42 protein-coding genes (1 of these 42 running past the window's edge) are annotated in these 57,671 nt (G+C 55.4%); 20 read left to right on the forward strand and 22 right to left on the reverse strand.

The window, feature by feature from the left end; all coding sequences use genetic code 11:
* Positions 1–8 precede the first annotated feature (8 nt).
* Positions 9–815, reverse strand: a complete 807-nt coding sequence (locus EHN07_RS04850; RefSeq protein ID WP_124023062.1) for a TraB/GumN family protein — start codon at positions 813–815, stop codon at positions 9–11.
* Positions 816–903: 88 nt separating this feature from the next.
* Positions 904–3,411 carry a copper-exporting P-type ATPase CopA gene (gene copA / locus EHN07_RS04855; protein WP_124023063.1) on the reverse strand — a complete coding sequence of 836 codons (2,508 nt, stop codon included), beginning with the start codon at positions 3,409–3,411 and terminating at the stop codon, positions 904–906.
* Between the two features lie 385 nt (positions 3,412–3,796).
* Between copA and EHN07_RS04860 the strand changes: the two genes are divergently transcribed.
* Together EHN07_RS04860 and cueR are read left to right on the forward strand one after the other, a co-directional pair.
* A complete protein-coding gene (locus EHN07_RS04860) occupies positions 3,797–13,276 on the forward strand; it encodes an autotransporter-associated beta strand repeat-containing protein (protein ID WP_124023064.1) in 9,480 nt (3,159 codons plus the stop codon).
* A gap of 64 nt (positions 13,277–13,340) precedes the next feature.
* On the forward strand, positions 13,341–13,751 hold the full coding sequence (gene cueR, locus EHN07_RS04865) for a Cu(I)-responsive transcriptional regulator (RefSeq protein ID WP_124023065.1): 411 nt from the start codon (positions 13,341–13,343) through the stop codon (positions 13,749–13,751).
* On the opposite strand, the gene EHN07_RS04870 is transcribed toward cueR, so the two are convergent.
* From EHN07_RS04870 to tesA, 5 genes are all read right to left on the reverse strand, one after another.
* Positions 13,748–14,194, reverse strand: coding sequence for an NfeD family protein (locus EHN07_RS04870; RefSeq protein WP_124023066.1), 447 nt, complete (start codon positions 14,192–14,194; stop codon positions 13,748–13,750). The genes cueR and EHN07_RS04870 overlap by 4 nt on opposite strands.
* Positions 14,191–15,105: an SPFH domain-containing protein gene (locus EHN07_RS04875; protein WP_124023067.1), complete on the reverse strand. Its 915-nt coding sequence runs from the start codon at positions 15,103–15,105 to the stop codon at positions 14,191–14,193. The genes EHN07_RS04870 and EHN07_RS04875 overlap by 4 nt, the downstream gene beginning before the upstream one ends.
* Before the next feature lie 87 nt (positions 15,106–15,192).
* Positions 15,193–16,041 (reverse strand): co-chaperone YbbN, encoded by an 849-nt coding sequence (locus tag EHN07_RS04880; RefSeq protein ID WP_124023068.1) that lies wholly within the window; start codon positions 16,039–16,041, stop codon positions 15,193–15,195.
* A gap of 57 nt (positions 16,042–16,098) precedes the next feature.
* On the reverse strand, positions 16,099–16,869 hold the full coding sequence (locus EHN07_RS04885; RefSeq protein ID WP_124023069.1) for an SDR family oxidoreductase: 771 nt from the start codon (positions 16,867–16,869) through the stop codon (positions 16,099–16,101).
* A gap of 28 nt (positions 16,870–16,897) precedes the next feature.
* Positions 16,898–17,527 carry a multifunctional acyl-CoA thioesterase I/protease I/lysophospholipase L1 gene (gene tesA / locus EHN07_RS04890; protein ID WP_124023070.1) on the reverse strand — a complete coding sequence of 210 codons (630 nt, stop codon included), beginning with the start codon at positions 17,525–17,527 and terminating at the stop codon, positions 16,898–16,900.
* On the opposite strand from tesA, the gene ybbA reads away from it, so the two are divergent.
* Positions 17,495–18,181, forward strand: coding sequence for a putative ABC transporter ATP-binding protein YbbA (gene ybbA, locus EHN07_RS04895; RefSeq protein WP_124023071.1), 687 nt, complete (start codon positions 17,495–17,497; stop codon positions 18,179–18,181). The genes tesA and ybbA overlap by 33 nt on opposite strands.
* The gene (gene ybbP, locus EHN07_RS04900) at positions 18,178–20,592 is read left to right on the forward strand and encodes a putative ABC transporter permease subunit YbbP (protein WP_124023072.1); all 2,415 of its coding nucleotides are present in this window, start codon (positions 18,178–18,180) and stop codon (positions 20,590–20,592) included. The genes ybbA and ybbP overlap by 4 nt, the downstream gene beginning before the upstream one ends.
* A 47-nt stretch (positions 20,593–20,639) precedes the next feature.
* On the opposite strand, the gene mnmH is transcribed toward ybbP, so the two are convergent.
* The 5 genes from mnmH to ppiB form a co-directional block, all read right to left on the reverse strand.
* A complete protein-coding gene (gene mnmH, locus EHN07_RS04905; protein ID WP_124023073.1) occupies positions 20,640–21,740 on the reverse strand; it encodes a tRNA 2-selenouridine(34) synthase MnmH in 1,101 nt (366 codons plus the stop codon).
* Positions 21,741–21,864: 124 nt separating this feature from the next.
* Positions 21,865–22,929 carry a 5-(carboxyamino)imidazole ribonucleotide synthase gene (gene purK / locus EHN07_RS04910; RefSeq protein ID WP_124023074.1) on the reverse strand — a complete coding sequence of 355 codons (1,065 nt, stop codon included), beginning with the start codon at positions 22,927–22,929 and terminating at the stop codon, positions 21,865–21,867.
* Positions 22,926–23,435 (reverse strand): 5-(carboxyamino)imidazole ribonucleotide mutase, encoded by a 510-nt coding sequence (gene purE, locus EHN07_RS04915; RefSeq protein WP_124023075.1) that lies wholly within the window; start codon positions 23,433–23,435, stop codon positions 22,926–22,928. Before purE ends, purK begins: the two co-directional genes overlap by 4 nt.
* A 138-nt stretch (positions 23,436–23,573) precedes the next feature.
* Positions 23,574–24,299, reverse strand: a complete 726-nt coding sequence (gene lpxH, locus EHN07_RS04920) for a UDP-2,3-diacylglucosamine diphosphatase (protein WP_124023076.1) — start codon at positions 24,297–24,299, stop codon at positions 23,574–23,576.
* 8 nt (positions 24,300–24,307) lie between these two features.
* Entirely contained in the window at positions 24,308–24,802 is a 495-nt protein-coding gene (gene ppiB, locus EHN07_RS04925; RefSeq protein WP_124023077.1) for a peptidylprolyl isomerase B, read from the reverse strand.
* A gap of 188 nt (positions 24,803–24,990) precedes the next feature.
* Between ppiB and cysS the strand changes: the two genes are divergently transcribed.
* A complete protein-coding gene (cysS, locus tag EHN07_RS04930) occupies positions 24,991–26,379 on the forward strand; it encodes a cysteine--tRNA ligase (RefSeq protein ID WP_124023078.1) in 1,389 nt (462 codons plus the stop codon).
* Between the two features lie 51 nt (positions 26,380–26,430).
* On the opposite strand, the gene ahpF is transcribed toward cysS, so the two are convergent.
* Both ahpF and ahpC read right to left on the reverse strand, forming a co-directional pair.
* Positions 26,431–27,990: an alkyl hydroperoxide reductase subunit F gene (gene ahpF / locus EHN07_RS04935; RefSeq protein ID WP_124023079.1), complete on the reverse strand. Its 1,560-nt coding sequence runs from the start codon at positions 27,988–27,990 to the stop codon at positions 26,431–26,433.
* 73 nt (positions 27,991–28,063) lie between these two features.
* Positions 28,064–28,627, reverse strand: coding sequence for an alkyl hydroperoxide reductase subunit C (ahpC, locus tag EHN07_RS04940; protein ID WP_124023080.1), 564 nt, complete (start codon positions 28,625–28,627; stop codon positions 28,064–28,066).
* Positions 28,628–29,049: 422 nt separating this feature from the next.
* Between ahpC and opgB the strand changes: the two genes are divergently transcribed.
* Positions 29,050–31,329, forward strand: a complete 2,280-nt coding sequence (gene opgB / locus EHN07_RS04945) for a phosphatidylglycerol--membrane-oligosaccharide glycerophosphotransferase (RefSeq protein ID WP_124023081.1) — start codon at positions 29,050–29,052, stop codon at positions 31,327–31,329.
* A 167-nt stretch (positions 31,330–31,496) separates the two neighbouring features.
* On the opposite strand, the gene EHN07_RS04950 is transcribed toward opgB, so the two are convergent.
* The 4 genes from EHN07_RS04950 to EHN07_RS04965 form a co-directional block, all read right to left on the reverse strand.
* Positions 31,497–31,853 carry a DUF4156 domain-containing protein gene (locus EHN07_RS04950; protein ID WP_124023082.1) on the reverse strand — a complete coding sequence of 119 codons (357 nt, stop codon included), beginning with the start codon at positions 31,851–31,853 and terminating at the stop codon, positions 31,497–31,499.
* Positions 31,854–32,077: 224 nt separating this feature from the next.
* Positions 32,078–33,421, reverse strand: a complete 1,344-nt coding sequence (gene gdhA, locus EHN07_RS04955; RefSeq protein WP_124023083.1) for an NADP-specific glutamate dehydrogenase — start codon at positions 33,419–33,421, stop codon at positions 32,078–32,080.
* 95 nt (positions 33,422–33,516) lie between these two features.
* Positions 33,517–34,197 carry an enterobactin synthase subunit EntD gene (gene entD / locus EHN07_RS04960; protein ID WP_124023084.1) on the reverse strand — a complete coding sequence of 227 codons (681 nt, stop codon included), beginning with the start codon at positions 34,195–34,197 and terminating at the stop codon, positions 33,517–33,519.
* A 37-nt stretch (positions 34,198–34,234) separates the two neighbouring features.
* The gene (locus tag EHN07_RS04965) at positions 34,235–36,526 is read right to left on the reverse strand and encodes a TonB-dependent siderophore receptor (RefSeq protein ID WP_124023085.1); all 2,292 of its coding nucleotides are present in this window, start codon (positions 36,524–36,526) and stop codon (positions 34,235–34,237) included.
* A gap of 271 nt (positions 36,527–36,797) precedes the next feature.
* Here EHN07_RS04965 and fes point away from each other — a divergent pair, with 271 nt between their 5' ends.
* From fes to EHN07_RS04980, 3 genes are read left to right on the forward strand one after another with little or no spacing between them, the layout of a single operon-like run.
* Positions 36,798–38,024, forward strand: a complete 1,227-nt coding sequence (gene fes, locus EHN07_RS04970; RefSeq protein WP_279630481.1) for an enterochelin esterase — start codon at positions 36,798–36,800, stop codon at positions 38,022–38,024.
* Between the two features lie 3 nt (positions 38,025–38,027).
* Positions 38,028–38,249 (forward strand): MbtH family protein, encoded by a 222-nt coding sequence (locus EHN07_RS04975; RefSeq protein WP_124023086.1) that lies wholly within the window; start codon positions 38,028–38,030, stop codon positions 38,247–38,249.
* A 7-nt stretch (positions 38,250–38,256) separates the two neighbouring features.
* Positions 38,257–42,171: an enterobactin synthase subunit F gene (locus EHN07_RS04980; RefSeq protein ID WP_124023112.1), complete on the forward strand. Its 3,915-nt coding sequence runs from the start codon at positions 38,257–38,259 to the stop codon at positions 42,169–42,171.
* 63 nt (positions 42,172–42,234) lie between these two features.
* Here the strand turns inward: EHN07_RS04980 and fepC are convergent, their stop codons facing one another.
* Genes fepC through fepD form a run of 3 tightly spaced genes read right to left on the reverse strand, consistent with a single transcriptional unit; the run spans position 42,235 to position 45,028 of the window.
* The gene (fepC, locus tag EHN07_RS04985; protein ID WP_124023087.1) at positions 42,235–43,035 is read right to left on the reverse strand and encodes an iron-enterobactin ABC transporter ATP-binding protein; all 801 of its coding nucleotides are present in this window, start codon (positions 43,033–43,035) and stop codon (positions 42,235–42,237) included.
* Positions 43,032–44,024, reverse strand: coding sequence for an iron-enterobactin ABC transporter permease (gene fepG / locus EHN07_RS04990; RefSeq protein ID WP_124023088.1), 993 nt, complete (start codon positions 44,022–44,024; stop codon positions 43,032–43,034). The genes fepC and fepG overlap by 4 nt, the downstream gene beginning before the upstream one ends.
* A complete protein-coding gene (fepD, locus tag EHN07_RS04995; protein WP_124023089.1) occupies positions 44,021–45,028 on the reverse strand; it encodes a Fe(3+)-siderophore ABC transporter permease in 1,008 nt (335 codons plus the stop codon). The genes fepG and fepD overlap by 4 nt, the downstream gene beginning before the upstream one ends.
* 112 nt (positions 45,029–45,140) lie before the next feature.
* Here fepD and entS point away from each other — a divergent pair, with 112 nt between their 5' ends.
* A complete protein-coding gene (gene entS, locus EHN07_RS05000; RefSeq protein ID WP_124023090.1) occupies positions 45,141–46,397 on the forward strand; it encodes an enterobactin transporter EntS in 1,257 nt (418 codons plus the stop codon).
* Here the strand turns inward: entS and fepB are convergent, their stop codons facing one another.
* Positions 46,398–47,363, reverse strand: a complete 966-nt coding sequence (fepB, locus tag EHN07_RS05005; protein WP_124023091.1) for a Fe2+-enterobactin ABC transporter substrate-binding protein — start codon at positions 47,361–47,363, stop codon at positions 46,398–46,400.
* 83 nt (positions 47,364–47,446) lie between these two features.
* On the opposite strand from fepB, the gene entC reads away from it, so the two are divergent.
* The 10 genes from entC to ilvB form a co-directional block, all read left to right on the forward strand.
* The gene (entC, locus tag EHN07_RS05010; protein WP_124023092.1) at positions 47,447–48,640 is read left to right on the forward strand and encodes an isochorismate synthase EntC; all 1,194 of its coding nucleotides are present in this window, start codon (positions 47,447–47,449) and stop codon (positions 48,638–48,640) included.
* Positions 48,641–50,257, forward strand: coding sequence for a (2,3-dihydroxybenzoyl)adenylate synthase (locus tag EHN07_RS05015; RefSeq protein ID WP_124023093.1), 1,617 nt, complete (start codon positions 48,641–48,643; stop codon positions 50,255–50,257).
* A gap of 14 nt (positions 50,258–50,271) precedes the next feature.
* Positions 50,272–51,126 (forward strand): isochorismatase, encoded by an 855-nt coding sequence (locus EHN07_RS05020; protein ID WP_124023094.1) that lies wholly within the window; start codon positions 50,272–50,274, stop codon positions 51,124–51,126.
* Positions 51,127–51,128: 2 nt separating this feature from the next.
* Positions 51,129–51,881: a 2,3-dihydro-2,3-dihydroxybenzoate dehydrogenase gene (dhbA, locus tag EHN07_RS05025; protein WP_124023095.1), complete on the forward strand. Its 753-nt coding sequence runs from the start codon at positions 51,129–51,131 to the stop codon at positions 51,879–51,881.
* Positions 51,882–52,298 carry a proofreading thioesterase EntH gene (entH, locus tag EHN07_RS05030; RefSeq protein WP_124023096.1) on the forward strand — a complete coding sequence of 139 codons (417 nt, stop codon included), beginning with the start codon at positions 51,882–51,884 and terminating at the stop codon, positions 52,296–52,298.
* 161 nt (positions 52,299–52,459) lie between these two features.
* A complete protein-coding gene (gene cstA, locus EHN07_RS05035; protein ID WP_124023097.1) occupies positions 52,460–54,565 on the forward strand; it encodes a pyruvate/proton symporter CstA in 2,106 nt (701 codons plus the stop codon).
* Between the two features lie 63 nt (positions 54,566–54,628).
* A complete protein-coding gene (locus EHN07_RS05040) occupies positions 54,629–54,826 on the forward strand; it encodes a YbdD/YjiX family protein (protein ID WP_124023098.1) in 198 nt (65 codons plus the stop codon).
* A 15-nt stretch (positions 54,827–54,841) separates the two neighbouring features.
* Positions 54,842–55,864 carry a CobW family GTP-binding protein gene (locus tag EHN07_RS05045; RefSeq protein WP_124023099.1) on the forward strand — a complete coding sequence of 341 codons (1,023 nt, stop codon included), beginning with the start codon at positions 54,842–54,844 and terminating at the stop codon, positions 55,862–55,864.
* A 128-nt stretch (positions 55,865–55,992) separates the two neighbouring features.
* Positions 55,993–56,091: an ilvB operon leader peptide IvbL gene (gene ivbL, locus EHN07_RS05050; RefSeq protein WP_124023100.1), complete on the forward strand. Its 99-nt coding sequence runs from the start codon at positions 55,993–55,995 to the stop codon at positions 56,089–56,091.
* A 111-nt stretch (positions 56,092–56,202) separates the two neighbouring features.
* Positions 56,203–57,671, forward strand: partial view of an acetolactate synthase large subunit gene (ilvB, locus tag EHN07_RS05055; protein WP_124023101.1) — the 5' portion only. It continues 220 nt past the right edge of the window; 1,469 of the gene's 1,689 nt are visible here — the first part of the coding sequence; its start codon is at positions 56,203–56,205; its stop codon lies beyond the right edge, outside the window.

Raw genomic sequence — 57,671 nt, forward strand, 5'->3', positions numbered from 1 at the left:
CCTGCCTCCTACTCGATTTTATTTTTCAACAGCTCAGATAGATTCCCTTTCCCGTACAGATGCAGCGCACCGACGGCGACAACGTAGCGCCCGGCGGGCAACTGCTGCAGGAAATGGCACCACTGCAGGTTCCGCTGGTGCATAAGCACATCGTATAACTCATCGCCAAAAGTAGTGGGCAGCAGGACTTTTTCGCGCGGCGGCGGTGACTCCAGCCACCAGCTAATCATTGTTTGCAGCAGGCGGGCGTTGGTGTGCCAGTGCGTCAGCGTGTCCGTTAACAGCGGCATGCCGCCATCGGGTAAGCGGGTAAGGAGATCGACCTGGTGCTGTGCACCTTCGAGTTCAATAACCGGTACCGCCAGCGTTTTTGCCGCCTTCAGCAGTTGAAAATCAACGCCATACTCGGCGCGTAGCCCCAGACGCTGTGCCTGGTGTGCCTGCAGCACCAGCGCAATCTGCCAGGCGGGCTGGTTATCCATCTGGCTTAGGGAGATCCCCAGCTCCCGGGTTAGTGACACCACCTGCGCCCAGCTATCGGCTGCCAGGCGCTGCTCAAGCGGAAGCTCGTCGGGGTCCTGCGGGAAAGGAGAGCCGCCTTCAGAAATATCGGCTTCCACAATCAGCGCATCGGCATCCCTGAGTTTAACCATCAGCTTTGCACAGAGCGGCACCATATCCTGCGTGCCCATATGAATGCTGCCGACCAGGTGAAGGTGGCGATCGTCTGGCAGTACAATATCCAGTGCAGGCCAGGGATAGTGGGTATTCGAAAGGTTTGAAAACAATGCGCTAATTCGCGATAGCAGACCCATTTGCAGACTCCCAGGCTAAAAAAGCATGCTACCGCTGCGACGGGGCTGGTGCAAATCTCCCCACGCCGGAAAGCGTGGGGAGGAGGTATTACTCTTTGGGTTTAAAGCGCAACAAACGGTTGGCGTTACTGACTACGGTAATAGAGGAGAGCGCCATGGCGGCTCCAGCGACGACCGGGTTGAGCAGCGTTCCGGTTAGCGGATACAAAATCCCTGCGGCAATCGGAATACCCAGCGTGTTGTAGATAAACGCGCCCACCAGATTCTGCTTCATATTGCGCAGCGTGGCTTTGGATATCGCCAGCGCATCGGCCACCCCCGTCAGGCTATGGCGCATCAGGGTAATCGCTGCGGTTTCGATAGCCACATCGCTGCCGCCGCCCATGGCAATTCCCACTTCCGCCTGCGCCAGCGCGGGGGCGTCGTTGATCCCATCGCCGACCATCGCAACCTGCCGCCCCTGCTGCTGCAGCTTTTTAATCGCTTCGGCTTTGCCGTCCGGCAAGACGCCTGCAATCACTTCGTCGATGCCTGCTTCTTTAGCAATGGCGTGCGCGGTGGTGGGGTTATCGCCGGTCAACATTACCAGGCGGTAGCCGTTACGGTGCAAACGTTGCAGAGCGCTGATGCTATCGGCGCGAAGCGGGTCGCGAATCGCAAACAAAGCCACCAGTTTCCCGTCAACCGCCAGCAGCACCGGCGTTGCCCCACGGCGTGCCTGCGCTTCTATTTCTGCCTCCATGGCTGCGGTATCGACGTTTTGTTCAATCATCAGCGCTTTGTTACCGAGTAATAACTGACGTCCTTCGGTTTCACCGCTAACACCCAGCCCACGCAAAGTGCGGAACGTATTCACCGGTGGCAATTCCACGCCTGCGGTTTTATCGAGAATCGCACGTGCCAGCGGGTGGCTTGAGCCCTGTTCCAGTGCGCCTGCCAGTCTTAATGCATTACTCTCTGACCAGTCGTTATCAGTGCTAATCGCGACAACCTGCGGTTTGCCTTCGGTCAGCGTGCCGGTTTTATCAAACACGATGGTATCGAGAGTGCTGGCGCGCTGTAGCGCATCGGCATCACGTACTAATACGCCAAACTCAGCGGCACGGCCCACGCCGGAAATAATTGACATCGGCGTAGCCAGCCCCAGCGCACATGGGCAGGCGATAATCAGCACCGTCGTGGCAATCACCAGCGTATAGACAATTTGTGGTGCCGGACCGAAGAAGTACCAGATTGCGGCGCTAAATAAAGCAATCAGCACCACTACGGGAACAAAGACCGCCGAGATTTTATCCGCCAGCTGGCCGATTTCTGGCTTGCTGCTTTGCGCCTGGCGCACCATACGAATGATGCGTGAAAGCGTTGTATGGTTGCCGGTGGCGGTGGCGCGGAACTGTACGCTGCCGTCTTGCACCACCGTGCCTGCATGAATCGGTTCGTCGTTCGATTTTTGTTGCGGCACCGGTTCGCCGGTCAGCATCGCTTCATCAAACCAGGCTTCGCCCTGGGTGATTTCCCCATCAACCGGCACGCGATCACCAGTGGTTAAACGCAGAATCATGCCTGCGGTCACTTCTGCCAGCGGCAGCGTCTTCTCACCTTCTTCGCTGACCACTCGCGCCGTTGGCGGCGTTAAATCCAGCAGCCTTTCCAGCGCCTTAGACGAGCGTTGGCGGGCGCGCTGTTCCAGCATATGGCCGAGGTTTATCAGACCGATAATCATCGCGCTGGCTTCGTAATAAAGATGGCGAGCTTCCATCGGGAAGTGCTGTGGCCAGATATTGACGGTAATGGAATAGATCCATGCCGCACCGGTTCCCAGAGCTACCAGCGTGTCCATGGTGGCGGTTTTGTTGAGCAAACTGCGCCAGGCGCTGCGGTAGAAGTGCCCACCGGCGAAGACCATCACGCCTAAAGTGACCAGGCCGATTGCCAACCATATTGAACGGTTGTCATCGGTGACTATCATATTGTCGCCAAACATCCCCCACACCATCACCGGGATGCCGATGGCAAGCGCCAGAATTGCCTGCCAGCGGAAGCGTTTAACGGCAGCGTTGGCGGTTTCTTGCTGGCGTTCGCGGCGTTTCGCATCGTCTTCGATGGCTTCAGCGCCATAGCCAACACTTTCCACCGCTTTAACTAAAGATTCGGCGGAGGCAGTGCCCATAATAAGGGCGCTGCGCTCGGCAAGGTTTACCCGCGCAAGGCTGACCCCGGGCACGTTTTGCAACGCACTTTGTACCCGGGTCACGCAGCTTGCGCAGCTCATGCCGTTGATCAACAACTGTTGGCTATCGTCGTTATCTTCGGTGGCTGCCGGAAGCGAAGGATTAGCCGCTGTCAGTGCTTCCGACGGGATTGATGACTCTGTCAGCGGATCAGACTTTGGGTGGCTGGCCGCTGTCGCTTCGTACCCGGCTTGTTTCACGGTGTTGATAAGCTCATCAACGGATGCCGTTCCGGTGACGCTGGCGTGAGTTTGTGTGACATCAGCCTGCTCAACGTCAGGGCGCTGCTCCAGGCTTTCTTTAACGCGTTTGACACAGTGGCCACAGGTCAGGCCGTCAAGATTGAGATCGATAACATGAGACATTTTCAGGCTCCTTTTTAGCAAGTTCGGTAAGCGTAAACCTTCCCCTCAGGGGAAGGTCAAGCGATAAACTTACTCTATTTCAAAATGAAGGCCTGCTGGTTGCTGGAAATTATTTGATAATCACTCATCGTTAAAGATTAATATTTTTAATTATTTTTTTCGATCGGATGCCTTGATAAATAGCTAATACCCGCTAAGGAGCGATAATTAAAAATATATTTTCAAAGGATTATCTGTGGGCGTATTAGCTAAGTAATAAATTTTTTCTGCCAGCTTTTCATTGCTCCGCCATGTACTACTGTTATCTAAAGTATTTCTATACGTGTTTGTTGCTGTCTTTATGTTTCAGCGCGTTATTACTTTTGTGGCTAAGCAGAGATTTCATATGAATAATATATATCGATTAGTATGGAGCCATGTTGCTAACGGCTATATTGCTGTTGCAGAAATATCTCGTGTCGGGAAAAAAGGCGGCAAAGCAGGAGCGGGGAGAAAAAAATTATTAGCCGCGACGATGGTCCTTGCCGGGAGCTATGCCAGTGCGGCAGTCGCCGATGATGTGCAATGGAGCGCGGCGTATCCAGGCTACGGATTCTCACCGCCTTTTGATACCGTACACGAAACGGGCTATGCCTTTAGCATTGATAGCCTGGGGGGCCAAAACCACTACGCTGCTGGCACCACGCTTAATGTATCAGGCCCGATACCGACGATTGACCCAGGTTCCAATGGCATAAATACCGGAGTGACGGTATTGAATGCGTTGCCGGGTGGGTCAGGTAGCGATCCGGGCCGAATTATTTCTATTAATGCTACCGACTCCAGGGGAACGTCAACTGCGATTACTGAAGCTAATATTGCTCAGTACAGCTACTCGCCTGCGCCTGCCACCCCACAGGAAAACAAGGAGCTAAATGTTGAAGTTCCGGGGCTTGATGGTAGCTACCAGGTGATCAGCATTTATGACTCATCGACGTTTATCCCGGCAGTAGACGTCCAGGTCAGCAACATGATTTTGCCGGTTTTCGACCCGACCTCTACCCATATCTATAATAATTTTGGTATTGCTTCCGTGGCCGCTATCGGCGGGCAGGCGAATATTAATGTTGGCTCAAGCGACCCAAACGCGGCTATTGCCTCTGCTGCAAATACTATTGATTTACTGACTAAAAATTCCATACTGGCCAGGGCTGATGGCAGCGCAAGCGCGACCAGCAGCACGAGCTGGCTCTCCGATAACTATATCCACTTCAGACCGGCGATTGTTCTTTCCAGCGATACTCAAAGCATAACCGCACAAAGTTCGAAATATAATTTTACTATTACGCTGCCCCACTATGAACAAATTGGGCGGCGGGTGTTTTTACTGGGAAATAAAAGCTTCACCATTAATTCGTCAAGTGATATTGCCGAAGTGAACGACTTCCTGACCGGCAAGGGCGCGTATGACGGAAAACCGCAAATTCAGTATTGGTTAACCGCTGGAGCCACGGTGAATGGTGAGGTGATTGACTCATCGGTGGAGGCGCAGAATACCTATGACGCGATTATCACCGGCATGCTGGCGCAGGAAGAGAACACCAGTATCAAACTGACTTATCACGTCTGGAATGACAAAGGGGCTCATAATAATAACGCGACGGTAGGTACCGGGAATTTAAACGTTATTTATGCCACTGGAGCGAATGCGTCAGGGTTGGTCACCGCGGATGGCAGCCTTGCGGTTGATGGCGCCTCTGCGGTTATGCGGGCCGACAATAACGGGCTTATCACCAATAACGGATCCATCAACGCCTGGCGTAGCAGCGCCAGCAGTCCAACCTCGGTCGGCATGCTGACGGCAAACGCCCGAGCTATTAATAACGGTACGTTAAATGCCGGGCTATTTATTGAAAAAGATGGCAGTAACAAAAGTGTCTCTAACGCGGGCAGCGTGGGGATGGAGGGCAGCGGCAACAGTACTCTGAGCAACAACGGTCATATTAATGTCGCGATTACTGACACCACAACGAACAACGCGCGCGGCATTAGCGCGTCGGGAACGACGGCGGTCACCAACGCTGCCAACGCTACGATCGCGGTAGTCGACAATAGTAAAAATACAGCGGGCAAAGCGGGCGGTTACGGCGTTTATTTGCAGGACAGCGCCACCTTTACCAACGACGGTAATATTTACCTGGGCGTTAAGCCTGTTTTCGACACGACTGCGCCAACGCCAGTTCCTATGACGGGGGGAGATCTTTCTGCGGGTATTCACACGCAAAGTTCTGGAGTGGTAAATAACAGCGGCACTATTACTCTTGAAGAAAATACCCGTAATGCTGCCGGGATTTCCGTGCAGGGAGCGACCGGGGAGGTAACCAACAGCGGTACAATTAATGTTTTAGGTAAGCTGACCAACGGATCGGCGGCGGCGAACTATGGCCTGAACGTGGCGGATAATTCTGGCCCCGTGACTCACAGTGGCATTATTAATGTCGATGGTGATAACAATATCGCGATTAACGTTTTGGCACAGAAAGCGGGTGCTACAGTTTCCACAACCGCGGGTAGCGCCATTACCGTGGGGGCTGCAGGGGATACCGGTGGGAGCGATGGGCAGCCTTACACCTATCGAAACTATGCGGTTTATGCCGAAGGGCTGAATACCCGACATGCGCAGGTTAACCTGAATTCGACGATACGTTTGTTATCTGCCGGGGCAATTGGCGTCCACGCGCGTGGTGATGCCCTAATTGATATTAATGCCGCCTCCACGCTCACTTTTGAAAATACTCAACAGATAGGTTATTACGCCTGGGGTAATAAGGCGCAGATTAACCTCAGGAATGCGAATATTAATGATAACGGCCGGACAGGTTCCATTTTGTTTGCCGTGGATAATGGCGCCTCATTCGCTGGCGCATCGGGGGCTGCGGCGGCTTACCAATTAACGGTTGCGGGCGAGAACTCCACCGGGATTATTGCCAACGGTCTTGATGACAAAAATAACGCCGATGCCAGCGACGATATTTTGACCTCGCTGGATACCGGTACCGCCAAAATATTCGTCAATGGCGAAGGGGCGGTTGGCGTAAAAGTGACTGGCGGCGCACTGGGTACCATTACCGATGGCGGCATTGTTTTAGGCCATGATAATACGACGGCGGTGGTGGTGGATGGGCGTAACTACACCATCACCGGCTCCAAAGAAACAGATAATCAACACGTTACCAACGTCACTTCAAATGCTTCAATTACATCGGGTACGTCACAAAGCGGGATCACAGGTTACGACGTTTCTTATCAGGGCGTATTAAACCTTAACGGCGCTGGGATTTCGCTCTCTGGCACAGACAGCACCGGGATACGCCTGCACGACAACGGCACGGCGTTTGTGAGTGCGCCGGTTAGCGTTGCAGGCACCAATAATATTGGCGTCGATATTCAGAATAACGGCGTGTTGACCAATAACAATACGATTAGCGTTAGCGGTGCAACTGGCAGCGGCAATGTGGGTCTGCGCGTCGGTGGCGCGGGTGCGGTGGTGAACCGTCTTGGCACCGTGAATGCAACGGGTGGACTGGCGGCAGTACAGTTAACTGGTACGGGTGCCAACCTGACGGTCAACGGCACGGGCAACCATATCACGGCTTCTGGTGGAGCGGATGGCGTGAGAATGGACTCCGGCGCGACATCATTTACCGCGACCAACACGGTTATCGACATATCCGACAGCGGTGCCGGGATTAATAACAACGCCGACACCTCGAACATCAACCTTAACGGCGTAACGATTAACGCCTCGAATGGCCCGGCGATCCGCACGGCGGTCACGTTTAGCGCGGCGGGTGCCGGTAACACACTGAACGTTTCCGGAAACGGCCAGGGCTTTGCCTTTATGAATGCGAACGGCGACCCCACGACCGGGAATCTCACCATTGATAACGGCTACACCATCAACGGTAATGGCGCGGGCAGCGTCGGGATTCTGGCGAGAACCACGGATAACGTGACGTCTGGCGCGACCATCAATATGGCGGCGGGCGCAGGGTCGGCAATTGTCGCAACCGATGGCGTGGCGGGCGCCAGCCGTACCATCACGAACACCGGTAATATCACCAATCTGGGCGCGGGCGCACCCGTTATTGATGCGTCAGGCAGCGGCAATACCACTGTGAATAACAGCGGCTCGTTGTTGGCGGCAGATGCCACGGCGCAGGCGATTTTGACCGGGAATGGTAACGATGTAGTGGCATTGAGCGGCGCGGGTGCTGATACCCGTGGCGAAATTGTGTTAGGCAGCGGTAACGACCAGTTTAGCTGGACGGCGGGTGCTTACACCGGCGGCGTCACCTTTACCGGTGGGGATGGTAACGACAGCGCCACGCTTGGCGATGTTTCGCTGGCAAACGTCACGCACATTCTCAGCGAAGGCGGCACCAACAATACGTTGACGCTCAACGGTACGCATCAGGGAACCGCCCCTGCGTTATTGGGAAGTTTTACCGCGGACGACCTGGTAAAAGGCACCAATATTGGCACCGGATGGAGCACCCTGACCCTGGATGGCGATGCCACCGATGCGCGTATTGTTGACGACCTGACGCTTGCAGGTGTTCAGGCAATCAACATCAATAACGGCGCGACCCTACGCTCGGGCGACAGTGCCTCGACACCCGGTGACGCTACCCTTCATCATTACAATATTTCTACTTCCGGCGCGACGAGCCTGCTCTCTTTTGATGGCGCTGGCGACCAGATTTACAGCGGAATTATCAGCGGCAGCGGCGGTATGGAACGCATCGGCGCGGGCAAAACCACGCTGCTTGGCGACAACACCTACACCGGTAATACCTGGATCGGCGCAGGAGCGGAGCTGTCGCTCGGTGACGGCGGAACGGTGGGGAGTTTGTCCCAAACTACCAATATCACCGACGACGGTATTCTGACGGTAAATCGGGCAGATGAAGTGACGCTAAACGGCGTGATTTCGGGTAGTGGCGCGTTCCATCAGGTCGGTTCTGGTGTGACGCGTTTGGGTGGCAATAACAGTTATGCAGGAACAACCGATGTCGAACAAGGTACGCTACTGATTAACGGTGTGCAGAGCGGCGCTGGGCTGACCACGGTGATGTCGGGAAGCACGTTGGGCGGATACGGTACGATTAATTCTGATGTGGTGTTCCAGACCGGAACCACCTTACGTCCGGGTGATGACAGCCGTGGCAACGGCACCGGTACGCTGACCATCAACAAAAATCTGACCCTGGCTTCGGATACCAATAGCAAATTCCAGTTGGGTGAAGTTTACCAGGCCGGTGGTGCACTAAATGACCTGGTAGATGTGAAAGGTAATCTCACGCTGGATGGTGCATTAAATGTAGCGCTAACTTCGGGTGGGGCTTTCTTGCCAGGGGTATATCGCCTGTTTAACTACGGTGGCACTCTGGTCAATAACATCATGGAGATTGTATCGCTTCCTCCTAATGATGCGCTTGATTACGCCATCCAGACCAACATCGACAAACAGGTTAACCTGGTTCTTAACTTTGTGGACCCGTCTCAGGCATTACAGTATTGGGATGGGGATACCAATGCTAAACATGATAATGGCACCATTGATGGTGGATTCGGGCACTGGACAAAACAGATTTCCGGCAGCAGCAATAACTGGACACAGCCAGGGGCTGGTAACGCTCCATGGGCACAAGATGCATTTGCCGTATTCCAGGGTACGGCAAATGAAGTTCGGGTAAGTAACGTTAATGGTACCGTTGTCACCTCCGGAATGCAGTTTGATACGAACGGATATGTGCTGAATGCCGATCCAGATCATCTTAATTCACAACTGAACTTTGTTGCCACCAACCCCCCAGGAAAATATACCCCGGATAACAACTATGAATCGCAAGGTGCGACTTATGCGGATAGTTACTTTGCAATTCGCGTTGGGGCGGGGGCTAGCGGGGCGAATGTCAACACGACGATCAATGTCGATCTGGTGCAGGACGACCTAACGAGTGAACAGATTCGTTTGTTAAAAACCGATCCGGGTCGCCTGATCCTAACCGGTAATAATGTCATTACTGGTGGTGTTGAAGTGTGGAACGGCATACTTAATATCAATAATGACAATGCGCTTGGCACAACCAGTAATTCAGTACTGTTGAAAAACGGGGCTACTTTCCAGGCTGGGGCGGATCTGACAACATCACGTTTGTTCTTTGTTGGGGGGATGGGGGGCGGTGCGCTGGATGTCTTCGGCCATACTTTCACTCCGACAGGCGTGATTGGTGGCGATGGTCCGCTGGTCATTAAAGATACTTCCGCAAACCCTGATAACGGCGTACTGGACCTTGGGGTGAAAAATACCTATCTCGGTAAGACCAGCATCATCGGTAAAAACGGTAACGGTTTATTGACCGTCAACGCTGACGTCACTGGTGCATTCGGCCAGCAAGACAGCCAGATTTCAATGACGAATCAAGTGCGGTTAAATTTTAATAAATCTGCTATTGGTGAGGCGCACACTTTCGCGGTCAACAACTCCACCCTGGCGTTTAATGACACCGCAGGAGCAGGTCAAAGCACCATTAATCTGACCAACAGCGGTCACGCGGAATTTAACGGCAGCAGCCAGGGCGATACCGCCAATATTACGGTCGATGCCACTTCACTGCTGGCGTTAAACGACAGTGCAGATGCCGGTTCCGCGACTGTGGCAAACAGCGGCAAAGTTCTTTTTGCCGACAATGCGCAAGGCGCGGGCGCGGTAATATCTAACCTTGCGGGTGGTTTAGTTGATATCAGCGCTGCTTTGGCAAGCACCTCGGTCGGTTCCTTATCGGGTGCGGGTAACGTGGTTCTTGGCGCGGCAACATTGGTCGAAGGGGCGTTAAGTCGTAACGACACCATCAGTGGCATTATCAGCGGCAGCGGAAATCTGGTGAAAACCGGCAGCGGCACGCTAAATCTCACCGCCGACAATACCTGGACTGGCACCGCCAACGCGCAACAGGGCGTGCTGCTGATAAACGGTAATCAAGCCGCAGCAACCGGAAAAACCACCGTCAACAGTGGCGCAACTCTTGGCGGTGCGGGCGTGCTGGGTGGCAGCGTAGAAGTTGATAACGGCGGCCATCTGGCGGCGGGCCAGGACCTTTCAAGCGTTGGCGTACTGGAGATGGGCCCATTAACACTCAATCAGGATTCGCAGGTCGACTTCCAGTTCGGCAGGCCTTATACCGTGGGTGGTTCACTTAACGATCTCATTAATATCAATGGCGATCTTAATCTCAACGGTAAACTGAATATTACCCAGACACCGGGCGGATCGTTTGATGTTGGCGTTTATCGCGTCTTCAACTACACCGGGTCTCTGCGCGACAACATTCTGGATATCGGCACCGCACCGGCTGCGGCAGACGATCTCTATGTACAAACGTCAATTGCCGGGCAGGTTAACCTGGTGAATCGTACCGGAGCAGTCATGCGCTTCTGGGATGGAACGGGTGGTGAGATTAAAAACAACGGCGTGATTAACGGCGGCGATGGTATCTGGCAAAACAATCGTGGCAATGACAACTGGACGACCGATATCACCACGCCGGATGGCCGCTTTAATACCCCATACAGTAACGGATCGTTTGCGGTGTTTGGCGGTAAATCGGGGAATGTCACGGTTGATACCAGCCTGGGCGAAGTGGCCATTAGCGGTGCGCAATTCACCACCAACGGTTATGTGATTGGGGGGGATAATATTACCACGCATACCGCAGATACCCAGATTCGCGTAGGAGACGGCTCCATTCCGGGCGCACTTTACACCGCGACCATTAACTCCGTAATCGACGGCGAAGGCGGCATCAACAAAACCGACTTCGGGACATTAATCCTGAGCGGGAATAACCAGTATCACGGCGGAACGTGGGTCAGCGGCGGGGTGCTGCAGGTTTCTGCCGACCACAATCTTGGGGCAGCAGGAACCGGCATTGGCCTGAGCGGCGGCACTCTGCGCTACGGCGCGGTGTTTGATACGGCACGCGTGGTCACGCTTTCAGACGGCGGCGGGGCGGTTGATACCAACGGCAGTTCAGTTTCGCTGTTAAGCATGGTCACCGGTAGCGGTACGTTCACCAAACTGGGCGACGGTAAACTAACCCTCACGCAAGACAGTACCTTTGACGGGCAAACCGTCATCCGCAATGGCACATTGCAACTGGGGAATGGCGGAGCGGGGGGCAGCGTAACGGGCGATATTGTTGATGATGCAACGCTTGCGATTAACCGAAGCGATACCTTAACGCTTAACGGGAATATTTCCGGCAGCGGACAAGTTTTGCAGCAGGGCAGCGGCACTACTTTGCTTAATGGTCAAAATAGCTGGAGCGGTATTACCCTGGTAGAAAGGGGGACTCTCGCGGCCGCCAGTCATAATAGCTTTAGCCGTCAGTCGACACACATTGTCAGCAGCGGAGCAACACTCGATACCGGCGGCTTTAACCAGACCGCAGGCAATGTCTATAACCAGGGAACAATTAATCTGCGCGGCGGCGATGTGGGCTCGACGCTCACCGTGAACGGCAGCTATGTGGGTGACAACGGCACGGTGAAAATCGCCGCACAGCAGCACAGCCCTGGTGTGGCCGATCATTTAGTGATTAACGGCGGTACGGCGAGCGGCCACACGCTGCTGGATATCGACGTCAGCCAGCTTGGCGAACCGACAACCGGCGACGGTATTCTGGTTGTCGAAGCGGTGAATGGCGCGACGACGACCGTCCAGACTACCAAAGATGCGTTTAATATCGGCGGCGATGTGCTTACCGCCGGTGCCTGGGAATACCAGCTATTTGCCGGGAACCAACAAGGTGCGGGGGAAGACTGGTTCTTACGCGCGGGTTATCGCCCGGACGTTCCAGGGTTTGATACGCTGGCGGCGATTATTCGCCAGGCTGATTTAGCCGTGCTTGGCACGCTTCATCAACGCGTCGGTGACGAACAACCATGGCAGGCCGATATTCCTGAAGATCGGGAAGGGCGTTTCTGGGCGCGTTACATCGTGAAATCGGTCGATCAGCAGCATGACGATCCGACGAAATCCCAGAGCAGCACCAACTACAACGGTATGCAGATGGGGCTGGATCTTTATCAGGATGATAAATGGCGTGCCGGTTTGTATACCACCTTCATGGATATCGACAGCTCAATCAATGGCATGACCGGGATGAGCAGCGGCGCGGCGTATAACTCGACCTTCTCATCCTATTTGGGGGGCTACGGAACCTGGACCGACACCGACGGTTTCTATGTCGATAATGTCTTACAGTACGGCTACCACTCGGTTGATTTGAAAAACATGAGCGATCGTGAGACTTACCATCCTGATGGCAACTCCTTTGTGGCGTCCGTTGAGGTGGGTAAGCCGTGGCAATTAGGCGACAGCAGCTGGCTGATAGAGCCGCAGGCGCAACTTATCTATCAATACAGCGATTTTGACGATGTCACGCTGACCGAACGGGCAAAAACCAAAGTTCTGGTGGAGGCTGATGGGGCGGTTATCGGCCGTCTTGGCGTGCGCCTGGCGGCAGATTACGATACCGATTACGGTAAAGTGAAACCCTATGCCCGGGTTAACTATTGGCAGGAGCTGTCGGATGGCCAGGATAGCGTGACGTATCGAAATGCGGCCAATAGCGCGGGAACGACGAAAATCAATGCTAACCAGCACTTCCAGACTACCGAAGCTGCGGTGGGGGCGACATGGGCCGTGACTACGGAGGTGCAGACCTATACCGAAGTGGCGAAAACCTGGGATAACGGTGGCGATACTCAAGTGGATTCTGATATTTCCGCATCGGTCGGTATAAAAATTCGCTTCTGATAAAACCTCTGCACCCAAACGGGGGCGGGGGTATACTTTCGTAGACGGAAATTCAGGAGGAAAAATGAACATCAGTGATGTGGCGAAAAAAACCGGTTTAACCAGTAAAGCGATCCGTTTTTACGAAGAGAAAGGGCTGGTGACCGCGCCATTGCGTTCTGAAAACGGCTATCGCAGCTACACGCAAAAGCATCTGGATGAGCTGACGTTGCTGCGCCAGGCGCGCCAGGTGGGGTTTAATCTCGAAGAGTGCCGTGAACTGGTTAATCTTTTTAACGATCCCGCTCGCCATAGCGCGGATGTCAAAGCGCGCACCTTGCGCAAAGTTGCGGATATCGAAAAGTATATTGAAGAGCTTCAGGGGATGCGCCAACGGCTGCTGGCGCTGGCGGACTCTTGCCCTGGCGATGACAGCGCGGATTGCCCGATTATTAACAATCTTGCGGGCTGCTGCCACCACCAAAAACTGGCTTAAACCGCCTGTATTTTCAAGGTGATGCCTTCGATGGCGGTGACAATCACCTCGGTGCCCGCCGCTAAATCGCTATCTGCCATCACCGGCCATGAGCTATCCGCCACCCGTACATGGCCGCGCCCATTGACCAGCGCCGTTTCCAGCCGCAAACGGCGGCCAACAAGCTGGTGGCCGCGCTGGTTGAGCACGGCGCCGGGTTCCTGCTGCCTGCGCGTTGACAGCCAGCGCCACCACAGAAAAGCAGCAGCCAGGGTGAGGGCAGCAAAGCATACCCCCTGCCATTCCCACCCCAGCGGCAGCACCCACACCAGCAAACCGGTCAGCACCGCCGCCACGCCGCTCCATAGCAAATAGCCGCTGGCGCCGAGCATTTCCGCCGCCAGCAGCAGGCCTCCCAGCGTTAGCCAGAAAATATGCGCATGGGTAAACAGCAGGGCTATCATTTTTTACGCTCGGTACCGCTTTGCGCGATAAGTTCGCTGATTCCGGCAATCGACCCCATCAGGCTGGTGGCATCCAGCGGCATTAACACCACTTTGCTGTTGTTGGCAGAGCCAATCTGCTGCAGCGCATCGGTATATTTCTGAGCCACAAAGTAGTTCACCGCCTGAATATCCCCTTTGGCGATAGCCTCAGAGACCATTTGTGTGGCGCGGGCTTCCGCCTCGGCGCTACGTTCACGGGCTTCCGCCTGCAGGAATGCCGACTGGCGTTCGCCCTCTGCTTTCAGGATCTTCGACTGTTTTTCACCCTCGGCTTTGACGATCTCCGCCTGGCGAATCCCCTCGGCTTCCAGAATATAGGCGCGCTTGGTGCGTTCGGCTTTCATCTGCGCATTCATCGCATCAATCAATTCAGCCGGTGGGCGCACGTCGCGAATTTCGATACGGGTAATTTTAATCCCCCACGGATTGGTGGCTTCATCAACGATATGCAGCAGACGGGTGTTGATGTTGTCACGCTGGGAGAGCATTTCGTCCAGCTCCATCGAGCCCAGCACGGTGCGGATGTTGGTCATGGTGAGGTTGATAATCGCCAGTTCCAGATTGCTCACTTCATAGGCCGCGCGCGGGGCGTCGACAACCTGAATAAAGCACACGGCATCAATAGAAACGTTGGCGTTATCTTTGGAGATGACTTCCTGGGATGGGATATCGAGGACTTGCTCCATCATATTGATTTTGCGGCCAATACGGTCCATAAACGGCACCACAAGGCTCAGTCCTGGCATCAGCGTTTTGGTATAACGACCGAATCGCTCTACGGTCCACTGGTAGCCCTGCGGCACGATTTTTACCCCAGCACCTACGATAATCAGTGCGACGAGGATCAGTACGGGAATGATAATTAGCATTAAAAAACCTCCGGGTTGTTTTAATGTCAGTCTACCCCCTAATACAAAAACATTCAGTGACTTCCCTGTCCTGAATCGTGCATTGACTCAATAGAGTAATGAATACATCTGGCGGCGGTATTTTGATGCCAGCGCATCGCCGGTGCCCAGGGCTGCGAGGATCTCCATCAGCATTTTGCGCACTTGCCCATCGGCGGCGGCGAGATCTTTTTTCAGATGGCTAAACAGCAGTTCCAGCGCCTCTTCGTTGCGTCCGACCTGATGCAGCTGCAGCGCCAGCTGGCTGGCTAACAATGCGTTTTCAGGATCTTGTTCAACCTGCTGTTGCAGCTGCTGAATTTCTGGCGTGTCTGCTGCTTGTTTCAATAAATCTATTTGAGCCACCAGCCCCTGATAACGGGTGTCCTGATCCTGTAATGGGATCGTTTTCAGCACCGCCTCAGCCTCTTCGCTGCGGTTGAGCGCAATTTGCACCTCCGCCAGCATCAGGCCAATTTCGCTATTCTGATTAGAAATCTGCCACGCATCTTTCAGCAGCGGCAGCGCTTCGGCGTGTTTGCCTTCTTGCATCAACAACATCGCTTCTTGCGCTTTCAGCTCTTCTTCACGCGGCAGAACCTTTTCCAGCAACGCACGAATCGCTTCTTCTGGCTGCGGCCCCTGGAAACCGTCAACCGGCTGCCCATTCTGGAACAGATAAACCGTTGGAATGCTGCGCAAACCAAACTGAGAAGCGACCATTTGCTCGGCATCGCAGTCCACTTTGGCAAGCACAAACTGGCCCTGATACTGCGCGGCAAGTTTATCCAGAACCGGCGTGAGCTGTTCACAATGCTGGCTACGAGCAGACCAGAAATAGAAAAGAACAGGCGTAGTAACAGACTGTTCCAGCACCTGGTGCATATTCGCTTCGGTAATGTCGATGTTGTAAGACATAAATCAATTCCTTATAAAGATTTGCTTTTACATGGGGGTTGGCGGCAAACGCTTCAACTAACCACGTAAAATTTTATCTAACATGCGGGCCGGCAACAGGCGGCGCAACCACGTTAAAGCGTGGGCGACCAGCGTTACCGGATAGCGCAATTTAGGCTTCGGGTTTTCAAAAGCATGGCGCACTTTTTCCACTACCGCTTCCGGGCCAAGCGTAAAGCGTGCGGCGATCCCCGGATTTTCAACCGGCTGGTCGGCTTGCGTTTGATTGACGTTGTGCGTGAACCGGGTGCGAATCGGGCCTGGCTCAATCAAACTGACTTTAATCCCGCTGTGATGCAGCTCCATGCGCAGCGCGTCAGACCAGGCTTCCAGCGCGTATTTACTGGCGGCATAGGCTCCGCGCCCGGGCGTTGCCACCAGGCCCATCACCGAACTGGTCATCACAATGCGCCCTTCACGGTGCGGCAGCATGGCCGGCAGTAGCAGCATGGTGAGCTGGTGGGTACCAAAAAAGTTAGTTGAAAACTGCTGTTCAAGCTGCTGGCGAGAGATCGACTGCAACGGGCCATAAACGCCGTATCCGCCATTATTAAACAACCCGTACAGGCGGTTTCCCGTGAGTTCGATAACCTGCGCCGCCGCCGCTTGCACGCTTGCGGGGGAGTCGAGGTCGAGCAACACGCCGGTAAATCCGGCCTGGTTCATACGCTCGATATCCTCAGGCTTACGGCAGGCGGCCAGAATGCGGTATCCCAGATGATGCAGTTCATGAGCGCAGGCAAGGCCAATTCCACTGGAACAACCTGTAATTAAAACTGATTTTTGCATAACTTTACCCGATGAACGTCCCGATTGTTCAGGAGTCGTGGTTAACTAAAGGAGCCAGACGGGAAGAGATCCAGTCGGCGATAAACGGCTGGGCATCGCTATTCGGATGGATCCCGTCATCCTGCATCCATTGCGGTTTCAGATAGACCTCCTCCATAAAAAATGGCACCAGAGGTATAGCAAACTCGTTGGCAAGCTGCGGGTAAATAGCGCTAAAGGCCTGATTATACCGACGCCCGTAGTTTGCCGGCAGACGTATTTGCATCAGCAGCGGCTGAGCGTTGGCCGCTTTCACCTCGCTGATTATCTGGCGCAGGCTTTTTTCGATGGCCTGCGGCTGAAAACCGCGCAGGCCATCGTTGCCGCCCAGTTCGATTAATACCCAGCGAGGCTGATGCTGTTTCAGCAGCGCCGGTAGCCGTGCCAGCCCCTGCGGCGCGGTATCGCCACTGATACTGGCGTTTACGACTTTAGTATTTTGCTGGTGCCATTTCGCATCCAGCAAGGCAGGCCAGGCCGCCGTTGCTGACATTCGGTAACCGGCGCTCAGGCTATCACCCAATATCAACAACGTGTCCGCCTGCGCGGCGCGAAAGGCCATCACAGCCAGAAACAGGAAGGGCAAATGCCAGCGGAAAACATTGTTGAAGTTCATCATCTTAGTAAGTCCGTAGGAACGGGTGAGCATCAGCTCTCCATCCTTACCGGAGTTGAGCTGGTTGTCAAACCGGCGCAGACCATTGCCTTAATCGGCGAATCAGGCTCCGGCAAGTCCACCCTGCTGGCGATCCTCGCAGGCCTTGATGACGGCAGCGCAGGGGAAGTTCACCTGTGCGGCCAGCCGTTACACAGCATGGATGAAGAAGCGCGTGCGGCGCTGCGGGCGAAAAACGTCGGCTTTGTGTTTCAGTCATTTATGCTGGTTCCCACCCTTAACGCGCTGGAAAACGTCGAGCTTCCGGCGCTGCTGCGCGGTGAAAACGGCTCATCAAGCCGGGCGCAGGCGAAAGCGTTACTCGAACAGCTTGGCCTGGGGAAACGCCTGGATCATCTTCCGGCACAGCTTTCGGGGGGTGAACAGCAGCGCGTGGCGCTGGCTCGTGCTTTTAACGGACGCCCGGGCGTGTTATTTGCTGATGAGCCAACCGGCAACCTTGACCGCCACACCGGTGACCGTATCGCAGATTTACTCTTCTCGCTAAACCGCGATTTCGCCACGACGCTGATTCTGGTGACGCATGATGAACAGCTCGCCGCGCGCTGTGACCGTCGCCTGCGGCTGCGTGAAGGTCAGCTGTGGGAGGAAGCATGATTGCCCGCTGGTTCTGGCGCGAATGGCGCTCGCCATCGTTATTGATTGTCTGGCTGGCTCTGAGTCTGGCGGTGGCCTGCGTGCTGGCGCTGGGCAATATCAGCGACCGCATGGAGCAAGGGCTTAATCAGCAAAGCCGCGACTTTATGGCAGGGGACCGCGCGCTACGCAGCGCGCGCGAAGTGCCGCAGGCGTGGCTGGAACAGGCAAAAAAAGAGGGGCTTAAAGTCGGCAAACAGCTCACTTTCGCTACCATGACCTTTGCCGGAGATACGCCGCAGCTGGCGTCCGTCAAAGCCGTGGATGAGGTTTACCCGATGTACGGCCAGCTCGACACTAACCCGCCGGGTTTGAAGCCCGAACCGGGCAGCGTACTGCTGGCCCCGCGATTAATGGCGCTGCTTAATCTTAAAGTCGGGGACTCGCTGGAGGTGGGCGACACCACGCTGCGCATTGCGGGGGAGGTGATTCAGGAGCCGGATTCCGGGTTTAACCCATTCCAGATGGCGCCGCGCCTGATGATGAACCTGATTGATGTGGAAAAAACCGGTGCGGTGCAGCCGGGAAGCCGCATCGGCTGGCGGTACAAGTTTGGCGGCACGCCACAGCAGCTCGATAAGTTTGAACAATTTATCCTGCCCCTCCTGAAACCGGAACAGCGCTGGTACGGCCTGGAGCAGGATGATGGCGCGCTTGGCAAATCCCTTGAACGCTCACAGCAATTTTTGCTGCTTTCCGCACTGCTGACGCTGCTGCTGGCGGTGGCTGCCGTCGCGGTGGCGATGAACCACTACTGCCGCAGCCGTTACGATTTAGTGGCGATTCTGAAAACCCTCGGGGCCGGGCGTGCCGCGCTGCGCAAACTGATTATCGGCCAGTGGTTGATGGTGCTGGCGCTGGCGGCGATTGCGGGCGGTGCTGCCGGGTTAGTGTTTGAAGCGGTGCTGATGCGCCTGCTCAAACCCGTGTTACCTGCTGCATTGCCGCCTGCCAGCCTCTGGCCGTGGGTATGGGCTATAGGTTCTATGGCGGTGATTTCGCTACTGGTAGGATTACGGCCTTACCGTCTGCTGCTGGCAACGCAGCCGCTGCGAGTTTTACGCCGTGATGCGGTAGCCAATGTCTGGCCGCTGAAAATTTATCTGCCGTTAGCTGCTGCAGTTGTCATCGCACTGTTGGCCTTGCTGATGGGGGGGAGCACGCTGCTGTGGGCGGTGCTGGCAGGGAGCGTCGTGCTGGCGGCGTTGTGCGGTATTGTCGGCTGGGGCGTGCTGCGTCTGCTTAAAAAGCTGACGCTGAAAAACCTTGCGCTGCGCCTGGCGGTGAACCGCTTGCTGCGCCAGCCGTGGGCTACTTTAAGCCAGCTGGCGGCGTTCTCGCTGTCGTTTATGCTGCTGGCGCTGTTGCTGGTCCTGCGGGGCGATCTGCTCGATCGCTGGCAGCAACAGCTGCCGCCGGAAAGCCCAAACTATTTTCTGCTGAACATTGCCAGCGAACAGGTTCAGCCGGTGAAAGAGTTTTTAGCCGAACACCAGATTATCCCGGAATCCTTCTATCCGATCGTGCGCGTGCGCATGACGGCGATTAACGGAAAATCAACCGAAGGCAACCCGGACGAAGCGCTAAACCGCGAACTGAACCTGACGTGGCAAAGCCAGAAGCCGACGTATAACCCGATTCTTGCGGGTAGCTGGCCGCCAAAAGCAGGCGAAGTTTCCATGGATGAAGGGGTGGCAAAACGGCTGAAGATCAAGCTCGGGGATACCGTTACCTTTATGGGCGATACCCAGGATTTCTCCGCCAAAGTCTCCAGCCTGCGCAAAGTTGACTGGGAAAGCCTGCGGCCAAACTTCTACTTTATCTTCCCGCCGGGCGCGCTGGACAACCAGCCGCAAAGCTGGCTGACCAGCTTCCATCTGGATGGCAAAAACGGCGTGTTAACGCAGTTGAACCGCGAGTTCCCAACGCTCAGCCTGCTGGATATCGGGGCGATTTTACGTCAGGTCGGGCAGGTGCTGGAGCAGGTGAGCCGTGCGCTGGAAGTAATGGTAGTGCTGGTGACGGCCTGCGGCGTGCTGTTGCTGCTGGCGCAGGTGCAGGTGGGAATGCGCCAGCGTCATCAGGAACTTGTCGTATACCGCACGCTGGGCGCCGGGAAACGCCTGCTGCGCACCACATTATGGTGTGAGTTTGCGGTATTAGGCCTGGTTTCCGGGCTGGTGGCGGCGATTGGCGCTGAAACCGCGCTCGCGCTGCTGCAAACTCAGGTGTTTGATTTCCCATGGGAACCCGACTGGCGACTGTGGATAATCCTGCCGTTAACCGGCGCGCTGCTGCTTTCTTTATGCGGCGGTTGGCTGGGGATTCGCTTACTGAAAGGTAAAGCGCTATTCCGCCAGTTTGTCGTCTGATAACGAGGGGCTGGTAAGGGATTTAACGCCAGCCCGCGGCTATTGCTTTACGCGGTACGTTCACGCAGCCAGGCTTCAACCTGGCTGTAGTCGCCACGAAACACAATATTTCCCGCTTTTTTGCTGAGCTGATAGCGGTACATCGGGTCGTAATATTCTTCAAGCAGCGGCGCAAGCCACGCCAGATGCCCTTCCACCGAACCGGTTTTGCGTTGCAGCTCCAGCGCTTTATCCAGATATTGGCTGAACTGGGCAAAACGCTCGATGCCCAGACGGCGACGAATGGCGAACAGGCCGTGATGCAAATATTCACCGTAGTTAAGCCATGCCGTCTCTTCATCGTGTAGCGATAAAAACGCTGCGCTCATCTGCTGAAAATATTCGTATTTTAAGCGTTCCAGACGCTGCTCAAACGGATCTTCAATCACCACAATCGGCGAGCGCAGCATCTGTTCCCTGAAGCATTCCGGGATATGGCGTGAGCCAATCATGCGGCCTTCGTCTTCGACCACCCAGGTCACTTCTGCGTCATCGCTTTTTTTAAGCAAGGTGACGGCAAGGTTATTTTCAAAGTTAGCTTGTGAGGGTTGCTCCACAACCGTGCGGCCAAATGACGAACCTCGGTGGTGCGCCAGCCCTTCAAGATCAACGCCGGTTGGCAGCGTGCGAATCAGGATGGTTTTACCGCCGCCCGTGTTGCCGCTTACCAGAACCATCGGCCAGCGCGAGCGGGTTTCAATCACGTTCATTGCGTAATGGCGCAATGCTTTATAACCGCCTTCAACCAGCGGATAGTTAACGCCTGCATCCCGTAGCCATTGTTGCACCAGGTGCGAACGCATCCCGCCGCGGGCGCAGCACAAATATCCCTGTGGATTCTGGCGGCACGCTTCAAGCCACTTATGCAAACGCGCTTCGCGGATTTCGCCCTGCACCAGGCGGTGGCCCAGTTCTATCGCCGCCTGCTGCCCGCGCTGCTTGTAGCAAGTGCCTACGGCGGCACGCTCGTCATCCGTCATCAGCGGTAAATTCAGCGCGGCAGGCATTGCCCCCTGGCTGAATTCAACCGGAGCACGCACGTCGATCAGCGGGAGATCGGCGCGCAGCAGATGTAGGTAATCTTGAGTATCAGGACGAGCGTTTTGCATAGAAACCTTAAAGCGAGTGAGGCCGAAACGTTGAGGATTGTGCGCTTCAGGGGGCAGAAAAGAAAGAGGGAATGCGGAAGGAGAGTGGTTGGCGGGTAAGCGTAATCGCCACCCGCCGCTGTCATCAGAGCTGACTTTGTGCCCAGGCAATGCCGCTAGCGTATTCCGGCGCAAGCAGCGGGACAAGCGCTTCAAGCGTGGCGCTCAGTCTGCCGGTATCGCCGTCATTGAGGTTGAGATGACCGACTTTGCGACCTTCGCGCACCTCTTTATCGTACCAGTGTAAATGTACCAGCGGCAGTTTCAGCCAGTCGTAATTCAGCGCGGTGCCGATAAGATTGATCATGACGGAAGGTGAGTTAACCACCGGCTGCGGCAGCGGCAAATCAACAATAGCCCGCAGATGCAATTCAAACTGGCTGATGGATGCGCCGTTTTGCGTCCAGTGCCCGCTGTTATGCACGCGCGGCGCCAGCTCGTTAATCAGCAGCCCGCCAGGCGTAACAAAGCACTCCATCGCCATTACGCCAACGTAGTTCAGCTCATGCAAAATAGCCGCAAGCATCGCTTCTGCCTGCTGCTGTTGCTCAACGTTCGCCTGCGGGAAAACCACGCTGGTGCGCAGAATGCCGTCCTGGTGCAGGTTGTGCGTCAGCGGATAAAACACCGTTGTGCCGTCGTGGCCGCGAGCGCCGACTAACGAAACCTCGCCCGAGAAATTAATGCCTTGCTCGACGATGCATTCGCCGTAGCACTCGTCTGGTAGCTGGCCGGTATCTGTAATGCGTAAACGCCACTGGCCGCGCCCGTCATAACCACCTACGCGGCGTTTTACAATTGCCAGTTCACCCAGTTGCTGGAAAACGGCAGGCCATTCATCGCGGCTTGAGAGCAGCTGCCACGGCGCGGTTGCCAGCTCGAGCTTATCGAACAGCTGTTTTTGCGTCAGGCGGTCGGCAATAATTGGGAAGACATCGCGGTTCACAAACGCATTGTGACGCGCCAGCTCGCGGGTGAGGGCGGTTTCCGGCCAGCGCTCAATTTCTGCGGTGATAACGCTCTGTGCGAACGGCACGGCTTCGGGTTCGGCATCAAGACCTACGGGATAAACCGCGATGCCCAGCGGTTCGCCCGCCTGGCGCAGCATTCTGCCTAACTGGCCGTTGCCCAATACGCAAACGCGTTTCATGCTTCACCCCGTGGGTCCGGGTTTTCCAGCACTTCGTCGGTCTGGCTTTGACGCCACGCTTCGAGGCGCTGATTCAACGCTGTATCGTGCAGCGCGAGGATTTGCGCCGCCAGCAGTGCGGCGTTTGCCGCACCCGCTTTACCGATAGCCAGCGTACCGACAGGGATCCCACGCGGCATTTGCACAATGGAATAGAGGCTGTCCACGCCGCTTAATGCCGCGCTCTGAACGGGCACGCCCAGCACCGGAACCAGAGTTTTTGCCGCAATCATGCCCGGCAAATGTGCCGCGCCGCCTGCGCCCGCAATGATTACCTGAAAACCGCTGCTGGCTGCCTGTTCGGCAAAGCTGAAAAGTTTATCGGGCGTGCGGTGGGCGGAAACCACTTCAACATGGTGCGGAACATCAAGGGCGGTGAGGATTTCTGCGGCAAACTGCATGGTGGCCCAGTCACTTTTGGAACCCATGACAATGGCGATACGCGCCGGGGTCTGGTTGGAGGACATGCGTCTCAAAACTCCTGTGGGTATGCAAACATCACCGAACGTGGCTCGGTCGGTCAGAAGGGCTCAGAGAATAGCATGAACATAGAGCAAGGAAAACGGTTGCGTAGGCGGCAAAGCAGCAAAAAGACGCGATATGACTTAAAAATTGAAAGGAATTAATTCGACATCTTCTGGGGTGACTTTAATCATTGACCCCTGGGTATGCCAGGCGCCAAGCACGCAGCGGAATGCGGGGTTGCCATTGGCTGTCAGAGCGTGAATTTCCGGGCGATGGGTATGACCGTGAATCATCCATTGCGCCTGATGGCGCTCGAGGGTGTCGATAACCGCCTGCGGATTGACATCCATAATAGCCATCGATTTACTGCTGTTTGACGCTTTGCTGTCGGCACGCATTTTGGCGGCGACACGTTTGCGGATAAACAGCGGCAGGGCGAGGAACAAACATTGTAGCCACGGCTGGTGGACTTTTTTGCGAAACGCCTGATAACCCTGGTCATCAGTGCAGAGCGTGTCGCCGTGCAGCAGCAGCATTTTACGGCCATACAGGGTAACGATTTTTTCTTCTGGCAGCAGCGTCATGCCGCTTAAACGGGCGAAGCGTTTGCCCAGCAGGAAGTCCCGGTTGCCATGAATAAAGAAGCAGGGCACGCCGGAATCCACCAGATCTTTGATGGCTAATGCCATTTGGCGGTGCAGCGGGTCCGGGTCGTCGTCGCCAATCCAGGCTTCAAACAGATCGCCAAGGATATACAGCGCGTCAGCTTCCCGTGCGCGGCCCGCCAGAAAACGCAGAAAACCGGCAGCGATCGCCGGTTCTTCTGAACACAGATGTAAATCTGCGATAAAAAGCGTTATCGCCATCGGGCGAATTATTCGCTTACGGTTACGCTAGTGATAACCACGTCTTCTTTAGGAACGTCCTGGTGCATACCGCTGCGGCCCGTGGACACGCCTTTGATCTTTTCTACGACGTCCATGCCTTCAACCACTTCGGCAAATACGCAGTAGCCCCAACCTTGCATGCTTTCGCTGCTGAAGTTCAGGAAATCGTTGTCCGCAACGTTAATGAAGAACTGGGAGCTTGCAGAGTGGGGAGCCTGGGTACGAGCCATTGCCAGCGTGCCCTTGGTATTTTTCAGGCCGTTGTTCGCTTCGTTTTGAATGGTGTCTTTGGTCTCTTTCTGCTTCATACCCGGTTCGAAACCGCCGCCCTGAATCATAAAGCCGTTGATCACACGGTGGAAAATGGTGTTCTCGTAGAAACCTTCGCGGCAGTAGTCGAGGAAGTTTTTGACAGTGATCGGCGCTTTATCATCAAAAGTTTTGATTACGATATCGCCGTGATTAGTATGAAAGGTAACCATGCTGTGCATCCTATATTAGTCAGACAGTGTTCCGGCAGACGGTGCCGCGACACAAGGTGGTTGTTATAGCATAACTGCGTCCCGCCCGTCAGCATGCGATAAGCTTGCAAAGCGTGCTGCCTGAAGGAAAAGAATCGGTTAATATAGCCAATTGCACCGTTTTCGACACGCTGACATGGAATCCCCTGATGTTAAAAATCTTCAATACAATGAGTCGCCAAAAAGAGGAATTCAAACCTATTCATGCCGGAGAGGTTGGCATGTACGTGTGTGGTATCACCGTTTACGATTTGTGTCATATCGGGCATGGCCGTACTTTTGTCGCCTTCGACGTGGTCGCGCGTTACCTGCGTTTTCTCGGCTATAAGCTGAAATACGTGCGCAACATTACTGATATTGACGATAAAATCATTAAGCGTGCCAATGAAAACGGCGAGGATTTTGTCGCACTCGTTGACCGCATGGTGGCTGAAATGCACAACGATTTCGACGCGCTGAATATTTTGCGCCCGGATAGCGAGCCGCGAGCCACCAAACATATCCCGGATATCATCGAAATTGTTGAACAGCTTATCGAGCGTAATCACGCCTATGTGGCCAGCAATGGGGATGTGATGTTCTCGGTGGAAACCGATGCGGACTACGGCAAGCTTTCGCGTCAGGATCTGGAGCAGCTGCAAGCCGGCGCGCGCGTGGAAATTGAAGCGAACGTTAAGCGTAACCCGATGGATTTCGTGTTATGGAAAATGTCCAAACCGGGCGAGCCAAGCTGGCAGTCGCCGTGGGGCGAGGGCCGTCCTGGCTGGCACATTGAGTGTTCGGCAATGAACTGCAAGCAGCTTGGCAACCATTTTGATATTCACGGCGGCGGCTCCGACCTGATGTTCCCGCACCACGAAAACGAAATCGCGCAGTCTACCTGTGCCCACGGCGGCGAGTACGTCAACACCTGGATGCACTCAGGCATGGTGATGGTTGATCGCGAGAAAATGTCCAAATCGCTGGGCAACTTCTTTACCGTGCGCGAGGTGCTGAAATATTACGATGCCGAAACCATTCGCTATTTCCTGATGTCCGGCCACTACCGCAGCCAGCTGAACTACAGTGAAGAGAACCTGAAACAGGCGCGTACTTCCCTTGAGCGTTTGTACACCGCGCTGCGTGGAACTGATGCAAGCGTTCAGCCAGCCGGTGGTGCAGAGTTTGAAGCGCGTTTCCGTGAAGCGATGGATGACGATTTCAATACGCCGGAAGCCTATTCCGTGCTGTTCGATATGGCGCGTGAAGTGAACCGTCTGAAAGCTGAAGATCTGGCTGCGGCAAATGGCCTGGCCGCTTCTTTGCGCGTGCTGTCCGGCGTGTTGGGCCTGCTTGAACAAGATCCTGAAGCCTTCCTGCAGGGCGGCGCGCAGTCTGACGACAGCGAAGTTGCCGAAATCGAAGCGCTGATCAAACAGCGTAACGATGCGCGTCAATCCAAAGACTGGGCGCTAGCGGATCGGGCTCGTGACCGTCTGAATGAAATGGGTATCGTGCTGGAAGATGGCGCGCAGGGCACCAGCTGGCGTCGCAAGTAATGGTTATCTAATCAAAAAGTTACGGCTCATCAAATGATGAGCCGTTTTTCATTACGAGTGGCGAATCAGGTAATCAAATGCGCTCAGCGACGCTTTGGCGCCTTCGCCAGTGGCGATAATAATTTGTTTATACGGCACAGTGGTGCAGTCGCCCGCCGCAAACACGCCTTTCACCGTGGTCTCACACTTCGCATCAATAATGATTTCACCCATGCGGTTGCGTTCAACGCTGCCTTCCAGCCAGCTGGTATTTGGCAGCAGGCCGATTTGTACGAAAATCCCCGCCAGTTCAATATCATGTACTTTTTGCGTAACGCGGTCCTGATACTGTAATCCGGTGACTTTGCTGCCGTCGCCTTTCACTTCCAGCGTTTGCGCATTCAGAATAATATCGACGTTTTTCAGGCTGCGAACTTTATTCTGCAACACCTGGTCGGCTTTCATTTCTGGTGCGAATTCCAGCAGCGTAACGTGCTCCACGATACCCGCCAGATCGATAGCCGCTTCCACGCCGGAGTTGCCGCCGCCAATCACCGCTACGCGCTTGCCTTTAAACAGCGGGCCGTCGCAGTGCGGGCAGTAAGTTACCCCTTTGGTGCGGTACTGCTCTTCGCCCGGCACGTTCATGTTGCGCCATTTTGCGCCGGTTGCAATGATGATGCTGCGTGCGCTCAGGGTCGCACCTGAGGCCGTTTGAATTTGGTGCAGTCCGCCCTCGGTTTTCGCCGGGATCAGTTTGCTGGCGCTCTGCGTGTCGATAACGTCAACATCGTAGTCATCAACGTGGGCTTTCAGTGCGCCCGCAAGCTTCTGCCCCTCGGTTTTAGGCACCGAAATATAGTTTTCGATATCAACGGTATCTAACACCTGGCCGCCAAAACGTTCGCCCATCAGGCCGGTACGAATGCCTTTACGCGCGGAGTACACCGCAGCGGCCGCACCTGCCGGGCCGCTGCCGACGATCAGCACATCATAAGCTTCGCGTTTATTCAGCGCTTCTGCCGCGCGTTTCTCCGCGCCGGTATCAATTTTGCCGACGATTTCAGCCAGCGTCATACGTCCCTGGCCGAACTCTTTCCCGTTCAGGAATACCGCAGGGACGCCCATCACGTTGCGTTCCTGAATCTCATTCTGGTACACGCCGCCGTCAATCGCCGTGTGGCTGATGCGCGGGTTCAGCACGCTCATCAGGTTCAGCGCCTGGACAACGTCCGGGCAGTTATGGCAGGAGAGCGAGTAATAGGTTTCAAAATGGAAATCGCCGTCGATTTCACGGATCTGTTCCAGCAAATCCTGCGACTCTTTCGACGGGTGTCCCCCGGTCTGGAGCAATGCCAGCACCAGAGAAGTAAATTCGTGGCCGAGTGGGGAACCCGCAAAGCGTGGACCTTTATCGGAGCCTGGATTGGTAATCAAGAATGACGGTTTACGCACCGGTAAAGCATTATTTATGCTGAACGAAACTTTGTCAGATAACTCTGCGATCTCTGCCAGCAGTTCCTTTATCTCGGCTGATTTTGCACCGTCATCCAGCGTGGCAATCAGCTCAACAGGCTTGGTTAATCGCTCAAGGTAGGCTTTGAGTTGGGTTTTCATGTTGTTGTCGAGCACGGGTAAATCTCCCTGATGGCGAGAAAAAATCGGCTGCAGGCGCAGCCGATAAAATAGCAATAGTGCGGGTAACTTAGATTTTGCCAACCAGATCTAAAGATGGAGCCAGGGTGGCTTCGCCTTGTTTCCATTTAGCCGGGCAAACTTCGCCTGGGTGAGAGGCGACATACTGAGCCGCTTTCACTTTGCGCAGCAGCTCGGATGCGTCGCGGCCGATGCCTTCCGCAGTCACTTCGATAGCCTGAATAATGCCCTGCGGGTCAACAATAAAGGTTCCGCGGTCCGCCAGCCCCTGGTCTTCACGCATGTTTTCGAAGTTACGAGTCAGTGCGCCAGTTGGGTCGCCGATCATCGCGTATTTGACCTTAGCGATAGTTTCAGAGCTGCTGTGCCATGCTTTGTGAGTGAAATGGGTGTCGGTGGAAACGGAATAAATATCCACGCCCAGTTTCTGGAATTCTTCGTAGTGGTCAGCAACATCGCCCAGCTCAGTTGGGCATACAAAAGTAAAATCGGCTGGATAGAAGAAGAAAACGCTCCAGCGGCCTTCTACGTCCTGCTCGGTCACTTCAATAAATTCACCATTTTTAAAAGCGCTGTTTTTGAATGGTTTGATTTTTGTATTAATTAAAGACATCAGTATTTCCTCCGTTTTGCGATGGAGGAAAGATAGCGAAAATGGCGGCCAGGCTCTAATGGGTAGGATGTATCGAATCAAAAGGTAAAGCCTTACAACCCGAGCGACAAATGAAAAAAGCCACCCCGTTGCGGGGGTGGCTTTTATGTTGCGCGTTACAATTCCACTTTAAAAAATCATAACAGCGACGGGATTAAATCACCGATTCGTTCAGGGAATCAATGAGTCGATAGCGATAGCTGTGATAGTTAATGGCTATTAATGGTTTGGTGAAAAAGCCGAGAATTCCGCAATGCAGCACACTTTCATGTCATGGAAATTGCAGGAGTGTGACAACAACGTTAGATTTGTCGCTCAGTGCTAGCTAGCACCGTTATGCGCCACCGGGCGCGTCTATTTTTGAGGGGCAGGCGTTGTCGGAAATGCTTTCAATTGTGTTGTTTGTTGCAGCGATTGCCGTGTACGCCGTTAAAGCAGGCCGTAACGTCTGGTGGTTTAGCGCCATCCTGCTGATTTTGGGGCTTTATATTGTCCTGAACGTCACGTTTCTGGCCAGTGATTATTTTACCGGCGAAGGGATCAACGATGCGGTGCTGTATACCCTGACCAGCAGCCTGACCGGCGCTGGATTGGGCAAATACCTTCTGCCGGGCGCAGGCGTGTTGGTTGCGCTGGTGGCGGTGTTTGGCGGGCTGACCTGGATTTTACGCCAGCGTCAAGGCGCTCCCCATCACTTTGGTTACAGCCTGCTGGCGCTGGTATTGGCGATGGCTTCGGTGGATGCCTCACCGGCATTTCGCCAGCTGACCGAACTGGTGAGATCGCAAACGCGCTCCGTTGATTCTGATTTTGATGTTTATTATAAAGTCCCGCAGGGGACAATTAAAAACCCGCAGCTGAATCTGGTTTATATTTATGGCGAAAGCCTTGAACGTACCTATTTGCAGCCGGAGCTATTTCCAGATTTAGCGCCAGAATTAACCGCGCTGAAAAATGAAGGCGTTGATTTTAGCCATACGGTGCAATTACCAGGCACGGATTATACCATCGCCGGTATGGTCGCCTCACAATGTGGTATTCCATTATTTGCGCCATTTGAAGGAAACTCATCGGCTTCAATGTCGAGCTTCTTCCCGAAGAATATTTGCCTCGGCGATATTCTGAAAGCATCCGGCTATGAAAACTACTTTATGCAGGGCGCCGACCTGCGTTTTGCAGGCAAAGACATCTTTTTGCAGTCTCATGGCTTCGAGCATATGTACGGCGCGCAAGAGTTGAAAACCATGGTAGCTGACCCACAGTATCGCAACAACTGGGGCTTTTACGACGATACCGTACTCAATGAAGTCTTTGAGAAGTATCTTGAGCTGTCAAAAAAGAAGCAGCGCTTCTCACTGTTTACGCTGACCGTTGATACCCATCACCCGGATGGTTTTATTTCAAAAACCTGTTCTCGCCGTCACTATCATTTTGACGGCAAAGAAAATCAGTCGTTTAGCGCGGTAGCCTGTAGCCAGCAACATATCGCCGCGCTTATCGAAAAAATAAAAGCATCACCTTATTTTAAAAATACCGTCATCGTGGTCAGTTCTGACCATCTGGCAATGAATAACAGCGCCTATAAATATCTTAACCAGCACGATCGCAATAACCTGTTCTTTATTATTCGGGGTGATAAACCGCAGACCGATTTATTACCGGTAAAACGCAGCACGCTGGATAACGGCGCAACGGTGCTGGATGTATTAGGCGGTGATAACTACCTTGGCTTAGGGCGCAGCAGCTTCTCTGGGCAGTCGATTGCCACCGTGTTCCTGAACGTTAAAGAAAAAGTGATGGAGTGGAAACCGGACGTCATCGACCTGTGGAACTTCCCGAAAACCATTACCCGGTATGAAATTGACCAGCAGAAAAACACCTTCAGCTACTCCGGCGCGCATTTCAAAATGCCACTGCTGCTGCGTATTCGGGATAAAAAAATAGAGCCGCTGCCGGAAAGTGAATATTCGGCTCCGCTGCGTTATCAGCTGGCTGATTTTAAAGAAAACGATAAATTTATTTGGGCCGATCGCTGCTTCAAAATGGCGCGTTTGTGGGAGCCAAACCTGGCGCTGTCAACCGGCTTATGCGTGGCTCAGGGGCAAATGGGCGGGCAACCCAGCGTGCGTTTAATTGAGCAACAGCAGGAGCAGCATGCGGTTGAGTCTGCGCAGCAGGCTATCGATAAGGCGCGCTTTAAAAAGAATGTGGCGCTGCTGAAAGTGGATGAAAATGCCATTCGTTACCAGGCAAACAGCTTTATTTTTAACGTGCCGGGTGCGCCGCGTGAGGTGAAAGAATTTAGCGGTATTTCGCGTCCTGAAGAGTGGGGGCGTTGGTCGAATGCCAATCTGGCGCCGGAAGTGAAAATTGAATATGCCCAACCGCTGCCGGAGAAATTCGCTCTGGCGATCACGGCTAAAGCCTTTGGCCCGAATATCGGCCAGCCGATGCCGGTGAAAGTGGGAAGCCAGCAGCAAACATTAACGCTCGGCGAAGAGCTCAGGACGATTACGCTGCATTTTGATAACCCCGAGCGCAGTAATCTGCTGGAAATTATTCCGCCGCAGCCGCAGTTATCTAACGAAGGCAATATTCTTGGTCATGAGCCACGGAAATTGGGCATTGGGATAGGGGAGATTAAGGTGCTGCCAGCGGGCTAAAATATTCCTCTGATACGCTTACCGTATATAGAAGCGACAGAAATAGCCCTGCGTTCAGAGGAACGGAAAATTTGTGAAACTTACAGATCTCACCCTGACAGATTGCCAGAGTGAGATGCAAGTTATATAAGAGACGGCCTCGAAGAGAGGGGGTTAGTCTGCTATGCCTAAGGACATTTATAGACGTTCCCGGTCAGGGTAACGTCAGTCTGGCGGCTCATACCGGTACCGTCAAAGGTATTGCCTGAGTGACCTGCCCGTTGGGTGATAATAGACACCACGTTGCCGCCCATATTTGCCGCCTGGTTTTTCAGGTCGTTTCGCGCACCGGTTTCCAGATTGCTGTTTGTGGTCCAGACACCGGCGAGAGCGTTACCCTGGCTGCCGGTAACATCGCCGAGGAACTTACACTCTTTGCCCGGCTCATTATTCGTGACGCGGACGCTCTGAGCCTGCGGGTTTAAATTCTGGGCGCTGCAACCGGCCAGCAGGATCGCCAACGCAATCAGGGTGATCTTTTTCATAGTCTTTCCGGATAATATCATTCAGATTAAATAAGTAATGACCGTGCATAGAAATAACGGAACATTAGATTTACGCTACCACAGCGAGATTAAAATAAACTGATTGAGCAGCCTGGCAAAGCGCTTTCCGATTAGCGTTGACGATGTGTTTAGGAATAAATTCCATCGTTTATTTGATTGGCCGGGTAATTATTATTGCGCGCTGTATTATCAGCGCGCTTAAATCACAGTACGCCCTGGCCCAGCATTGCATCAGCCACTTTCACAAAGCCGGCTATATTCGCTCCGCGAACATAGTGCGTTTGTTTCGCTTCACCGCCGTAATTTACGCAGGCTTCGTGGATATCCAGCATAATATGATGCAGTCGAATATCCACTTTCTCCGCTTTCCAGCCCAGACGCGCCGCATTCTGTGCCATTTCTAGCCCCGATGTCGCCACGCCGCCGGCGTTGGCCGCTTTACCCGGTGCAAACAGCACGCCAGCGTCGAGGAAAAGATTCGTCGCCTCGATGGTCGTGGGCATATTTGCGCCTTCCGCCACCGCTTTTACGCCGTTGGCAATTAGCGTGCGGGCCGCTTCGGTATCCAGTTCATTTTGCGTCGCGCAAGGCAGGGCGATATCCACCGGCACGCTCCACGGCTGCTGGCCTTCAAGATATTTCAGACCGAACTCGCGGGCGTAATCGGCCACGCGGCCGTCGCGGCTGGATTTAATTTCAGCCAGGCGTGCCAGTTTTTCACCAGTAAAGCCTGCTTCGTCGACCACGGTGCCGTTGGAGTCAGACGCGGTAACCACGCGCGCGCCCAGCGATAGCGCTTTTTCGATAGCATATTGCGCCACGTTGCCGGAGCCCGAAACGGCGACGCGCATCCCTTCAAAGCCTGAGCCGTGGCGCTGCAGCATGGCATCGGTGAAGTAAATCAGGCCGTAACCGGTGGCTTCCGGGCGCATCAGACTGCCGCCGAACGACAGCCCTTTGCCGGTAAACACGCAGGCCGAATTGTTGGAGAGTTTCTTCATCATCCCCGCCATAAAGCCCACTTCGCGCCCGCCAACGCCGATATCTCCTGCGGGAACATCGGTATCAGGGCCGAGATGGCGATACAGCTCCAGCATCAGTGCCTGGCAAAAACGCATGATTTCGCCTTCGCTTTTCCCTTTTGGGTTAAAGTCGCAGCCGCCCTTACCCCCGCCCATCGGCAGCGTGGTCAGCGCATTTTTAAAGGTTTGCTCAAAGCCGAGGAATTTCAGAATTGAGAGATTCACCGACGGGTGAAAGCGCATTCCGCCTTTAAATGGCCCGATCGCGGAGCTAAATTGCACGCGCCAGGCGCGGTTAACCTGTACCTGATTATGGTCATCAACCCAGGTGACGCGGAACTGAATCACGCGCTCTGGTTCAACCAGGCGTTCGAGCAGCGCTGCACGGCGGTAGCGCGGATTTTGCTCAAGGAACGGCCAGAGTGTGCTCATCACTTCACGCACCGCCTGCGCGAATTCAGGTTGATGGGGGTCACGCTGTTGTACCGAGTTGAGGAAGGATTCAAGAGAGAGCGAATTATCCATAGCTTGCTAAGACCTTGTTATAAATGTTGTTATAGATGTGTTGTGTTTTTTTGAATATAACATTCACTTATTACCCGGCGGCAAGCATTTTCTATTTATTCTCTCTCCAGCCGCAGTAGCGTAACTAATTGCGTGGAGTGACTTTCCCATACCGCAATGAATTCATGGCCTTTTTTAAAGGGGCCGAGGGCCTGGTTAAGCGTCAGGGTTAATTTCCCGTCATCTATTTTGCTTATTGAAGCGGCGGAAAAGTTAAAATAATGCCCGGCATGGCGAAACAGGGCTTTGAATAAGCTTTCTTTGGCGGAAAAGGCCAGCGTTAAGGCGACATGAAAAGGAAAGGGTGTTGCGCAAATTAATGTTTTTTCAGCGCTATCAATAATAGCGTCGCTAATCTCCCGGGCCACCTCTGGCGCAATAATGTCTTCGATATCAATTCCCACGCCCGATGGCCTGCGGGGATCGTCAGCGATGACCGTGGCCAGCGCCACTTTACCGCTGTGGGTAATACTTCCGCTAAAACCTGGTGGCCAGCAGGGCTCGCGCTGTAAACCCATTCCGGGAACGTAGTCCTTTACGCCGTGAAAGCGCAGCGCTTCACAAGCCGCGATCCTTCCTGCCAGATGCTCTGCCTGGCGTTTTTTAACCGCGCTGGATAAACGGTGGTGGTGGGGCAGCCAGAACAGATCTTCCGGCTGAAAGGTAGCGGTGACAAAATTGACCTGCAAAATGCGCAGGTCAGGGAGAATATCGAAATGGGTGAGCTGGTATTGCATCGCCAAAAGGGAGGAGAAAGCTCTCCTCCCCTCCATTTTAGAAGTGCGTATTCAGGCTGAGATAGTAAGTACGACCGGCTTCGTTATAGGTTGCGGCTCCTGCGCCGTACATATAACCGCTGGCACCGCCCGTGCTTTGGGCATTACCTGCACGCCAGTGGCGCTCGTCCAACAGATTGTCGATACCCGCCGTCAGGCTGACATTCTTCGTCGCATCCCAGGTTCCGCTCAGGCCAACAATGCTATAAGGGCTAACTTCGTTGGTTTCCGACCCCGTTGCTGGCTGGCCTTTATAGTTGTACTTCTTCGGCTGCTGTTTGCCGTACCAGGTAAAGGTCGACTGCACGGAAATGTCCTGGCGAACCTGCCAGCTAAGCGTTGAGTTCAGCGTGTATTCCGGGATAACCGACAGGCGCTCGCCGGTCTCTTTGTTTTTACTTTCCAGCATATAGGTGATGTTATTCGTCCAGTTCACCGAGTCGGAAACCGGCACGTTTAACGTACCCTCAAGCCCTTCTACCAGCGCTTTGGGAATATTCTGCCACTGGTAAATATCGGTTTTGAGTGAGCCTTGTGAGGTCTGTCCGACAGGCGAATAACCGGCTTCAATTTTATCGCGGTAGTCGTTACGGAACCAGGTCACCCCTGCCAGCCAGTTATCCCGTTTGAACTCAAGGCCGATCTCTTTGTTGATACTGGTTTCAGCTTTCAGATCGTCATTGCCCATCATGTAGCAGCCCACGCCGTTACCGCTTGCGTAGCAACCCTGGCCTCTGCTGTACAGAATGTAGTTCGGGTTGGTCTGATACAGGCTCGGCGCTTTATACGCCTGGGCAATACCCATCTTCAGGGTAAAGTTATCTCCCAGCCCTTGCGACAGGTTCAGCGACGGGCTCCAGTTGTTGCCAACAATGCTGTGGTGATCGAAGCGCAGACCCGGCGTCAGCATGGTGCTGTCGGTCAGCTCCATATTATCTTCGGCAAACAGTGAGAAGATCTCGGCTTCGGAGTATGGGCTACGTCCGGTGCTGTTGTAGCCTGGGATCGCGCCTCCCATAAAGGTTTGGCTGTTTGAAGATAAATCCTTCATCCGCTGCTGGTTCCACTCGGTACCCAGCGTTAAGTTCTGGTTGAATACGAAATCAATCGGGATATTGACTTCGCTATGCAGCAGCACGCTGCTTAATTCTGTATCGCTAAAGTTTTGCGTAGCGTTTTCATTAAATTTGCCTTCAGTTCCGCCTGCCAGCCCCTCTGGTGTACGGGAATTACGGGTGTTTTCGTACTGCACCCAGTTGCTGGTGGTCAGGCCGTTATCCCAGCCGCCATTCCAGGTCAGAGAATAGTTCTGCCGGTAAAGTCGGTTAGTCTCTTTACCATATTTGGAGGCAGTATAAGCATCTGAGTTGGTGTTCTGGGTATCGCCGGAATAGAGGTTGCCCTGGCGGCTGTAGCCCGCTTCCAGCTCCAGCGACTGCATGGGCGCAAAGTCCCAGCGCACCACGCCGTTAATATCTTTGTGAATCACACCTTCGCGACCGGCAGGCAGCGTGTTGGAATAAATACCGGTACGTTCAGACTGATGCCCCTGGTTAATATCCCATGCGTCGGCCTGGGTTTTATCGAGGTTGCCGTACAGACGGAAGCTGAAATCCCCGCCCAGCGGGCCATTCAGGCTAAAGTTGGTGCGTTTGGTGGAGCCTTCGTCTTTATGCTCAAGGGCATTGAGATAGGTGTTCCAGCTGCCGTGCCACTCGCCGCTGCCTTTTTTGGTGATGATGTTCACCACGCCGCCAGCCGCGCCGTTGCCGTAACGCGCCGCGGCCGGGCCGCGAATCACTTCAATACGTTCAACCATTTCTGGCGGCACCCAGCTTGCATCGCCGCGCGTATCACGCTCGCCGCGCCAGCCCAGACGCACCGAGTTACGGCTGGTAACCGGTTTGCCGTCAATCAGAATCAGGGTGTTTTCCGGGCCCATGCCGCGAATATCAATCTGACGACCGTTACCGCGCTGGCCGCTGGTGGAGTTGCCCGTCAGGTTAACGCCCGGCATGGTTCGGACGATTTCGGAAATATCACGCGCGGGAGGGCGCTTTTTCAGCTCTTCTGCGGTGATGGTGGAAACGCCAGGGGCCTGCAAATTTTGCGCCGCGGCGGTGACCACCAGCGTGTCTTCATCGGCAGGGTTTTGTGTGTCGTCAACGTTTGCAACCGCAGTGGGAGCCGTTGCTGATGCCGTTTGCTGTGCTGCAAAGGCAGGAGCCGCTGCTCCGTATATTCCCAGGTTAATTAGCATTGCGAGGGAATAATTAATTTTTTTATTCATTATGGTGGCCTGCTTTTCCGCTGGGCCCGGCGTTATTCCATTCCCGGAGGGAGCGGGCGCAGCATGGGTGTTACGTAGAAGCACCGAAAACAGACGCCGCCGCCCGGCTAAAGGGGGCGAGCGTATTCGGCAATTTATGGTCTTGCGCCGGGAACCGGTGGGTTCAACGCGCGGAAATACGCTATTGCAAATGCAAATAATTATCAATAGTATTATCAATATATTTCTCGATTGTTGATCGTTATCCGTTATTTCATAGGGTTATGTTCGAGTGAAAAATTTGCTGACAGGAAGTGAGGGCTGGTGGCAGGCGCTGCAGGCGCAGGGTGTCCCAGGCGTAATCTATGATAACGACGGCCAGTGTACGGTCACTTTCTGGTGGCGCGACCCGCAGGGTTGTGAGCAAACCTCCCCGATCAAGCGGGTATGGATTTACCTCACCGGCGTGACTGACCACCACCAAAAATCCCCCCCGCAAACTCTGCAGCGCGTGGCTGGCACGGATGTCTGGCAGTGGCAAACTCGTCTTAGTTCCACATGGCGCGGCAGCTACTGCCTGATCCCTTCGGGCAATGAAGATGATTTCCCGGCTGAAGCTTTTGACGGCATAGCACCCGCAGCTATGGCGCTGCGTGGCGGCTGGCAAAAACTGCTGCCGCAGGCGATTGCCGATCCGTTAAATCCTGAAAGCTGGCTGGGCGGGCGAGGGCATATGATGTCGGCACTGCATCTTCCTGATGCGCCATCTCAGGCTGGATGGGAGCGCGCGGATACGCGATATCAGGCACCGCAGCGCCTGACGTGGTTTAGCGAACGGCTGAAAAATCAGCGCCACGTCTGGGTTTTTACCAGCGGCGACGCCGTACCGGAACAGCGCCCGCTGGCGATATTGCTCGACGGCCAATTCTGGGCGGAAGAGATGCCAGTCTGGCCTGCGCTACAGGCTCAAACCAACGCGGGGGCCTTGCCTCCCGCCGTCTATCTGCTGATTGATGCTATCGATACCACGACCCGTAGCAATGAACTGCCCTGCAATGCGCAATTCTGGCTGGCGGTACAGGAAGAGTTACTGCCGCAGTTACGCATGTTGACTCGCTGGAATGAAAACCCCGAAACCACCGCGGTGGCCGGGCAGAGTTTTGGTGGGCTTTCAGCGCTTTATGCCGTACTTCACTGGCCTGAACAATTTGGCTGCGTGCTGAGCCAGTCCGGCTCTTACTGGTGGCCGCGACGTGACAATCATCCGCAGGGCGGGCAGCTGATACGGCAGCTGGAAGAGGGGTTTACGTGCGACAAAGCGTTGCGTATCTACCTTGAGGCAGGGGTCAGAGAACCTCTTATTCATCAAGTGAATCAACGTTTATATCCCTTACTACAACAAACACAGCGCGCTGTTTTCTACCGTCAGGTTGACGGTGGGCATGATGCGCTTTGCTGGCGGGGAGGGCTGATTGACGGGCTTGCCTGGCTGTGGAAAGGGTTTTTTAAACAGGAGTAAGCTATGGAATTCAGTAACCCTTTCGACGCGCCGCAGAGCCGTTTTTTCATCCTTGAAAATGCGCACCGGCAGTACAGTTTATGGCCTGAACATTGCGCCGTCCCCGACGGCTGGCAGGTAGTGCGTCAACCCGCACCAAACGAAGAGTGCAACCGCTGGCTGCTCGCTAACTGGGGCGGGCTTCAACCCGCCTCTTTTGTCAAACAAGGAGCGAGCGGTGAGTGAATTGATCATGGCAACGGCATTTGAACCACCGCCTGAAACTTTGCCATTAGCGGCGGCACAGCCCGGCATCTGGATGGCGGATCGGCTCTCGCCGCAGGCTAACGCCTGGAGCGTGGCGCACTACGTTGAGCTAAATGGCGAACTCAATGAAGCGCTCTTATGCCAGGCAATAGTTGCGGGCATGAAAGAGGCCGATACGCTTTGTATGCGTTTTGGTGAAGTGGAGGGCGAAGCGCGGCAATGGATCGATCCCAACGCTTCGTTTACCTTGCCGCTTTGCCGCGACCTGCGTGCTGAACCCGAGCCAGAAGCCGCCGCACTGGCATTAATGCGCGACGATCTCGAACAGGATTTGCGCCTGGCAAGCGGCAGGCCGCTCTACCATCATCAGCTGCTGCGCATTAACGACACGCGCTGGTTGTGGTATCAACGTTTTCACCATTTGGTGGTTGATGGCTTTAGTTTCACCGCCATTACCCGCCGAATCGCCAATATTTACCGTGCTTTTTGCGCAGGCCAGACTCCAGAACCCAGCCCGTTTACGCCGTTCAGCGACGTGGTGGAAGAGTATCAGCAGTACCGCACCACGAATGCCTGGCAGCGTGATTGCGCTTTCTGGCTAAATAAAGCGCAACGGCTCCCTCCTCCGGCCACGCTCTCAGCGAAACCGCTGAGCGGGCAAGGGGCGAGCAGCAGGCTGATTCGTCAGTCGCTAAGGGTTGAGCGCGCTGATTTCCAGGCGCTGGTCGAGCGCTCCCGCCAGCAAAATTTGACCGCTGCCGATATGGCATTAGGGCTGGTGGCGCTGTGGCTCGGGCGTTTGAGCGGGCGCGCTGAGTATTGCGCCGGGTTTATCTTTATGCGCCGCCTGGGGTCCGCAGCGCTTTGCGCCACCGGACCGGTGCTGAACGTACTGCCGTTTGGGGTGCGTATCGAAGCTGATTTTACTCTGGAAGATCTCGCCGCCAATATTGCCGGTGAGTTGAAAAGCCTGCGCCGCTATCAGCGCTACGATGCTGAACAAATTCAGCGCGACCTTGGGCAAGTCGTTAGCGGTGAGCCGTTATATGGTGCGGTATTAAACCTGAAAATGTTCGATTACCGCCTTGATTTCCACGGCATCGAAGGCATTACGCATCAGCTGGCTTCCGGCCCGGTGCGCGATCTGGAAATAGCGCTGTATATCAGCGAACAGGGTGACTTCGCGCTGGAAATTCTGGCAAATGCCGAACGCTATGATGCGCAGGTTTTGCAACAGCATATCGCCCGTTTACCGCTGCTTTTACGCCAGTTTGCGGCTAATCCCGCCTTGCGTTGTGTGGATGCCGAACTGTTGCATATCTCCGAAATCGAACTAATTGAACGCGTAAACGACACACAAACGTCGATTCCCGCCACCACGTTAAGCCAGTTGATTGCCCAACAGGCAAACCGCACGCCGAACGCGCCAGCGCTTGCCGATGAAAACCATCAGCTTAGCTACCGTGAAATGCGTCAACAGGTACAGGCTTTGGCGCGCGAGCTGATTTCACGCGGTGTGAAACCGGGGGATGTAGTGGCTGTCGCGCTACCGCGCTCGGTGTTTTTATCGCTCGCGTTGCAGGCGATTGTTGAAGTCGGGGCGGCCTGGCTGCCGCTTGATACCGGTTATCCTGATGACCGCTTGCAGATGATGCTTGAAGATGCCGCTCCGCGTTTACTGCTGACTTCTGACTCTCAATTACCGCGATTTAGTGCCGTAAATGGCCTGAAAACCTTCTGCTATCAAAGCATTATGGATACGGCTAATGTGCCGAAAATCCCTCATCTCTCGCGCCCGGAACACACCGCGTATGTGATTTTCACCTCCGGTTCGACCGGGCGACCAAAAGGAGTCATGGTCGGGCAGCAGGCTATCGTTAACCGTCTTTTGTGGATGCAAAATCACTATCCGCTGAATGGCGAGGACGTGGTTTTACAGAAAACGCCGTGCAGTTTTGACGTGTCCGTATGGGAGTTTTTCTGGCCGTATATCGTTGGCGCGCAACTGGTGATGGCTCCACCAGAAGCGCATCGTGACCCGGAAGCGTTGCAGCAGCTTTTTGCCCGCTACGGCGTGACCACCACGCACTTTGTTCCGTCAATGTTAGCGGCGTTTGTCGCGGCATTAACCAATGATGACGCGAGAGCAAAATGCGGCACTCTGTGCCGGGTGTTCTGTAGCGGGGAAGCGCTACCGACTGAACTTTGTCGCCAGTGGGAACAACTCACTTACGCACCATTGCATAATCTCTACGGCCCAACCGAAGCCGCCGTTGATGTCAGCTGGTATCCGGCGTTTGGCGAAGAGCTGGCGCGGGTTTCAGGCAGCAGTGTGCCGATTGGCTGGCCGGTCTGGAATACCGGATTGCGCATTCTGGACTCGGCAATGCGCCCCGTTCCGCCGGGGATCGCAGGCGATCTGTATCTCACCGGAATCCAGTTGGCGCAGGGCTATTTATCGCGTCCCGATCTTACTGCCAGCCGTTTTGTCGCCGATCCTTTTGCGGCAGGCGAACGGATGTATCGCACCGGCGACGTGGGGCGCTGGCTTGATGACGGAGCCGTGGAATATCTGGGGCGCAGCGACGATCAGCTAAAAATTCGCGGTCAGCGTATTGAACTGGGTGATATTGACCGCGCTTTGCAGGCCCTGCCGGATGTGGCTCAGGCTGTCACCCATGCCGGTGTACTGAACCAGGCGGCAGCCAGCGGCGGCGATGCTCGCCAGCTGGTGGGCTACCTGGTTTCGGCGTCCGGCCAGGCACTGCCGCTGGATGTGATGCGTGAAAAGCTTTGCGCCATGCTACCCGCGCATATGGTTCCGGTGGCGCTGGTGCAGCTGGATAGTTTCCCGCTAAGCGCTAACGGCAAACTGGATCGCAAAGCTCTGCCCCTGCCTGAAATGGCATTGCGCGGCACGGGGCGTGCGCCTGAATCAAGCCTTGAGCTCACCGTCGCTGACTCTTTTGCCGAGCTGTTGGGCTGCGAAATTCAGTCGGTAGATGACGATTTCTTTGCGCTTGGCGGCCATTCACTGCTGGCGATGCGTCTTGCGGCGCGGCTGCGCCAAACGCTTGCTCAGCCCGTGAGCGTTGGGCAGGTGATGGTGGCCTCGACGGTTGGGCTGCTGGCCGAAACCCTGGCGCAAGGCCTGAGCGAAGAAGAAGCCAGCCGTGCTGGTTTTGATGCGGTGCTGCCGCTGCGCAAAGCTGGCGGGCCGACGCTCTACTGCTTCCACCCGGCATCGGGTTTTGCCTGGCAATTTAGCGTGTTACAGCGCTATCTCGATCCGCACTGGTCGATTACCGGCATTCAGTCGCCGCGACCATACGGCCCGATGCAGCAGGCGGAAAGCCTCGATCGGGTTTGCGAAATACATCTGCAAACTCTGCGCGAGCTTCAGCCCCACGGCCCCTATTATCTGATGGGGTATTCATTGGGCGGTACGATTGCGCAAGGCATTGCGGCACGTCTCGAAGCGGCAGGTGAAGAAGTCGCGTTCCTCGGCCTGCTGGATACCTGGCCGCCTGAAACACAGAACTGGGCCGGGAAGGGGGCCAATGAACTCGATCCTTTGGTGCTGGACGAAATAAACCGCGAGCGTGAGGCCTTTGTTGCGGCCCAGCAGGGGCAGACTTCTGATGTGCTGTTCCAGGCTATCGAAGGCAACTATGGTGATGCGGTGCGTTTGCTCACCACGGCGCACAGCGTGCCGTTTGCGGGTAAAGCAACGCTGTTTGTCGCTGAACGCACGTTACCGCAAGGTATGGACCCGCAAAAATCCTGGGCTCCGTGGATTGCTGAGTTAGAGATTTATCGCCTTGATTACGCCCACGTGGATATTATTTCCCCAAATGCGTTTGTGGAAATAGGGCCGGTGTTGCAGCGGGTGCTAGCGTAAGCAGCGGATGACGCTGCGCTTATTCGAGCAGGCGCGGCGTCATCTAACAGTTTTTCTTCGTTTTCAGCCGCGCCCTAAAGGCACCACCAGCGGCGTATGCGCCACCGGATCTTCGATAATCATGCAGCGCAGACCGTAAATCGCCTCAATAAGTTCTGGCGTGACAATCTCAGTTGGGGCGCCTTCAGCGATAATTTTGCCATCTCGCAGCGCGATTAAGTGAGTCGCGTAGCGGCAGGCCTGGTTCAAATCATGCAGCACTGCGGCAAGGGTAAAACCTTGCTTTTGGTTCAGATCGCGCAGCAGTTCCAGCAGATCAATTTGGTGGCTGATATCAAGCCAGGTTGTGGGTTCATCCAGCAGCAGAATAGAGGTCTCCTGCGCCAGCACCATCGCAATCCACGCCCGCTGGCGCTGGCCGCCTGAAAGCGTATCCACTGGCTGTTCGGCTAACTCTTCAATATTGGTCGCTTTTAACGCCTTTTCCACCGCCAGTTTGTCTTCTTCGCGCCAGCGGGAAAACAGCGGCTGGTGCGGATAACGCCCGCGCGCCACCAGTTCAGCCACGCTGATATCGCCCGGTGCGCTGGAGTTTTGCGCCAGCAAACCCACGCGGCGTGCCACCTCTTTGGTGGCAAAACGGTGGATCTCATGACCATCCAGCCAGACCTGGCCCTGCATCGGTTTCATCAGGCGGCTAAGGGTGCGCAGCAGCGTGGATTTCCCGCAGCCGTTGGGGCCAATAATGGCGGTAAATTTCCCGTCAGGAATAGCGACGGTCAGGCCGTCGGCCACCACATGGTTGCCATATCCCAACGTGAGCTGTTCGCCATGCAGGCGCGATGGATCGCTGAGGCGGCTCATTTTTTACGGGACTCCTGAATCAATAACGCAATTAAATAGATACCGCCAAGGCTCACGGTGACGACCCCAACCGGTAACTGATACGGCATAAACAGGCGCTGGGCGCATAAATCTGCCGCCAGCAGCAGGGTTGCGCCGCACAGCGCGGATTGCAATAGCCCCCAGCGCGAGGTGCCGCTCAACCGCCGGGCAATATGTGGCGCCACCAGGGCGATAAAAGAGATCGGCCCCGCTAATGCGGTGGCTGCGGCGGTAAGTATCACACCGGTGAGCATTAACATCAGGCGGGAGCGCTCAACCGACACGCCGAGCGCGCAGGCGCTGTCATCGCCCATCTCCAGCAGGCGCATCCGTCGAACCAGCAGTGCGCCAGCCAGCAGCGCGAACAGCATTAAAGGGGCGGCGGGGAAGATTTTCCCCCAGGTCAAACCGTTGAGCGAACCCGCATTCCACAGCCCGGCGGAAATGGCGGTTTCCAGTGAGGCGTGCAGTAAGAGCCAGGTATTAAACGCGACCAGCATCGCCCGCACGCCGATACCAATAATGATCAGGCGGAAAGTTTCGATACCGTTACGCCACGCGAGCAGCCAGACCACCAGCGCGGTAACAACGCCGCCGACCATCGCCGAGGTGGCAATCGCGGTCTGATGCTGGCCGAATAACACCATCGCTATCAGCACGCCGCTCCAGGCACCGGTGTTAAAGCCCATCACATCCGGGCTGCCGAGGGGGTTGCGCATCAGCGACTGGAAGATTGCGCCGCTCACGCCTAGTGCCGCGCCAATGAGTAGCGCCATCACCACGCGGGGCAAACGCCATTCGACCACGACGAGTGAAACATTACGCGGTGCGGAACCGGCCAGAGCGTCAATCACCTGGCCTACTGAAAGCGGTAAAACGCCGCTTCCCAGGCTCCATACGCCTAATGCGCAACTGAACAGCAATAGCGCCAGGCTGACGAACAGTAAGCGAGGAGAGAGACGGGTCATGCATTCGCTCCTTTACGTTGGCGGCGCACCAGATAAATCAGCATCGGCGAGCCAATAAACGCGCTAACCACCGACACGCGCAGTTCGCCCGGTACCAGCAGGCGGCCAATAATATCGGCGAACAGCAACAGCGCAGGCGTGGCAATCAGGGTGACGGGGAGCGACCAGCGGTGATCGGCCCCCACCAACCAGCGCGAAAGATGCGGCATCATCAGGCCGATAAACGCAATCGGGCCAACGGCTGCCGTCGCGCTGCCGCACAATAACGTGATGGCGATTAAACCGAGCAATTGAGTGCGCGCAACTTTGCTACCCAGCGCGGTGGCGGTGTCGGTTCCCATGCTCAGGCTGTTGAGTGCACGGCTTATAAACATGGCAATGGCGCAGCCTGCCAGCACCGGCAGCACGATGATTTTCAGCGTGTCGAGGGTGCGAATATCCAGCGTGCCGGCCTGCCAGAAGCGTAACTGGTCGTAAACCACCGGGCTAAGCAGTGCGATGCCGTTGCTCAGGCCTTCCAGCACGGCGGCAAGCGCAACGCCCGCCAGTGTTAAACGCACCGGACTGAGCTGCCCGCCGCCCTGGCTGCCGGTAAATGCCACCACCAGGGCTGCGCACAGCGCACCAGCAAAGGCCATGCCGAGCAGGGCAATCGGTGAAGAAAAACTCCAGACTGCCGCGCCTAATACAATGGCAAAACTGGCTCCGGCATTGACGCCAAGCAGGCCGGGGTCGGCGAGAGGGTTACGCGTCAGCGTTTGCATCAGCGCCCCGGCAAGGCCGAGTGCGCCACCTGCGAGAATGCCTGCCAGCGTGCGCGGAAGGCGAGCGTCGAGCACGATAGTGCAATCAGCACTTCGGCATTGACCGCTGAACGCATTGATAACGACCTCAACAGGCAGAGATTTTGCCCCAATAAGCAGACTCATCACCGCCATTAAGAGCAACAGCAAAAACAGAATCAGCAGCGTTACAACGCGTGTTGATGGCCGTGGAAATAACATAAATCCCTTTCATGAAAATTAATGATAGTTATTATCATTATCACTCTTATTTGTTTATGTTAGCATGAGCCGCCTCGCACCTGGAAAGAAAAATTCGCTTTAAGGCCCTGTAATGAACCGCAATTCTTTGCTGCTAAATCTCAGTTTGCTCAAGACTCATCCCGCTTTTCGCGCCGTCTTCCTTGCTCGCTTTATTTCCATTGTCTCACTGGGGTTACTCGGCGTTGCCGTTCCGGTACAAATCCAGACGCTGACCGGCTCCTCGCTGCAAGTCGGTCTCGCGGTGACGCTCACCGGCAGTGCGATGTTTATCGGCCTGATGATGGGCGGGGTGCTGGCTGACAGGCACGAGCGCCGCCGTCTGATTTTAGTGGCGCGTTCCACCTGCGGCGTCGGTTTTATTGGCCTGACGATTAACGCCGCGTTGCCGGAACCTTCGCTGGCGGCAATTTATCTGCTTGGGGTGTGGGATGGTTTCTTTGGCGCGCTTGGGGTTACCGCGCTTTTAGCCGCCACTCCCGCGCTGGTTGGGCGTGAAAATTTAATGCAGGCGAGCGCGATTACCATGCTCACCGTACGCCTGGGGTCAGTGATTTCACCCATGATTGGCGGCCTGCTGCTGGCCTCGGGGGGCGTGGTGTGGAACTACGCGCTGGCATCGGTCGGCACTTTTATTACGCTGCTGCCGCTGCTCAGCCTGCCGAAACTGGCACCGCCGCCGCAGGCGCGTGAAAACCCGCTGCTTTCGTTGTGGAATGGGCTGCGTTTCCTCGTCGGCCATCCGGTTATCGGCGGCATTGCGTTAGTGGGAGCGCTGCTGACGATGGCGAGTGCGGTGCGCGTGTTGTATCCGGCGCTCGCCGGGCATTGGCAGATGAGCGCGGCACAAATTGGCCTGATGTACGCAGCCGTCCCGTTAGGCGCGGCAATCGGCGCGCTGACCAGTGGGCGTATCGCGCATCACGTTCGCCCGGGCATGATTATGCTGGGGACGGGAATCGTGTCGTTTATCTCCATTGGCGTCTTTAGCCTGATGCCGCTCTGGGAGCTTGGGCTGGCTTGTCTTACGCTGTTTGGCTATCTCAGCGCTATCAGTTCGCTGCTGCAATACACCCTGATTCAGACGCTGACACCGGACGGCATGTTAGGGCGCATTAATGGCCTGTGGACGGCGCAGAACGTTACGGGTGATGCGATTGGCGCGGCGATTTTAGGTGGGCTGACGGTGGCGTTAACGCCGGTTGCGGCGGCGAGTTACGGCGGTTTGGCGTTGACATTCTGCGGCGTGGCGTTGGCGATTGTGTTAGTGCAGCTACGGCGTTATCACCAGGCCGCCCCGGTACAACCCGAAGCGGCGGCTGGGAAATAACTACTTGCTGGCAAATAACTGGCTCATACGCTCCAGAATTTGCGTGGCGCTGTAATAATCCAAACGGAAAGTTTCGATGCCCAGCGCATATACCTGTTTATTGCGCACGGCGGGAAGGTGCGCGAGCAGCGGGTTCGCCTCAAGCGTGACGGCGTCTTTATCGTCGCTGGCGAACAGGAACAAACTCTCGCCATTCAAACCCGCCGCCAGGTTTTCCCCGCCCAGCTGTACGATATCGTGACGTTTCCCCATGCTCTGGCTGGCATGAACCGCCGCAGGCAAAGACGACAGGGTGAAGCCGAGCTGTTGGAGCAGCTTTCCCTGCGCGGATTCAGATGTCCAGAGATTCGCCGAGCGAGATGCCGGGCTGTAAACCAGCGCGGTAACCGGTTGCGGCGGCAGCGTCATATGCATTTTGGCTTCGCTTAATTGTTTATCAAAACTGGCGATTCGGTCAGCGGCTTGTTTTTCATGCCCGGTAATTTCGCCCAGTTGTGTCAACAATTGCTGCCAGCTTTTATCGTCGTAATTGATGACAAGCGTCGGCGCAATGGCGGAAAGCTGGTCGTAAAGAGCAAGGGCGGAGTCGCCGCCGGTTGCACTAATCAAAATCAAATCAGGCAGTTGGGCGGCAACAGCTTCGGCGCTGGCTTCGCCAATATATAAACGCTGAACGTTGCGCGTTTTTGCCACCTCCCCCCACTGGCGCAGAAAACCTTGCGTATCGGCCATACGGTTGCCCGGCGTGGTGGCGCCGCTTGCCACTACCGGCGCGTCAATGGCCAGCAGCGAGCCGGTGAGGGTTACGCTGGTGGAAACAATGCGCTGCGGCGCCTGTGCAAAGGTCTGTGCGCCACGGCTGTCGGTGATGGTGCGTGGCCAGCCTGCCGCCAGGGCAGGATGAGTGAAACTCAACAGTACCAGTGTGGGAATGGTTAAAAAAAATTTGGCCCAGGTTGACAGCATGTCCTTTTCTCTTTAGGTTACGATTCCGAAAGGCAAATGATAATCATTATTAATGTCATTTACCATGTTTTAACGGAGGATGCATGGAAACGTCACTGGCGAAGCAGCCACAAGAAAAACGACTTACGAACACGGTAGGGCACTGCGCAGAGAGCTTTTTCTTTATGTCGCCCTATCGCAGTTTTTCAACCAGCGGCTGCTTCACCCGCCTGGAGAGTCCGGCGCTTGACGGCGCGCATCCTCAAGGTCGCCTGCAAACGCAGCTACGTGAAGCCTTTGAAAACGCGAGAAATCACGGCATTGAAAAACCGGTGGCGGTGGGGGCGATTCCGTTCGATACGCGGCAACCTTGCGCATTATTCATTCCCGAAAGCTGGCAGCCGTTTTCACGCGCTCAGCATCAGGACGCCGCCTGCCAAAAACAGGGCGGCCAGGGGCTGAATATCGCCTCGCGCCGGGCGATTCCTGAACAAGAGCAGTTTATGGCGATGGTGGCACATGCCGCTATCGCTACCGCGCAGCCGGATATCGACAAAGTCGTGCTCTCGCGCCTGATAGATATTGAAACCGATACGCCTGTCGATCTCGATACGCTGTTGAACCGCCTGATTAGCCAAAACCCAACCAGCTATAACTTCCACGTACCCTTGTCTGACGGCGGCTCGCTGGTGGGTGCCAGCCCGGAGCTGCTGTTACGTAAATCGGGTAACAATTTCAGTTCGCTGCCGCTGGCAGGCTCTGCACGCCGCAACAGAGAAAATCTCCAGTGTGATAGCGAGATTGGCGCCCGGCTGCTGCGCTCGAGTAAAGACCGCCACGAGCACGGGCTGGTGACTCAGGCGATGCGTGATGTTCTGCAGCCGCGCAGCCGTTCTCTGACGCTCTCCGATACGCCGGAATTAATTACTACCCCGACACTCTGGCACCTCGCCACGCCGATTTACGGCCAGATCAAAGACCGCCTCGATAATGCCCTGTCTCTTGCTTGCCTGTTGCACCCGACACCGGCATTAAGCGGTTTCCCGCATGATGTGGCACAAAAACTGATTGCTGAACTGGAGCCGTTCGACCGTGAACTGTTTGGCGGCATCGTTGGCTGGTGCGACGCTGAAGGAAACGGTGAATGGGTGGTGACGATTCGCTGTGCACGCGTGTGCGGCAAGCAGGTACGGCTGTTCGCCGGTGCGGGTATCGTCCCCGCCTCATCCCCTGAATCAGAATGGCGCGAAACCGGCGTAAAACTTTCCACCATGCTCAACGTTTTTGGAATCAACTAAATGGCTATCGAATTTACCCGCTGGCCGGATGATCTGGCCGCACGCTATCGCGAAAAAGGTTACTGGGCGGACCTGGCGCTGACCGACATTCTCACGCGCCACGCGCAGAACGATGCGATTGCGCTAACCGAGGGCGAGCGTCACTACAGCTACCGTGAACTGGAAATGGCGGCAACGCGCCTGGCGTGTGCATTGCGCCGCCGGGGGCTGCAAACCGGTGAAACCGCGCTGGTGCAGCTTGGCAATGTGGCTGAGCTGTACATTACGCTGTTTGCGCTGCTGAAAATTGGGGTGGCACCGGTTAACGCGCTGTTCAGCCACCAGCGCACGGAAATGGAAGCCTACGCCCGGCAGATCGAACCTGCGGTGGTGATTGCCGACCGTAAACATAACTTATTCGCCCACGACGATTTTCTGGATCAACTCTGCCAGCAGAACCCGTCGCTGCGCATGGCGGTATTGCTTAATGAAAGCGACCGCGAACGTTCGCTGAGCGCTTTTATCAATGAGCCGCAAGAAAACTTTATCGCTACCCCTTCGGCCGCTGATGAGGTGGCGTTTTTCCAGCTTTCCGGCGGTAGCACCGGCACGCCAAAACTGATTCCGCGCACCCACAACGATTACTACTACAGCATTCGCCGCAGCGTAGAAATCTGCGGTTTTGATACCGCGACGCGCTTCCTGTGCGCTATTCCTGCGGCACACAACTACGCCCTGAGTTCGCCGGGATCGCTGGGCGTGTTTTACGGCGGCGGGCGCGTGGTGCTGGCAAACGACCCGAGCGCCACGCTGTGCTTCCCGCTGATTGAACGCCACCAAATCAATGTTACCGCACTGGTGCCGCCTGCCGTCAGCCTGTGGCTACAGGCGATTGGCGAATGGGGCAGCAATAAGCCGCTGGAGTCGCTCAGGCTGCTGCAGGTGGGCGGCGCACGGTTAAGCGAAGCGCTGGCGGCGCGCATTCCGGCAGAAATCGGCTGCCAGCTGCAGCAGGTTTTCGGCATGGCCGAGGGGCTGGTGAACTACACGCGCCTTACTGACGACAATCAACACATCTTCCAAACCCAGGGTAAACCCATGTGCCCGGACGACGAAGTTTGGGTGGCTGATGAGCACGGCAATCCGTTGCCACACGGTGCCGTGGGCCGCCTGATGACGCGCGGGCCGTACACTTTTCGCGGCTATTACCGCAGCCCGGAACACAACGCGAGCGCCTTCGATGCCAACGGTTTTTACTGTTCTGGCGATCTGATTTCCCTTGCGGAAGATGGCTACATCACGGTGCAGGGGCGCGAGAAAGATCAGATCAATCGCGGCGGAGAGAAGATCGCCGCCGAAGAGATCGAAAACCTGTTGCTGCGCCATGACGGGATCGTTCATGCCGCTCTGGTTTCAATGGAAGACAGCCTGCTGGGCGAGAAAAGCTGCGCGTTTATCGTTGGCCTGCGCCCGTTCCGCGCCGTGGAAATCCGCCGCTACCTGCGTGAGCTGGGGATTGCGGACTTCAAACTGCCGGATCGCATTGAAATGGTTGAAAGCCTGCCGCTCACGGCGGTGGGCAAAGTGGATAAAAAACGTTTGCGCCAGTTAATTGCTGATAAGCAGCTGGCTTCCTGATAGACGGAGAATTTATGGCTATTCCAAAACTGAACGCCTACAGCTTGCCTACGGCTACCGACATCCCGGAGAACAAAGTCAGTTGGGCGTTTGAACCCGGGCGCGCGGCGCTGCTGATTCATGATATGCAGGAATATTTTATTGATTTCTGGGGCGAAAATTGCTCGATGATTCAGCAAGTTATTGCCAACATTGCCGCACTGCGTGAATACTGCAGACGCCACAACATCCCGGTTTATTACACCGCGCAACCTAACGCTCAAAGCGATGAAGACCGGGCGCTGCTAAACGACATGTGGGGGCCGGGTTTAAACCAACATCCTGAGCGCCAGAAGGTGGTAGCGGAGCTTGCCCCGGACGAATACGACACGGTGCTGACCAAATGGCGCTACAGCGCGTTTATCCGTTCGCCGCTGGAACAGTCCCTGAAAGAGACGGGCCGCAACCAGTTAATTATTTGCGGCGTGTACGCCCATATCGGCTGCATGACCACCGCAACGGATGCCTTTATGCGTGATATCAAACCGTTTATGGTGGCCGATGCGCTGGCAGATTTCAGCCGCGAAGAACATATGATGGCGCTGAAATATACCGCCGGGCGTGCAGGGCGCGTGGTAATGACGCAGGATTTACTGCCGGAAATGGCTCCGCAAGGCAAAGCGCAGCTGCGCGCGCTGGTGCTGCCGCTGCTTGATGAGTCCGAGATCCCCGAAGATGACGAAAACCTGATTGATTACGGCCTGGATTCGGTGCGTATGATGGCGCTGGCGGCCCGCTGGCGCAAAATTCATGCGGATATCGACTTCGTGATGCTGGCGAAAAACCCGACCATCGACGCCTGGTGGGCGCTGCTGTCGCGGGAAGCCTGAGCATGAACATCGACTTTACCGGCAAACGCGTCTGGGTAACGGGCGCGGGCAAAGGCATCGGCTATGACACCGCGCGGGCGTTCAGCGAAGCGGGCGCAACGGTTATCGGTTTCGATCTTTCATTCCCGCTGGAGGTTTACCCGTTCGCCACGGAAGTGCTGAACGTGGCAGACGCCGAGCAGGTTTCCGCCCTTACGCAGCGTTTATTGAGCGACGAACCGCAACTGGATGTTCTGGTGAATGCGGCAGGAATTTTGCGCATGGGGGCGACGGACGCGCTGGCGTTGCAGGACTGGCTGGACACGTTTGCCGTCAACGTCGGCGGCGCGTTTAATCTGTTCCGCGCCGTGATGCCACGTTTGCGCAAACAGCAAAGTGGGGCGATTGTCACCGTCGCATCAGACGCAGCCCACACGCCGCGCACCGGAATGTCGGCTTATGGCGCATCGAAAGCGGCGCTGAAAAGCCTGGCGTTGACCGTTGGCCTGGAACTCGCCCCGTTTGGCGTGCGTTGTAACGTGGTGTCGCCCGGTTCGACCGACACTGACATGCAGCGCACGCTGTGGAAAACGCCGGATGCCGAGCAGCAGCGCATCAAAGGCTTCCCGGAGCAGTTCAAACTGGGCATTCCGCTGGGCAAAATCGCCCGTCCGCAGGAAATCGCCAACACCATTTTGTTCCTCGCTTCACCCCTCGCCAGCCATATCACGTTGCAGGATATTGTGATAGATGGCGGCGCAACGCTTGGTGCCTGAATGAGTATCTGGAAACGGCAGCTAACGCTCGAGGAGTTAAACCGCACCAGCAAAGGGACGATGGTTGAGCATCTTGGCATTATTTACACCCGTCTTGATGATGACTCCCTCGAAGCAGAAATGCCGGTGGATAGCCGCACTCAGCAGCCGTTTGGTCTGCTGCACGGCGGTGCATCGGTGGTGCTGGCCGAAACGCTGGGGTCGATGGCAGGATTTCTGACGACCCGCGAAGGGCAGTGCGTGGTGGGAACCGAAATTAACGCCAGCCATCACCGTGCCGTGGCATCCGGTACGGTGCGCGGCGTGTGCAAGGCACTGCATTTTGGTCAGTCTTCCCAGGTCTGGGAAATCGCCATTTTCGACGCCCGCGGCAAGCGTTGCTGCACCAGCCGTTTGACGACGGCGACGTTAGGGTGAAGGCACCCATAAATTCCCGCATCGTGATCTCCGTTACAAGTTGATGCAAATAAACGGTTAATAAACCGTATTGTGTTGTTTCATATTTGTTAAATCCGTGTGCTTGTTCTAGAACAAACGGTAACACCGTCTGCCTTTGGCGCTACACGTGGAAAACAAAGATGAATAATACAGGGAAACATCTCATCTGGGCTGTGCTTGCACTCACTGGTGCATTCGCGCTCGGCTACATCGCACTCAATCGAGGCGAACAGATAAACGCATTATGGATTGTGGTTGCTGCAATCTGTGTTTACCTCATCGCTTACCGCTACTACGGCCTGTTTATCGCAAAACGGGTCTTAACCGTTGATGCCACCCGTATGACGCCCGCCGTGCGCCATAACGACGGGCTGGATTACGTTCCGACCGACAAAAAAGTGCTGTTCGGTCACCATTTTGCTGCGATTGCCGGGGCGGGGCCGCTGGTGGGGCCGGTGCTGGCCGCTCAAATGGGGTATTTGCCCGGAATGCTCTGGCTGCTGGCGGGGGTGGTATTGGCCGGTGCGGTACAGGATTTTATGGTGCTGTTTGTTTCAACCCGCCGCGACGGACGTTCGCTGGGGGAGCTGGTGAAAGAAGAGATGGGCAACACGGCGGGAGGCATTGCGCTGGTGGCCTGTTTTATGATCATGGTGATCATTCTTGCGGTGCTGGCAATGATCGTGGTGAAAGCGTTGGCCCACAGCCCGTGGGGAACCTACACCGTGGCATTCACCATTCCGCTGGCGCTGTTTATGGGCGTCTATATCCGCTATCTGCGCCCGGGCCGCATTGGCGAGGTGTCGGTGATTGGCCTTGTGATGCTGGTGTTTGCGATTATTTCCGGCGGCTGGGTGGCGGAAAGCCCAACATGGGCACCGTACTTTGACTTTACCGGCGTGCAATTGACCTGGATGCTGGTGGGTTACGGATTTGTCGCGGCGGTACTGCCGGTCTGGCTGCTGCTGGCGCCGCGTGATTATCTCTCCACCTTCCTGAAAATCGGCACCATCGTTGGGCTGGCAATCGGCATTTTGATCGTGCGCCCAACGCTGCAAATGCCGTCGCTGACCAAATTCATTGATGGCACAGGCCCGGTCTGGACGGGCGATCTGTTCCCGTTCCTGTTTATCACTATTGCCTGTGGCGCGGTTTCCGGCTTCCATGCGCTGATCTCCTCCGGCACCACGCCGAAAATGCTGGCTAACGAAAACCAGGCTTGCTTCATCGGTTACGGCGGCATGCTGATGGAATCGTTCGTGGCTATTATGGCGCTGGTGGCGGCCTGCGTTATCGACCCGGGCGTGTACTTTGCGATGAACAGCCCGATGGCGGTTCTGGCTCCGGTGGGCACCACTGACGTTGTGGTGTCAGCGGCAAGCGTAGTCAGCAGCTGGGGCTTCCAGATTACGCCGGAAACCTTAACGCAGATCGCCAACGAAGTGGGCGAGCAGAGCATTATCTCCCGCGCGGGCGGTGCTCCAACGCTTGCGGTCGGTATGGCTTATATCCTTCACGGCGCGCTGGGCGGCCTGATGGATGTCTCGTTCTGGTATCACTTCGCCATTCTGTTCGAAGCGCTGTTTATTCTGACCGCGGTGGATGCCGGGACGCGAGCGGCGCGCTTTATGCTGCAAGATTTGCTGGGCGTGATTTCCCCTGGCCTCAAGCGCACTGATTCGCTGCCGGCGAACCTGCTGGCAACTGCGCTTTGCGTGCTGGCATGGGGTTACTTCCTGCATCAGGGGGTCGTCGATCCTTTGGGCGGCATCAATACCCTGTGGCCGCTGTTTGGCATTGCCAACCAGATGCTGGCGGGCATGGCGCTGATGCTGTGTGCGGTAGTACTATTTAAGATGAAGAAACAGAAGTACGCCTGGGTGGCGCTGGTGCCAACGGCCTGGCTGCTGTTCTGCACGCTAACGGCGGGCTGGCAAAAAGCGTTTAGCCCCGATCAAAAAATCGGCTTCCTGGCTATCGCTAACAAGTTCCAGGCGATGATTGACAGCGGAAAAATTCCGGCGCAGTACACCGAGTCGCAGCTTGCGCAGCTGGTGTTCAATAACCGTCTGGATGCGGGGCTGACCATCTTCTTTATGGTAGTAGTGGTGGTGATTGGCCTGTACGCGATTAAAACTGCGCGACAGGCGCTGAAATCGGACCTTCCAACGGCCAAAGAGACGCCTTACCAGAAGATGCCGGAAGGCGTTGAGCAGGTGGTAGCGCAGGCTAAAAGCGCGCACTGATTTTAAACACAGCGGCTCTCTCCCTGGAGAGGGGGAGAGCAGTCCAATAACACAGGAGCTAATATGTTCGATACGCTCGCCAAAGCAGGAAAATATCTTGGCCAGGCTGCGAAGCTGATGGTCGGCATGCCCGATTATGACAACTACGTTCAGCATGTGCGCCTGACCCACCCGGAACAAACGCCGATGACTTATGAAGAGTTTTTCCGCGAACGCCAGGATGCGCGCTACGGCGGCAAAGGCGGCGCTCGCTGCTGTTAATTATAGGAACCTGACATGAATCAAGCGGTATCTGTCACCCTGTTAACCGGCTTTCTTGGCTCCGGGAAAACCACACTGCTTAACTATTTCCTCGCCCATAATGACGATCGGCCCGTCGCCATTCTGGAAAATGAATTTGGCGCGGTCAATATCGACGGCGCGCTGCTCAGAGGCGGCGACAATGTCAATATTGTGGAGCTGAGCAACGGCTGCGTCTGTTGCAGCGTGCGTGGAGAATTTGCCGCAGCATTAAGAGAAATGCTGGATAAACGCACGGCAGGCGAACTGCATTTCGAACGTTTGATTGTTGAAACCACCGGCCTTGCCGATCCGGCCCCCATTGTTCAGACCTTTTTTGTTGATGAACATCTGCGTGAAGCGCTGCGTCTTGATGCGGTCATCGCCCTGGCCGATGCGGAACATATTTCGCGCCAGCTGGATGAACACGCCGTTGCGGCGTCGCAGCTTGGTTTTGCCGATCGTATTTTGTTGACCAAAGCGGACCGTGTTGATGAAGAAACTAAGCAGCAGGCGCTGGAGCGGATTCATCGGATCAACAGTAAAGCGAATCTTGTGGCGATCGTAAATGGCGAATGCCCGGCAGATCTCTGGCTCGACCTCAATGCTTTTGAACTGAACGATGATATTAAAATAACGGCGGGTTTTAGCGTTATTGGTGCCGATGCCAGCCGTTCCGTGGGCTTTCAGCCGCTCCGCAAAACTTCGGCTAAACGCTCATGGGATGACGCCATTCAGGCCCACGTTTTCGATGCCGGACTGCTGGACATGAAGAAAATCGGTGCCTTTATGGAGAGCTGCATTGAGCGTTTTGGCAACGATATGCTGCGCTACAAAGGGGTGCTGGCGATTGAAGGCAACCCGCAGCGCCTTATCGTGCAGGGCGTGCATAAAGTGGTGGGTTTTGATTATGGCTCGGCCTGGAATAAGGAAGAGCAGCGAGTCTCAAGGCTGGTTATTATCGGGCGTTATCTGCCGGTTGAGCAACTGCGCAGAGAATTCGCTGCAACGACTCTTTAAGCCTGAAACAAAAAATGTGATATTGAACACGGTTTTCATTCCGGCAGAATAAAGCTGTTGTGTGAAACGAAGCTGTGTGTTTGTATGAATTTCGACGTTAAACCGCGTAACCCCTATTCAGGACCCAAATGACTACATTCACCCGCAATTCAGGCCTGCTACTTACCGCGCTACCAGCCGCGGTGGTCGTCGTGCGTGTGGTGGTCGTCGTCGGCATTGCGCCGTAGGGTCTGAATCAACGCATCGATTCCAAAACCCCGCCGGCGCAAACCGGGCGGGGTTTCTTGTTTTAGTCCCCCCGGCCAAAAGCGAAACGGCATAAGAAGAAGGACTGGAGCATGGCAATTTCGGAAAACCCAGCGCCGGCTGCGCGTATTACGGGCGCGCAGTTAATTGTGCAACTGCTTGAACATCATGGTATTACCACCGTCAGCGGCATTCCCGGCGGCACCGTTCTGCCGCTGTATAACGCCCTAAGCCAAAGCCCAAAAATTCGCCATATTCTGGCTCGCCATGAACAAGGCGCGGGCTTTATGGCGCAAGGGATGGCGCGTACGCAGGGCAAAGCTGCGGTCTGTATCGCCTGTAGCGGCCCCGGGGCGACCAATCTGGTGACCGCGATTGCCGATGCGCGTCTCGATTCCATCCCGCTGGTGTGCATTACCGGCCAGGTGCCGAAATCGATGATCGGCACCGATGCGTTCCAGGAAGTCGACACTTACGGTATCTCCATCCCTATCACCAAACATAACTACCTGGTACGTGACATCGCCGAACTGCCGCAGGTGTTTTGCGACGCGTTCCGTATTGCCGAGTCTGGCCGTCCGGGCCCGGTGTGGATTGATATTCCAAAAGATGTACAGACTGCTGAAATCGACATCAGCGAGCTGCCGCCTGTTTCCGCTCATACCCCTACACCACAGTTTGCCGCACAACAAATCGCCGAGGCTGCGGCAATGATAAACCAGGCCCGGCGTCCGGTGCTCTATCTCGGCGGTGGCGTAATTAACGCCCATGCCAGCGCTCGTGCGCTGGCAGAAAAAGCGAATCTGCCCACCACCATGACTTTAATGGCGCTTGGCACCGTTCCGGCTAAACATCCGTTGTCGCTCGGCATGCTGGGGATGCATGGCGCGCGCAGCACCAACTATATTTTGCAGGAAGCCGATTTGCTGATTGTGCTGGGGGCGCGTTTTGACGACCGGGCGATTGGCAAAACCGAAGAGTTCTGCCCGCTGGCGAAAATTATTCACGTCGATATCGATCGCGCCGAGCTTGGCAAAATTAAGCAAGCGCACGTGGCCATCCGCGGTGACGTTGGCGAAGTGCTGGAACAGCTGCTGCCAAAAATTGACGCTCAGCCGCGCCAGCAGTGGCTGCAACAGGTCGCCGGTTTGCAGCAGGAATTTCCGTTTAGCCAGCCCGGTGCCGACGATCCTTTAACACCATACGGCCTGATTAACGCTGCTGCGGCGTGCGTGGACGATAGTGCCATTATCACCACCGACGTTGGCCAGCATCAAATGTGGGTGGCGCAGGTCTATCCGTTAAACCGCCCGCGCCAGTGGCTGACTTCTGGTGGCCTGGGAACCATGGGCTTTGGCCTGCCTGCCGCCGTGGGGGCCGCGCTGGCGGAACCCCTGCGCAAAGTGCTGTGCTTTACCGGCGACGGCAGCATCATGATGAATATTCAGGAGATGGCGACCGCTGCTGAACATAATCTGGATGTGAAAATTATTCTGTTGAACAACCAGGCTCTGGGGCTGGTGCATCAGCAACAAACGCTGTTCTATCAACAAAATGTCTT

It is taken from the genome of Buttiauxella warmboldiae, from assembly GCF_003818135.1.
GTDB classification, from domain to species: Bacteria; Pseudomonadota; Gammaproteobacteria; order Enterobacterales; family Enterobacteriaceae; genus Buttiauxella; species Buttiauxella warmboldiae.

Excerpts from the sequence above, each read along its gene's own strand:
- EHN07_RS04975 (WP_124023086.1), top strand. The coding sequence starts at position 38,028 with ATGGAATTCAGTAACCCTTTCGACGCGCCGCAGAGCCGTTTTTTCATC.
- fepD (WP_124023089.1), bottom strand. The coding sequence starts at position 45,028 with ATGTTATTTCCACGGCCATCAACACGCGTTGTAACGCTGCTGATTCTG.
- ybbP (WP_124023072.1), top strand. The coding sequence starts at position 18,178 with ATGATTGCCCGCTGGTTCTGGCGCGAATGGCGCTCGCCATCGTTATTG.
- purE (WP_124023075.1), bottom strand. The coding sequence starts at position 23,435 with ATGTCCTCCAACCAGACCCCGGCGCGTATCGCCATTGTCATGGGTTCC.
- cstA (WP_124023097.1), top strand. The coding sequence starts at position 52,460 with ATGAATAATACAGGGAAACATCTCATCTGGGCTGTGCTTGCACTCACT.
- dhbA (WP_124023095.1), top strand. The coding sequence starts at position 51,129 with ATGAACATCGACTTTACCGGCAAACGCGTCTGGGTAACGGGCGCGGGC.
- opgB (WP_124023081.1), top strand. The coding sequence starts at position 29,050 with ATGCTTTCAATTGTGTTGTTTGTTGCAGCGATTGCCGTGTACGCCGTT.
- fepG (WP_124023088.1), bottom strand. The coding sequence starts at position 44,024 with ATGACCCGTCTCTCTCCTCGCTTACTGTTCGTCAGCCTGGCGCTATTG.
- cueR (WP_124023065.1), top strand. The coding sequence starts at position 13,341 with ATGAACATCAGTGATGTGGCGAAAAAAACCGGTTTAACCAGTAAAGCG.
- EHN07_RS05020 (WP_124023094.1), top strand. The coding sequence starts at position 50,272 with ATGGCTATTCCAAAACTGAACGCCTACAGCTTGCCTACGGCTACCGAC.
- EHN07_RS04965 (WP_124023085.1), bottom strand. The coding sequence starts at position 36,526 with ATGAATAAAAAAATTAATTATTCCCTCGCAATGCTAATTAACCTGGGA.
- fepB (WP_124023091.1), bottom strand. The coding sequence starts at position 47,363 with ATGCTGTCAACCTGGGCCAAATTTTTTTTAACCATTCCCACACTGGTA.
- entD (WP_124023084.1), bottom strand. The coding sequence starts at position 34,197 with ATGCAATACCAGCTCACCCATTTCGATATTCTCCCTGACCTGCGCATT.
- ivbL (WP_124023100.1), top strand. The coding sequence starts at position 55,993 with ATGACTACATTCACCCGCAATTCAGGCCTGCTACTTACCGCGCTACCA.
- EHN07_RS04880 (WP_124023068.1), bottom strand. The coding sequence starts at position 16,041 with ATGTCTTACAACATCGACATTACCGAAGCGAATATGCACCAGGTGCTG.
- cysS (WP_124023078.1), top strand. The coding sequence starts at position 24,991 with ATGTTAAAAATCTTCAATACAATGAGTCGCCAAAAAGAGGAATTCAAA.
- EHN07_RS05045 (WP_124023099.1), top strand. The coding sequence starts at position 54,842 with ATGAATCAAGCGGTATCTGTCACCCTGTTAACCGGCTTTCTTGGCTCC.
- EHN07_RS04860 (WP_124023064.1), top strand. The coding sequence starts at position 3,797 with ATGAATAATATATATCGATTAGTATGGAGCCATGTTGCTAACGGCTAT.
- ahpC (WP_124023080.1), bottom strand. The coding sequence starts at position 28,627 with ATGTCTTTAATTAATACAAAAATCAAACCATTCAAAAACAGCGCTTTT.
- entS (WP_124023090.1), top strand. The coding sequence starts at position 45,141 with ATGAACCGCAATTCTTTGCTGCTAAATCTCAGTTTGCTCAAGACTCAT.
- EHN07_RS04850 (WP_124023062.1), bottom strand. The coding sequence starts at position 815 with ATGGGTCTGCTATCGCGAATTAGCGCATTGTTTTCAAACCTTTCGAAT.
- EHN07_RS05015 (WP_124023093.1), top strand. The coding sequence starts at position 48,641 with ATGGCTATCGAATTTACCCGCTGGCCGGATGATCTGGCCGCACGCTAT.
- ppiB (WP_124023077.1), bottom strand. The coding sequence starts at position 24,802 with ATGGTTACCTTTCATACTAATCACGGCGATATCGTAATCAAAACTTTT.
- EHN07_RS04870 (WP_124023066.1), bottom strand. The coding sequence starts at position 14,194 with ATGATAGCCCTGCTGTTTACCCATGCGCATATTTTCTGGCTAACGCTG.
- EHN07_RS05040 (WP_124023098.1), top strand. The coding sequence starts at position 54,629 with ATGTTCGATACGCTCGCCAAAGCAGGAAAATATCTTGGCCAGGCTGCG.
- gdhA (WP_124023083.1), bottom strand. The coding sequence starts at position 33,421 with ATGGATAATTCGCTCTCTCTTGAATCCTTCCTCAACTCGGTACAACAG.
- EHN07_RS04980 (WP_124023112.1), top strand. The coding sequence starts at position 38,257 with ATGGCAACGGCATTTGAACCACCGCCTGAAACTTTGCCATTAGCGGCG.
- purK (WP_124023074.1), bottom strand. The coding sequence starts at position 22,929 with ATGAAACGCGTTTGCGTATTGGGCAACGGCCAGTTAGGCAGAATGCTG.
- lpxH (WP_124023076.1), bottom strand. The coding sequence starts at position 24,299 with ATGGCGATAACGCTTTTTATCGCAGATTTACATCTGTGTTCAGAAGAA.
- fepC (WP_124023087.1), bottom strand. The coding sequence starts at position 43,035 with ATGAGCCGCCTCAGCGATCCATCGCGCCTGCATGGCGAACAGCTCACG.
- ybbA (WP_124023071.1), top strand. The coding sequence starts at position 17,495 with ATGCCAGCGGAAAACATTGTTGAAGTTCATCATCTTAGTAAGTCCGTA.
- EHN07_RS04950 (WP_124023082.1), bottom strand. The coding sequence starts at position 31,853 with ATGAAAAAGATCACCCTGATTGCGTTGGCGATCCTGCTGGCCGGTTGC.
- mnmH (WP_124023073.1), bottom strand. The coding sequence starts at position 21,740 with ATGCAAAACGCTCGTCCTGATACTCAAGATTACCTACATCTGCTGCGC.
- EHN07_RS04875 (WP_124023067.1), bottom strand. The coding sequence starts at position 15,105 with ATGCTAATTATCATTCCCGTACTGATCCTCGTCGCACTGATTATCGTA.
- EHN07_RS04885 (WP_124023069.1), bottom strand. The coding sequence starts at position 16,869 with ATGCAAAAATCAGTTTTAATTACAGGTTGTTCCAGTGGAATTGGCCTT.
- entH (WP_124023096.1), top strand. The coding sequence starts at position 51,882 with ATGAGTATCTGGAAACGGCAGCTAACGCTCGAGGAGTTAAACCGCACC.
- entC (WP_124023092.1), top strand. The coding sequence starts at position 47,447 with ATGGAAACGTCACTGGCGAAGCAGCCACAAGAAAAACGACTTACGAAC.
- tesA (WP_124023070.1), bottom strand. The coding sequence starts at position 17,527 with ATGATGAACTTCAACAATGTTTTCCGCTGGCATTTGCCCTTCCTGTTT.
- copA (WP_124023063.1), bottom strand. The coding sequence starts at position 3,411 with ATGTCTCATGTTATCGATCTCAATCTTGACGGCCTGACCTGTGGCCAC.